The organism is Arthrobacter sp. MDT2-3 (genome assembly GCF_059090465.1).
Map to the genome: position 1 here is coordinate 573,536 of NZ_JBNHFS010000003.1, position 51,320 is coordinate 624,855.

Below are 51,320 nucleotides of genomic sequence, written 5' to 3' on the forward strand. Positions count from 1 at the left end.
ACGGGCTGGGGGCGGCACGCCTGCGCATGGTTTTTCATGATGCCCGCGGAGCGCGCCGCGACGGGAATGCATATGAAGGAGTGGTTCGAAGGCGCATAGTTGGACGATGACAGGTCCTTACACCCGGGGCGACTCCTTCAGTTGCGGGGCTTCCCGGGAACACATCAGACAAGCTCTCGTGGACCACGGGGCGACGGACGTTCTTTTCAGCCAGCGCGGGAACCGGAGCGCCATCGCCTTCAGGGCCGGCGGAAGGCAATTCCGCATTGTCGTTTCCTTGCCGCAGCCTGATGGTGCCTTGCCAGGTTCCGGGGACACAGCGGAGGGCCCCATCCGCGAAGCGAAGTCAAAAGAGCTTGAACGCGCCAACCGCAGGTTTTGGCACGCCCTGTCGCAGTCGATAGACGCCAAACTCCGGGCGGCCGCGGCAGGCATTGCCACCCTTGAATCCGAATTCCTGGCCCATGTTGTACTTCCTGGGAACCGCACGGTACTGGACGAACTCGAACCCATCATCGACTCCGCTTACCGGTCGGGCCGGCGTCCCTCATTCGGCGATTTCGACCCGACATCGCGGCTAAGCCCTGCGGAGCAATAACGGAGTAGATCGCCCAACTTCCGCTAAGGGCAACACAGCGGAACTGGTTCCGGTGGAGGACGCAAAAAGCTGTGGCCTCCTGCCCGCGGCAGTGCCAGTATGTGGAGAACCAAGTTCACCCCGGCGCCCCTCCCGGGCAGCAAGGACGCGGTCATGACCTATATCAACGATTTAAGCGATGTGGGGCCAGATGACGTCGCCGTCGCTGGCGGCAAGGCCGTGGGTCTCGGTGGCCTGATCCACGCCGGGCTGCCGGTCCCGCCGGGGTTTGTCCTCACCACCGATGCTTATTCGCGCTTTATCGATGCCAACCACCTCGCAGCGGACATCCAGGACATCGCCACACTGCCACCCCAGGCGGAGCCGCAGGCGGAGCCGCAGGCGGAGCCGCAGGCTTACGAGGATGCCTCCCAGCGGATCACCGCACTGTTCAGGACCGGCACTATGCCCGCCGAAATCGCGGCCGAACTCGGCGCCGCCTACGGGCATCTCGGCAGCAGGGAGACGGCCGTGGCCGTGCGCTCCTCCGCCACCGCCGAGGACCTTGCCTCCGCCAGCTTCGCCGGCCAGCAGGAAACCTACCTGAACGTCCGCGGCCTGGTGGAGCTGTCCACGGCGGTGATCAATTGTTGGGCTTCCCTGTGGACGGCGCGGGCCATGGCCTACCGTGCCCGGGAAGGTGTGGGACCGCAGGAGGTGCGCCTCGCCGTCGTCATCCAGCAGATGGTGGAGGCCGAGGCAGCCGGGGTGATGTTCACCGCCAACCCCTCCAACGGCCGGCGCGACCAGACGGTGATCAGTGCGGCGTGGGGCCTGGGCGAGTCGGTAGTCAGCGGTACCGTTACCACCGATGACGTGGTGGTCGACGCCGGGACGGGCACCGTGGTGTCGCGGCGGACAGCCGACAAGGAAGTGATGACGGCCTACGCGGAGAAGGGCACCAGGGAGCAGCCGGTGGCGGCAGCCCGCCGTCGTGAACCCGTGCTCGATGACCGGTCTGCGGCGGAACTGGCCCGTCATGGACGGCGGGCAACGGATCATTTTGGCGCACCGCAGGACATCGAGTGGGCACGGGCTGCCGGCAAGTTTTTTATCCTGCAGTCCCGCCCCATCACGGCTCTGCCCGAACCGGCGGCTGACATCCCGGACACCTGGCCCCTGCCCTATCCGAAGGGGCTCTACTTCCGGGCGAGCATCGTGGAACAGCTCCCCGACCCGCTGTCACCACTGTTCGCCGACATGGTTGACGGCTCCGTGGCGAGGTCGCTGACAGCCTTGCTGGCCGAGGCCCTGGGCAAGAACGTCATCCGCGACGGCGACGTCAGAATGCCCACCATCAACGGCTACGCCTACTACTATTACCGCACCGCCGGCATGTGGCGGATGATGGGCAAGGCCCCGGCCGCAGTGGGCGCGCTGGCCCGCGGCAAGGCGCACATGGGGGTGGCCGGCTGGCGCGAGTTTTCGCATCCACGGTACGAACGGGTCGTCAAGGACTGGCAGGCGAAGCCCCCGGCGGAGCTCACCGGCGAGGAACTCCTGGAGGGGGCGCAGGCATTGCTTGACGCCGGGACCGTGTATTACACCGCCGTGCAGTCCATCATTCCGCTCGCCGCCACCAGCGAGCTCTCCTTCCGGGCGTTCTATGACAAGCTGGTCCGGCGAGACGGCGATCCCCCGGCCCAGACGTTCCTCCTCGGGTACGACAGCGAACCGATCCGGGCGGAGAAGTCACTGCATGACCTGGCCGTGTGGGCCCGCAGCGACCCCGGGCTGACGTCGGCTTTGCTGGAACGGCCGACGGCGGTGCTCGCCGAGTCCCAGCGCACCGGTTCCCCGCCCGCCGGTGTGGACAATGTGCTGTGGCAGGAATGGCGGTTCGCCTTCCAGGAGCATCTGGACCTCTACGGCCACGCGGTCTACAACCTTGATTTCGCCAGCCCCGTAGCAGCCGACGACCCGTCCGCCCTTTTGGAGACGGTGAAGTTCTACCTGCGTGGGAAGGGTACCGACCCGCATGAGCGGCAGCGGCTGCTGACCGAACGCCGGGAGTCGCTCACTGAACAGATGGCCGGCCGGCTCGGGCCGCGCCGGCGGGCAGCCTTCCTCCGTCTGCTCGGGTGGGCCCAGGAGATGGCGCCGATCCGCGAGGACGCGCTGGCCGACGTCGGACTTGCCTGGCCGTTGCTGCGGCGGATGCTGCTCGAACTCGGACAGCGGGTGGTGGATTCCGGTGTCATCGCTTCGCCGGATGACGTGTTCTGGCTGCGCTACCAGGAGCTGCGGAGCGCGGTCGACTTTGGCCTCGCCGCGCCGGGGGTGCGGGCCGCCGTCGTTATTTCCGGTGCTGCCCGGCCTGTCCGCGCGGCCGCCGTCGAGGAGCGCAGGATGCTGTGGCGGGGCCAGGTGAAGGCCGCGGCCCCGCAAATGCTTCCCGAGCGCCGGTGGATGGAACGGGCCTTTGGGTCGATGATGCCGGCCGGCTCGCAGCGCCAGCGCGGTGACGTCATCAAAGGCGTGGGGGCCAGTTCGGGCCGGGTCAGCGCTCCCGCCCGCGTCCTCGCCGGGCCGCAGGACTTCGGCCAGATGAAGCCCGGAGACGTCCTCGTGGCCCGCATCACCACGCCTGCCTGGACCTCGCTGTTCGCGATGGCCTCGGCCGTGGTGACTGACGTTGGCGGCCCGCTCAGCCACAGCTCCATCGTGGCCCGCGAGTACGGCATCCCCGCCGTCCTCGGCACCGGGGTGGCCACGCAGCGGCTTGCCACCGGCCAGCAGATCCTCGTGGATGGCGACGCCGGCACGGTCACCATTGAGCGGCAGGCCGGCGCGGATGCCACGCCAGGAGGGGACGTCCTCGGCGCCTAAGAGAGTTCAGCGGGGCAGGCGGCCGCGCGCCGCTATCCAGCCTGCGTAGGTTGATCGCTTGGAACGAGCCGGTAGGCGAAGCGGCTGTCCAGGCCGCCGGGGCTCATGGTGAGGTCTACCCCTTCGGTGGGCAGCAGCACGGGCGCCTTGAACACGTTCCCGCCGCAAGGGACCTGCACGGGGGCGAGAACCTCAACTCCTCCCCATGTGGAAACGGAGAGCTCAGCCACCGGAAGTCCCGAGCAGACGAAGTGCAGTTCGTACTGGCCCGGTTCGGCAGCCAGGGTTCCGGTGGCGGTGGTTTCCGCGCTGATGGTGCCACGCAGTTCACCCGGCAGGTGCGGCTGCAGCTGCTGCGCCGACCACTCTGACAAGTCTTCCAGCTCTGAGGCCCTGCGGTCCGGGTTGGTCTGCACTTTGACCCCCGTGGCGGACGGTTTGCCCGTTGGCGGAACCGCGCTGATGGTGATGGGCCCGCCGTCGTGCCTGACAAAGCGGTCCAGCGTGGAGGTGCACTCAAAGCTCGCCGCCTCCGGAACGCCGTCCGCCTTCACAATGGTGAGCTTGGCACCGTAAACCCCGGCACAGGCGCCTGTGACCACGTAGTCTCCGGGCGCCAAATCCAGGGAGAGCTTCCCTGCGGGCTCCGCCTCTGACGGCAGGCCGGGGTCAGCGGGGGAAGCCTCCAGCAAACGGGCCACTTCATCGGCGTTTTCCTCGAAGGACCGGGGCTGCGGTGTTGCTGCCGGCGGGGATGTTTGAGCCGGTGGTTCCGACGGGCCGCTGTACTCGCACCCCGCAACTGACATAACCATGGCGGCCGCAGCGAAAAGGACTACTCCGCGCCGCGCCGGCTTCCCCCCAAGAGCTGACATGGCTCCGAGTCTAGGGCCTCTGCCCTCTTCTCAGCTGGACGTTCACGTGCCGCCGGTGGGAGGTCCCAGTGAAAGCCCCTAGCCTTGGAACATCGGTTGCAAACAAACCACCCCGGAAAGGTACGCACCCATGCGGATACTCGTCGTCGGAGCCGGAGCCACAGGCGGGGCCTTCGGTACGCTCCTGCAGGAAGCGGGCCGGGATGTCACCTATCTGGTGCGGCCGCGCAAGCAGGAGGTGCTTCGCCGCGACGGGTTGCGCTTCGTCTCCCCCACCGCTGACCGGACGCACGCGGTGAAGACCATCACCGCCCCGGACGGGTCAGGGACGTTCGATCTGATCCTCGTCACGGTCAAAGCCACCGCAATCGATGGCGTACTCGCTGAGCTGGACGCCTTCGTCGGGCCTGGCACCGCGATCATTCCCATCCTCAACGGCATGGCCCATGTGGACCGCCTTGAGCAGCTGTACCCGGGGCAGGTGCTCGGCGGGCTGGCCCGGATCGTCGCCACCCTTGACGGTGACGTGGTCCGCCAGCAGGTGCCCCTCACCTCCCTCACGGTGGGCGGGCTGAACGGAAACGCCGTTCCCGCGGATGTTTCCAAGGCTCTTGACGTGCCCGGCGTCGACTTTTCCGTAGTAGACGACGTGACGGGCGCACTATGGGAGAAATGGGCGTTCATCGCTTCCGCAGGGATCATCAATTGCCTGTTCCGCGCGCCGGTTGGCCGGATCATCAGTGCCGGCGGGCAGTCAAAGATCATGGAGGCCATCAGTGAAACCGAAGCGGTGGCGGCGGCAGCAGGACATCCCGTTTCCGACGCCGCTCATGCACAAGCGGTCGGAATCCTCACTGAGCCGGGATCGGCCTTCACGTCCTCCCTGTACCGGGACCTCAGCGCCGGGCTCCCGTCGGAAGCCGAGCACATCCTCGGTGACCTCGCCCGCAGGGCCCGTAGCCTGGACGTCCCAACGCCCCTGTTGGACCTCACCCTCATCCAGATCAGGGCGAGCCTCCCGCTCTGAAGCCAGGCGGTTCGGCTGAAGGCCCCCCACACACAAGAAAGCGCCTGCCGCCGTTTCCTTCCGGAAGGGCAGCAGGCGCTTTTGGTGCGTTTCGCGGGTTAGCCGACGCGGGTGTAGCTGATTTCCGTCTTTCCGGCAGGAACCGAGTGAAGGGTCACGTACGTGCCCTGGGCTTTGTTCGCATTGCCGGGAAGGACGCCGGGCAGCGAAACGTAGTTTCCCTCGACGCGGCGGAGCGGAACTTCCCGGTCAGCCGGGAGGCTGACGTAGCTGCCGCCACGCGGGGTGCTGTTCGTGACGGTCGTTTGGGTTTCCTGGGTTACGGCCAGTCCGGACTGCAGAGTCATGTGATCTCCTGTGGTTGTGGGGGCTTGCCGGCGTCACCGATGCTGGTGCTGTACCGCCTGCACGCCATTCAGAAAGGGGGCGCAAGCATGGGCAGTTCGACGCGGCGGCCGACTGCCGGCATGCGGGGATGTTATCCCTGCGGCAGCACTGAAGGGCTTCGGCGGCCTGGTAACCAGTCTACGGAGTTAATGTGAGTAATTCAGAATAAGGTGGGCGATCTCACGGGGACTTCGTCCGTCCTTCCTGTGACCGTCAGAAGTGTTTGTTTTCCGTTGGGCCAGGCCATACCGTAAAGGGACGCTCAGCCGAAGCAGGTGCAGCCATGCGGACTAACTCGTGGTCAACGCGCTGCCTGCTGGTGTGCTTCCTCCTGGCCGGAACCCTCGGCGGCGCCACTTCTTCCCGAGCTGTCCACCTTGGCCTCATGCCCACCCAGCCCAGCACTCCGGAGCAAACCTACGAAGCTGTGGACACCTTCCTGCGGGAGCAGATCGAAGTCCTGGGGATTCCCGGTGCCGCGGTCGCCGTCGTCCGGGACGGCACCCAGGTGCACTCCGCCGCCTTCGGCCGCGCGGACCCCTCCGGGCGGCCGATGACAGCCCAAACACCGGTACTGCTCGCCTCCACCAGCAAGTCACTGACAGCCATCGCCGTGATGCAGCAAGTGGAGGCCAGGCGACTGCGGCTGGATGAACCGGTGCAGACCTACCTGCCCTGGTTCACCCTGAACGACCCCCGTTCGCCGGCGATCACCGTCCGGCAGCTGCTCCACCAGACCAGCGGCATGTCGGCCAGGGACACCGCCTTCGAAGCGTCCCTGGCTCAAGACCAGGGAGCCCTCGAAGAAGCAGTCCGCGCGCTGGCCGGCTCCTCACTGGCGGTCGAACCGGGGCAGCGTTTCCACTATGCCAGCGCCAACTACAACATCCTTGGCCTCCTGGTGCAGACCGTCGCCAACCAGCCCTTCGGGGACTATCTGAAGCAGCACGTCTTCGGGCCCCTGGACATGGTCCACAGCCATCCCACCCGCGCCGCTGCCCGGGCGGATAACGGGGCCGCGGGGCATTCCCGCTGGTTCAGCTCGTTCTGGCTTCAGACCGACGTCCCGGCACCCACCGCCGGAATGCCCTCCAGCACCCTGTACTCCTCGGCCGAGGACCTGGGCCACGAGCTGATTGCCCTGCTCAACGGCGGGCGTTACGGGGATGCCCGGATCCTTGAGCCTGAGAGTGTAGCGGCAATGTTCGAGCCCCGGACCCGGGTGGACGAGGCGAAGGGCTACGCCATGGGCTGGTACACCCGGCCGCTCGTGGAGTCAGTCGATCCCGCAGCCCCCGCTCCGGAGGACTTGCCGCTGCTGCTGGAGCACCAGGGGGAATGGGGCAACAGCCACACTTACCTGGCCCTGGTTCCGGGCTCCGGCCTGGGCGTCGCCCTGGTCATCAACGGCAACGACACCGCCGCCCCCTCCCGGCTCAAGGCCATCGACATGAACATCCTGCGGATTCTCCACGGACAGTCCCCGGCGCCCGCCGTCGTGTATGAGGACTGGCTGCAACAATTCAGCTGGGCCGTCTCCCTGGCTTTGCTGCTGACGGAACTGCTGAGCCTGTGGCTGGCGCTCTTAGTCCTGCTCCACGGCCGGTTCGGGGCCGGCAAACGCTGGCCGCACCTGGTGTGGGCCGGCGGCACCTTGGCGCTTGATGCGTTTGCCCTGTGGCTGTGCCTCATCTATGCACCCGCCCGGTTCGACACCGATTTGCTGGTGATCATCCGCCAGTTTCCCGACGTCGGCGTCTCGCTGGTGCCCGTGCTTGGGCTGGCTGTTGTGTGGTCCATCCCGCGGACGGTATGGCTGCTCGTCACCATGCGGTCAACGCCGTGACCACCCGTCAGCGAGCGCGCGGCCTACTCCCCCATGCCGGGATGCACCGGAACGAAATCAATCGTGTTGCCGGAATTCGTTCGGCCCGCCGGAGTCCTGGAGTAGCCCCGCGCATCGAGGCCGTTCTTCGCACGGAATTCCGCGAGTGCTGCATCGTAGGCGTCGTTGAGGGTTTGCCCTGAGAACTCACCGGTGCTGCCGTCGGTGAAAGTGATCTTAATGCGGACGCTGGCCGGGTAGTGCCGGTTCATCCGGATATAGCCTTCTGCGTCCTGCTGGAGGGTAATCAAGGAGATCTGCTTTCGTTAGGGGCCAAACTCCAAGTGTGGCGCAGATTGCGAGGCACAGATACCAGCTCCGCCGCTTCGAAACACGCCGCCCTGCACGGAAGCACTTAGTTCACCGGGTAAACTTGTTGGAGGAATTGTTGGGCCAGCAGCGCCAGGTTCCGCTCCCCTCCCCCTTGAATGGAACATCCCTCATGTCCTCCGCGACTTCCGCGCCGGCGCCCCAGCGTTTCCCGCTGGCCGCCATGATGGTCCTGGCCACCATCGCCTTCACCGCCATTACCACCGAACTGCTGCCGTCCGGCCTGCTCCCGCAGATCAGCACTGGCTTGAACGTGTCCGAGCCGGTGGCGGGCTACCTTGCCGCCGCTTATGCCGCCGTCATTGTGGTCACCGTGGTGCCCGCGGCCCGGCTGCTGGCCAATGTACCGAAGCGGCCTTTGCTGGTGGCCCTTGTCCTCACCTTCGCGCTCAGCAACGCCTTGGTAGGCCTCGCGCCCGATTTCACGTTCGCGATGGTGGCACGGCTGGTGGGCGGCCTGGCGCACGGACTGCTCTGGACCACGATGGCTCCCTATGTGGCCCGCGTGGTCCCGGCCGACAAGGTGGGCAAGGCCCTGGCCATCGTCTTCAGCGGCAACAGCCTGGGCCTGGCCATTGGCGCCCCGATCGGGACGGCCTTGGGCACGGTCCTCGGCTGGCGTGCGGCTTTCCTTGCCCTCGCCGGATTCGGCGTGCTCCTCGCGGTTCTGGGCTTTTTGTTCCTCCCGTCCATGCGGCGCAGCGCCGGCGAGGTCCGCCCGTCGATGCGCGCAGCCATCGCCCAGCCTGGCGTGAAGCCCGTGGCCATCGCCTGGCCGCTGCTGGTCCTGGCCCATTTCGCGCTCTTCACCTACATCGCCCCGTATATTCGCGAGGCCGGCCTGCCCGACTACGCCATCAGCCTCTCCCTCACGGTCCTTGGCGTCTCCGGCCTGCTTGGCATCTGGATCGCGGGGCTCACCGTGGATTCGCACCCCCGCCGTTCGCTGCTGATTACGACGGCGGCAATCGCCGTTTCGATGCTCGCGTTGCCGTTCGTGGGTGGGAGCCTGCCCATCGCCCTGGCTTTGATGACCGTGTGGGGCGCGGGGCTGGGAGCCATCGGCATCTACAACCAGTCGGCCATCCTCCGGGCCGGCCGGGAGAACAAGGATGCTGCGAACGGGCTCACGGTCCTGACTATTCAGCTGGGTATCACCATTGGCGCCCTCTACGGCTCCGCTGCGCTGGTAGTGGCCGGCCCGCTACTGGTCCCGGCCGCCGCTGCCCTGCCCGTGATCGCGGCACTCGTCATCACGTACGCCGGCCGGAAGGCGGCCTACCCGCCCGGTGCGCGCGAGTCCACCTGGAAGCGGCCCAGGCCGGTCGGCGAGCGCGAGAGCAGCCACTAATCGGCGATCCGCTTCCTTTTCAGGCAGCCGCTTTCAGCACGCCTGATTCAGCGCGTCCACCGCCACTTCTGACATCTCGAGCGACTGAGGATCATCAAAACCAATCACGTACGGCTTCGGTGCCCGCGCCACAGCCATGGCAATCTGCCGCGATCCGTCGGCGCTGATCAGCGCAAGCGCAGCGTATCCCCGCACCACACCGACATGTCCGAAGTAGGCGTTGTTGGAGCAGGAGTCATAGCGGCGGACAACACCGAGCCCGTACTGCTCGTACTTCGGATGATGCATTTCCGCCACGCTTTGAGGAGTCAGCAGTGTCCCCTTCTGAAGCGCGGCGAAAAACGTGTTGAGCTCGGGGACAGTTGAGATCATTCCGGTGTCCGGGGAACCGGCGTGGAATGGAGCCAGGGCGTTGTCCACCAGCTCACCGCTGTCCGCCTTCGAGTACCCGTGGACCAGCTTCTGCGGACCGGGCTCGTCGCCCGTCATAGCGGTGTCCTGAAGCCGCAACGGCTCGATGGTGTCCGCGCGTATGACCGCACCGATCTCTTGGCCGCGCAGCTTCTCGACGAGCAGGGCCAAGGCGGAGTAGTTGGTGCCTGAGTAGCTGAAGAGGCTGCCCGATCCTCCCGTCCAAGGGTCAGCGGCGGCGGACAAGCGTTCCTCGTGGCTCCGCTTGCCATCCCCCGGATCGCCCGCCCTGAGGAGGCTTTCCCAGTAGCGCGGAATGCCGGACCGGTGGCTGAGCAGGCTGCGGATGGTGATGGGTCCCGGCGGCTTGATGATCCTCTCGAAGTCCGGAACGTGCTTCTGGATAGGATCATGCAGCTGGATTTTCCCTTCCTCCACCAGCTTCATCACGGACACCGCCACCATGGTCATGGTGATGCTGCCTACGTGCGTTTGATCGGTCAGCTGGACGGGCTCATTGGTTTCCAGGTTCCGGACTCCCTCCGCCGAGGACCACTCACCCAGCCGGGACTTCATCTGAATGACGACGGCGGTAGCTCCCCCGGCGCGGATGTCCTCGCTGTACTTCTTGAGCACGGCTGCGAACGCAGGCGCAGTTGCCGTGGCAGAGGCAGTGGCACTGGCAGACGCCGGTGTGCCCGGCGCAGTTTGTTGGTCCCGCGGGGCGGGCGCGGTAGTGCAGCCTCCAACCCCGAACAATACGAGGGCTGCGGCGGCTGCGGCCGCACCGCGGAACAGCGCGAAACGTCCTGCCTGCATCTCAAATCCCTTCGAGACGCCGTACCACAGCTGGACCCCTGGGAGACCGCCAGTTGCACCGACACTTCCGATGTTCCTCAGCGCGGGAAAGGGTGTCAAGACCGGCGGTAAGCCCCAAGGTGAACGCCCCGACCACCCCCGTTAACCCACCCTCCAACTCCCCGCATCAAAGACGCAACCTGCCCTCCCTAGCGTGGGCGGGTCACCGGCGGACAGCCGGTCCCCGTCATCCCAGGAGGAACCACCCATGCGCCAAGTCCTGACTGCCGCGGCAGCCGCCGCCCTGCTCGCCGCCATGGCGAGCCCCGCCGTCGCCGCCCCGGAGAACGAAGCCGGCACGCCGTCGTCGAACGCTGCCGGAGCCGCCACCTCCGCCCTGAAGGTAAACGAGCGCAACGGCTCCTTCGACCTGCAGAGCCACCGCGGCGGCCGCGGCGAATGGACCGAGGAGTCCCTGGCCGCATTCGCGAACTCCCTGGCGCTGGGCGTCACCACCCTCGAACTGGACACCCACCTGACCGAGGACGGCAAGGTGATCGTCTGGCACGACGACACCATCCAGGCCGCCAAGTGCATCGACACCGCAGCCGCCACCGCCGGCGACCCCGAGTTCCCGTACGTCGGCGACCGCGTGGCCGAGCTCTCCTTGGCGCAGGTCAGGACGCTCAACTGCGGCTTCGTGCAGCTGTCCGGCTACCCTGAGCAGGACGTCATCGAAGGCAACCGGATCGCCGAGCTCAAGGACGTCTACCAGCTGGTCCGCGACGCCAACGCCGGCAAGGTCCGCTTCAACGTGGAGACGAAGGTGGAGAGCAGCGAGGTTGGCGGCGCCGGCATGGAATCCCTCACCCGCGCCGTGGTGGCCGAGATCCAGGCCTCGGGCATGGCGGACCGGACCACCCTGCAGTCCTTCGACTGGTCCTCGCTGAACCTCACCAAGGAGATCGTGCCCGAGCTGCCGCTGGTGGCGCTCTCCAGCGGCGACGCCTGGATGGGCGTGGGCCAGCCCGGTGCCAGCCGCAACCTGGGCGGCATCGACATCGACGACTACGACGGTTCCCTTTCCGCGGCGGCGGCTGCCCAGGGGTACGACGCCGTCTCCCCCACGTTCCGCTCCGTCACCCCGGAGATGATCACCGAAGCCCATGACCTGGGCCTGCCCGTCATCCCGTGGACGGTGAACACCACCGCTGACATGGTCCACCTGATGGACCTGGGCGTGGACGGCATCATCACCGACTACCCCACCCGCCTGCGCACCCTCATGGAGGAGCGGGGCCTGAAGCTGCCGAAGGCATACGAAGTCAAGGGCTAACTCCCCCTGCGTGTCCGGCCCGGCGGCAGCTTCCGCACTGCTGCTGCCGGGCTTTTCCATTAGGTAATCTCTGTTCATGGACAGCGACACCCTGCTCAATTTCCTGTTGGTCCTCTTTTTCGTGCTGCTGGGCGGGGTGTTCGCCGGCACGGAGATGGCGCTGGTTTCCCTCCGCGAGAGCCAGGTACGCCGGATGGAGAAGTCTGGAAAGCGCGGCGCCCGAATCGCAGCGCTGGCCGGGAACCCCAACCGGTTCCTCTCAACGGTCCAGATCGGCGTGACGCTGTCCGGCTTCTTCTCTGCTGCCTACGGCGCCTCCACCATCGCGCCCGACGTCGAACCCCTTCTGGAAGGCATCGGTTTCGGCGCCTCCGCGGAACCGATCGCCTTCATCGGCATGACGCTGCTGGTCGCCTACCTCTCCCTGGTCCTCGGCGAACTGGTGCCCAAGAGACTGGCCATGCAGAGTGCCGTCGGCTTCACGAAAGTCCTGGCCCCGCCCCTGGGCGTCCTCTCCGAAATCATGCGGCCCGCCGTCTGGCTGCTGTCCGTGTCCACGGACGCCGTCGTGAGGCTGTTCGGAGGTGACCCGAATGCCAAGCAGGAGAGCGTCAGCTCCGAGGAGCTGTGGGACATGGTGGCTGAGAGCGAGGTGCTGGAAGAGCACAGCCGCAGCATCCTCTCGGACGTCTTCGCCGCCGGAAACCGCTCACTGCAGGAGGTCATGCGCCCCCGCACCGAGGTGACCTTCATCAATGGCAACCTCAGCATCGCCGAGGCGTTCAGCATGGTCAGGGACGCCCCCTATTCGCGCTATCCCGTGATGGACAAAACGCCCGACGACGTCCTTGGCTTCATCCACGTCCGTGACCTCGTGCCCCGGGACGGGAAGCACGACGACGGGCACGTGCGGGACATCGCGCGGGAGATCCTTCCGCTGCCGGGGACCAACAAAGTGCTGCCCTCCCTGCAGCGGATGCGGAGGCTGGGCCAGCACATCGCGCTGGTGGTGGACGAATACGGCGGCACGGACGGCATTGTCACTCTTGAGGACCTGGTCGAGGAGCTAGTGGGCGAAATCTACGACGAGTACGACGCCGGCGCGGACGCCGAGGACCGTGTTACCAGGGCCAACGGATCCCTTGACGTGGACGGCGGGCTCATCCTTCAGGAGTTCGCTTCGGCATCCGGCATCGAACTGCCGGAGGGGCATTACGAGACAGTCGCGGGGTTCGTCATTGACCGGCTGGGGCGGCTGCCGCGGACGGGAGACGGCGTGGAAGCGGACGGCCATGTGCTGACCGTAACGGCGATGGACCGGCTACGCGTCACGCGGATCCGGGTGACGCCGACGGACGGGCAGGAACCGCCGTCGACCGGGAAGTAGACCGGGAATCAGACCGGAAGCCCGCGGCGCAGAAAGCTATGGAGCGCTTCATGCGTCGTCAGTAGTATTTCCTGCTGTCGTGCTGAGGTGGACGGTCCGCGGAAGGCAAGTGCCCCGACCACGTTTGGGTACCCTTGTCGTATTTTCCGCACCGCGTGCAGCGCCGGCGGAAGGTCCCTTTCGGATCCTCTTCGAGTAGCCAATGATGTCCGAGATTCAGCTTGCAAAACAGTGACTTGAGCATGATGAAATCCATCTCGAAAAGCTCGGGTTCGGAAGTGGATCGGAACCACCGGAGCCGACTCCATTTTACGCTCTCTGGGCGTCTCACACAGTGGTGTTCATCGGTACTGCTGTCTCACACCAGGAGCTTGGCCACGAGTTCATCGCGGTTGCCCACGCCCCCCTTCTCGAAGAGCGACCTCCGATGCTCAGGTGATTGACAGGTAAATCCGCGCAGATGTGCAATTAGATTGGCTCCAGCAGTCAGCCGGAGCCAATCTACGAAGCGGCCTCCGCTTCCGTGAGGCCGCCCAAAAATTGGAGGTCCACAATGGGACAGGCACGCGAAGTCATGGATCGCCTCACCACCGCCATGAATGACAAAGACAAAGACGTGCTGGCAGCTTGCTACGCAGCAGACGCCGTTGCCTACACCCCCGACGAAGGGCAACTGAACGGGCGGGACGCCATCACCAGCTATCTCTTCCACTTCTGGGAAGCCCTGCCCGACGTGCACTACGAGTACGCGGAGAGGCACGAAGCCGGCAACGTGGCCATTGACGAGGGGTACGTGGTCGGTACGAACACCGGACCACTGCGCATGCCCTCCGGCGAAGCCCATCAGCCCACCGGCAAGCAGATCAGGATCCGGAGCTGTGACATCGCCAGGGTCGAGGGCGGGGAGATCGCCTCCCACCACTTCTACTTCGATCAAGTGGAGTTCCTGGCACAGCTCGGACTGATGCGCGAGTTGTCTTCGCACTGACGGACGCCCGGCCTGCCGTTGCCTCTTAACGGCAGGCCAGACCGTCCGGTCCAAACGCGGTTCACCTGGCGGAGCCGCCCGCCTGCGCCGGCGTCGTACGTTCCTTCAGTCAGGCGCCCTGACGCGTCCCCTCCGGCGCTAGGTGCGCTGGGCGACGTTGAGGATGTTCCCCTCGCTGTCCAGGAACCAGGCGGCCTTTCCCCAGTCGGTCGTGGCAAGGCCGTTCTCCGTCTTCAAACCGGGCTGGTCGTAATCCTCAAATACGACGCCGCGGCTCCGCAGTTCCTCCATGTCGCGTTCGATGTTGTCCGATTCCCAGCCCATCTGGGTGTGTTTCGCCGTCCCTGCGTTGTCCGTCTGATAGATGAGGAAGCTCGTTCCATTGCCGCAGCGGTACAGCAGGCTGTACTCCTCCATGGACTCGGAACTTTCCAAACCCAGCTTGTCCCGATAAAACTCCTTGGCCCGGTTGATGTCCTTCGCGGGCAGGACAGCCATAATTGCTGAGTCCTTGAGCATGATCGATTCCTTTGTGCATTGTTCGCGTTGGCGGGGATGCTCTCCCCCTTTTACGTACCCGGAATACCCCTAATCCGAGGCCGCGTGGCCGCCCGTTCCGCCATGACCGGGCCAGCCACCTGGGACCCTGCTGCGCCCCCCAGCAAGAATCGCCGCAGGGGTCCCCGACGCCTACGTGGCCATTATGGAACCGAATTCCCTGGACGGAAATAGGTAATTCATTCTCACTATGCCTGCCTTAAGCCCTTGGCGTAGGCGGCCTGCCCCACGTGCTGCAGGCAGTCCGCGATGGTGCTCACCAGCCGGACCCCGAGGGTGACCGGCGGGTGCCAACGGGTGTCTACTATGCGGTCCAGATCCTCATCGCCGAGCGTCTGCACAAACTCCACCGTTTGCCGGTGGACAGCGTCGTAGTAACCGAGCAGCAGTTCCGGCGGCGCCTGTACCGCGTCCACCTGGTCGCTTGAATGTCCGTAGCCGGTGTCGTTCCGGGACAGGGGCAGGCCGAAGCGGCCTACGAAGTCCTGCGCCGTCCACACTTGTTGCAGTCCCGCGGCGTCGGCCACCTGCACATCTTCCACCCGGGCAAGGTGCCAAATCAGCCACGCGATTGAGTTCCCGGTGCCACCGGGCCGCCGGGCCAGGGCCCCGTCGTCGAGCCCTTTGAGTGTGGCTTCCACTGTTTCCCTGATTCTGCTGAAGGAGTCCAGCAGCAGTTCATTGGACTTCATTGGTGCCCCTCATCGCTTCGGACCTGCCGAAGACCCTCTGACTAGTTCTCCTGGCCGCCGGTTTCCTCGTCAGACTTGTCGCGGGCCTCCCGCAGACGCTGCTCCAACTTGGCCTCTGCGTCCCTTCTGCGGTAGCCGATGGAGCGGGCCTGCTCAGACGTGGGATAACGGTGTTCCCGCTCCCACGCATGGTCGTTTACCCCGGTTACCGGCACAGCGGCCGCGTCCGGTTTGTTGTTTTCACTCATACCGGATGGTCTCACACCCGGGGGTGGGGCAACAGGCCCGGACCCTCCTGCGGGACACGTATTGGCGGTCAGGACGGCCCTTGCGAATCCGTCACCCCCTCTCCCCATCTGTTGTTCACCGCGCGTTTGGAACCCGGACGCCGGGGCTTCCTACTGTCGCAGGGACGGCGGCCGGAAGCGTGGCCGCGCAACAGGCAGGAAGGCAACCATGACCACCAAAATCCACCAGCCCAGCTTCAGCCGGCGGGCCGCTTTGGCAGCCGCCGGAACTCTGGGCGCGCTGGGAGCCATAGCGGCCGCGGGAACCGGGGCTACGGCAGCACCGGGCGCGAAGGCGCCGAAGCCAACCCTCGCGTTCCGCCCGGACGGCCGCTTCAGGGTAGTCCAGTTCAACGACACCCAGGACGACGAGCAAACGGACCGCCGGACCATCGAGCTGATGGACCGCACCCTGGACGCCGAGAAGCCGGACTTCGTGGTGATCAACGGCGATGTCATCAACGGCGGCTGCGATACGGAACTGGAGGTCAAGCAGGCACTGAACCACGTGGTCCAGCCGATGGAAAGCCGGAAGATCCCCTGGGCCATCACGTTCGGCAACCACGATGAGGACTCCGTGGCCAGGACCGGGATGACCGAAGCCAGGATGCTCCAGTTCCTGCAAACCTACGAATACAACGTCAATGGCGACACCACCGACGGCGTCACCGGAACGTCCAACTCGCTGCTGCTGGTCCAGTCCTCCAAATCCAAGGATCCTGCCTTCGGCCTGTGGCTCATCGACACCGGCCGCTACGCACCGGACAGCATCAACGGCCAGGACTTCGAAGGCTACCCGGACTGGGACTGGGTACGGATGGACCAGGTCACCTGGTACCGCAACCTCTCGATCGCCACCGAGCAGAAATACGGGAGGAAGATCCCGTCCCTCATGTGGGGGCACATCGCCCTTCACGAGCACCGCAACATGTGGTTCGCCAGCATCGATTCGCGGACGGACGCGGACCACCAGCGCGCCGTGAAGAAGCACCACATCACGGGCGAGCGGAACGAGGACGAGTGCCCCGGCCCCTTCAACTCCGGCCTGTTCAACGCTTTCCTCGAGCGCGGGGATGTGCGCGGCTACTTCGTGGGCCACGACCACGTCAACACCTACGTGGGCAACTACTATGGCGTGGAACTTGGCTACGGTCCTGGGACAGGTTTCGGCGCCTACGGGCTGCCGGGCGCCGACCGCAACAGGCTCCGCGGCGCGCGCGTCTTCGAACTGGACGAGAACCACGCGGGAATATACAAGGAGACACGGCTCGTTTTCGCCAAGGACCTGGGCATTGACCTGACGGCGAATGACCAGCCGATCTCTCCCCTGCCCCTGGGACCGGCACAGCTCTAGCGGCTGCTTCCTTACGTTTTCAGAAAGTACGACGGCGCAGGCTTCCATCGCAGGCCACCCCTTGGGCGTGACGCCTTGCCCGCCGGGATCACCCCTTCCGCTCCCAGCCGGATCGGGGAACCATAGGTTTTGGGAGAAGGAGTTCACCGGTGAGTTATGTAAAGGACCCCCGCGTTGACCAGTACATCGACGTGCTTCCGCCCTGGCAGCAGGACATCTGCCGGCAGGTGCGGGACCTGGTCCACGCCGCCGATCCCGCGGTCGAGGAGACCATCAAACGCACCGTCCAGCCGTACTTTGTCCTGCAGGGCAACATCTGTGCGCTGCTCGCGGCGAAGGACCACGTCAACGTGTTCCTGTACGACGGCGGCATCACCCCGGACCCGCACAACATCATCACCGGGGGCCACGGCAACAAGACCGGCAGGATGATTTCGTGCTACGAGGGTGAGCCGGTCAACGAGGAAGCCCTGGTGGAGATGTTCCGCGCGATTATCACCAACAACCGCGCCGGCGGCTGGCGGAAAATCAAGGCGGGACAGTAACAACCACGGAGATGCCCGCGTGTTGTCAAGGTCAGGTCACCTTCCCGTCTCAGTTCCGGGTCGGCCGGATATTCAGTTCGCCCGGCCAGTGGGGTGGTTCCCACTCCTGGTGTTCGCTGTTGTAGTGCCTGCCGGTGGGTGAGGTCCAGCCGGGTGGTTCGGTTGTGGTGGCTGGTGTTGGTTTCCAGCCGCCGGTGTGTCGGAGTTTGTGGTGTCTGGGGCAGGGCTGGCCCAGGTTCGATATGCCGGTGGTGCCGCCTTGGTGCCAGGCGAGGAGGTGGTCTGCTTCGTTGTCCAGGGAGTTGTTGCTGCAGCCCGGGAACGGGCATTTGCCGTCCCGCAACCGCAGCCAGTTCCGCATGGCCATGGTCAGCCGGTAGCTGGTCCGGCCGATCTCCAACGGAGCCCCGTCCCGCGGATCCACCAACACCCGGTAGAACGAGCCGGCCCCGTTAGCGACCAGGGTCCGTGCCATCGACGCCGGGATCGGGCCGTGCCCGTCCAGCATCGCCGGCTCGTCAGTGAAGCCCAGCAGGGAGAACACAGGCACGGTGACCAGGACTTGTGCCCGAATAAATGATCCCTGCCCGGGACCGGTTCCCACCCCGCCGGCGTCGCCGGTGCTGCCGGGGCCGCGGTTGCTGCTGTTTCCGCTGCTGAGGAGAGCGGAAGAATACGTGTCCGCCCGGAGCTGGGTGAGGGTGCGGGTTTCGTACGGTCCCTGCATGCCCCGGGAGATGGCCGTAAGCCGGTTCCAGCCCGCCAACGCCTGGTCGGCGGGCAAGTAGGCGGAGAGCCAGGCCATTCCGTCCTGATCCGGCCGGTACTCCACCCGCCGGTCCGCCACGCCCTTGGCGTGGTGGACTTCGATGGACTCGGCGTGGTGGCGTTCCCGCCAGGTCCGGGCTTTGGCTTTGAACCGGTACGCCGGCATCTGCCCGATCGTTGCCGCGGCGGCCGGTCTCGGTGTGTCCGGGTCCAGGAAGTGGTCCTCCAAGGCCCCGGCCCCGGCCGGATCCAAAGTTGCGGTCTCATCGACCATCACCCTGGCGTGCTGCCAGGAGATCGTTCCGCGTTGCAGGGCCGCCAGCGTCCTGGGCAAGGAAGTGGTCAGGGCGTAGGATGCGGCCAGCAGCGCGCCGGCGGCCCGGTCACTGAGGGCCAGGACACTGCCGATTTCCGCCGCGTTCGCCATTTCCTGTCCCTGAACGGGCGCGTCCGGCGCCACGGCGGCCCGCGCAGCGTCGGCGTATGTCCCGGTGGCCTTGGCCAATAATCCCGACACCCGGGCCTGGACCCCGGCGCCGCCGGCAAGGATGTCCAGGCAACCATCGGCAAGGCCGGCTAACGGATCAGCCTCCGAGAACGGCTCGGAACCCAACCCATCCGCCTCAGCAGTGAGCACAGCAAGAGCGGCATTGATGTCCTCGAACGCCTTCACCACCGCCGCTTTCCCCATAAACCAATCATGACAACGGGGTCTGACAATTGCCGGAGAGGGCTCCCGTCCGGATTCGCAGAGGCGGAAGGCTAGTCCGACGGCGCCTCGGCCAAGGAGAGGCTGTTGCCGTCCGGATCAAGGACGACGACGTGGCGCACCCCGTTGCCGTAGGTTTCCACCGGCTCGTGCTCAACGCCGTGGGCGGCGAGGCGGGAAAGAATGTCATCAAGGCCGTCCAGAGCCGATATCACCTGATCCTAGTCCCGGGTCCAGCCGATTTTCCTGAGCCAACCGGTCAGGATGGGGAGCAACACTGAACTGTGCATGGCGCCAAGGTGGTCCAGCCCGGGAAGGACCTGCACGTCCCAGCCAGCGGCGGTGAGCGCGTCGCGGTGCCTGGCCAGCGGCTCCCCGATGCTCACCCGGACACCACCCCACTGCGGGCTGTAGTCGATCTGGTCCTCGGACCCGGCAAAGGCAAGCCGGAACAGGCCAGGCGGCACTGCGGCGGCGCCGTCGTCGAAATCCTGAAGCGCCTCGTACAGGGTGACGAACTGTTGTCTCTGCGCCTCGGTGGTCTGCACGGACACCGAGTCCCAGTCCCCCGGCTCGGCGTCGTCGACCGCGACGGCGGAGGGGTCAGGTGGCTGCGTGGACGCGGCGTGGGCCGCGCGGGTGACCGCCAGCATGCTCCGGTATGGCCCGTCCCGGGGCGGAAAGCCACCCATCGCGAGCGCCCGGAGGCGGTCAGTGCGCAGGGCCAGCTGGAGGCCGGCAAGGGCCAGCCAGGAGTAGCCGTAGTAGCCAAAGGCGCCGGCGCCGCCCGCATCGGCAATGGCCAAAAAGTCGGCGGCGAGGTTCTCAGGAGTAAGGGTCTCCGCCGCGGGCTGGGCCAACCGGTGGCCCTCATAGTCCGCCACGATGAGCCGATTCGATCGGGACAGTCCTTGCATCAAAGCCGGGCCCAGTTCAGGATCGCCGCCCCACTTACGGATGGTCTCGGCCTCGGCCGGCGGATGCGGCGCGAGCCGGACCGGCAGCAGCAGCGCAGGACCCGCGCCGTGAACGGAAACAGGAATGACGGTGCCGTCATGGAGAACAGCCTCAGCGGTAGCAGCCATACCCGGCCCCTTCAGTGGAATGTTGCAACAGCTTCAGGATGGCACCGGCAACCGGGCTGCGTCCCGGATTTTCCTTTGGCTGGAATCCCAGACCGCCCATTCGGTTCCCGCAGGTAGGCAAGTAGCCTCCTCGGTTCCCGCCGCAGGCCACCGGCAAGCCGTCCCGCAGGGGGCGGTGGGTCGCATCGATCTGTAGTCCGTGTTCCTGACGTCCCCTGGCTGACCAGTAGGTTATCGGCTGTCGTTATTATTGGTAATCGATAACTAGTTGGGGGAAGCATGAAGCTGTATAAGGGCGCCGCGCGCCGGGCACGGGATAGTCGAAGGGTCGTATCCAGGACGGATGCGGTGGCGCTGATGATTGCCTCTTCCGCAGCGGCTGTTGCGACGACCGCTCTAACTATTGACGGCGTCATTGGCTTCTTTACCCGTCCCGTGACGCTGACCCTGCCGCTGTCCACCACACAAACGGCCCCTGAGGGCCTGCGCCTTGGAGCGGAAGCGCACTTCACGGCCGTCGAGGCCGCCATCCCCGCACTCCCCGCAGGCGAGGCTGTCCTGCTGGCATGGGCCGGAGCTCTCAATCACACCGGCATACTGGCCGTGCTGTTACTCCTGTTCCTGCTCGCCTTCCGATTCAAGGGCGAAAACCTGTTCACCGCGGGCTGGGTATGGATCATTGGAACCTGTGGTGCAGTCGTGGCCGTGGCCGGCAGCGTTGGGCAGGTTCTCGACCAAGTCCCCCGCAATCGCCTTGCGGAAGCTATTGGGGTAAATGCACGGACCGCGGAAGCGGGCATCAGCTTCGTGGGCCACTTCAACATTGCACCGGCAGTGGCTGGTTTTGTGCTCATCCTGGTGGCCGGAGTCTTCCAGTTCGGCGGTCGCCTGCAGAAGGACACCGAGGGCTTGGTCTGATGCCGGCCGAGGACACAACAGGCATCCATTGCCGCCTCGACGAACTGCTGGAACAGCGCGGCATCACCCTGACCGAACTAAGCAGACGCGTTGGCGTGAGCCTTGTTAATCTGTCGGTCTTGAAGAATGACAGGGCCAAAGCCATCAGGTTCTCCACACTTGCAGCCGTCTGCCGGGAGTTGGAATGCGACGTGGGAGACCTGTTGGTGACGGACCCGGCTGCTTCCCGCTAATTGCCGGACGGCTGCTCCGTTTGCAGTGCAGGCCGGACCATCCGCAGCTCGGGCACGCTTTCCCACTCGGGCGGCAGCAGGCCCCGCTTGCCGTCAGGCCGGAAGCCGTGCCGGCGGTAGAAAGCCTGAGCCCTAGGGGTGGCTTCCAGCACCCAAAGGTACGCGGGAGACTCCCCGATCGCGGCACTCAGCAACGCTGCTCCCAACCCCACGCCCTGGGCACGGCCGAGGATGTAGATCGAGTACAGCTCCAGCGGAACGGGACCATCCTCGTCGCGGCCTGGACCGGCGTCGGCAAATCCCACCACTTCATTGTTGGAATCCACGGCGATGATCCGCGGGTCAGGGCCGTCCAGGTGCTTCCGGCGGCGTTCCACCCGTTCCGGAATCGCATCGCGGCGGGCGGCGAAAAACTGCGGGGACAGCAGGTGGGGTAGCACTCCTCATGGGACAGCGTGTGCATCAGCACCACCGCCTCGGCATCTTCCGGGGTGGCCTGGCGCAGCTGATAGTCCATGCTTCAGCCTAACCAAGCGGCAGGCAACCTAACCGTCCCGGAGGGAAAGCGCCGTTCGTGCCGCCCGGGTGATACATATCAACCTCCTAAGCCTTGCCCTTCTGTGGGGACCGCAGCATACTTATTAGCAGGACTAATTAGCATTGCTAAGCATCTTCAGGAGGCGCAACGCAAGCGTGACCACCACCAAAACCGTGAACACTGAAACGCCAGAGTCGGTCAGCCCCGACAGCCTGGCCATAGACCTCCGCACGGCCGTGATGCGCACATCCCGCCGGCTCCGCGTCGAGGCAACCGGTGATGTCATCACCCCGGGCCAGTACACCGTCCTGGCCCAGCTCAACGGCAACGGGGCGCAGACCCTCCGCGCCCTCGCCGAGCGGGAGCATGTGCAGGCTCCGTCCATGACCCGGATCGTCAATGCCCTGGCAGGCCAGGGTTTTGTTTCCAGGGCCGCCAATCCCGACGACGGGCGGCAGGTCCACGTGGACATCACCGACGCGGGCCGGGCCGTTTTGGCAGAGGCCAGGAACCAGCGGACGGCCTGGTTGGCCCGGCGGGTGGCGGGGTTGAGCGAAGAGGACCGGCTGGTGCTGAGCCGCGCCGCGCACATCATGCAGGAGATGAGCGGCAAATGAGTGCGATGTTCCGGGCTTTGGAAAACCGCAACTACCGGATCTGGGCTGGCGGTGCGCTGGTGTCCAACGTCGGCACCTGGATGCAGCGGGTGGCCCAGGACTGGCTGGTCCTGACCGTCCTCACTAACCACTCAGGCGCCGCCGTCGGCATTACGACCGCCCTGCAGTTCCTTCCCATGCTGCTGCTTGGCCCGTACGGCGGGGTGCTGGCGGACCGCTACCGCAAGCGGGTGATCCTGCTGTGGACGCAGGTGGCCATGGGCCTCACCGGACTGGCGCTTGGACTGCTGGTGGTGACCGGCACCGCCCAACTGTGGCACGCCTACCTGGCCGCCCTTTGCCTGGGCATCGCCAGCGCCATCGACGCCCCCGCCCGCCAGTCCTTCGTCTCGGAGCTCGTGGGGCAGGACAACATCTCCAACGCGGTGGCGCTGAACTCCGCGTCCTTCAACACCGCCCGGCTCACCGGCCCCGCCGTCGCCGGCGTGCTCATCGCCTGGGTAGGCACCGGGCCCGTCTTCCTGCTCAACGCTGCCAGCTACGCCGCCGTCATCATCTCGCTGTTCCTGATCCGCGCCTCGGAGCTGGCCCCGGCCGCCCAGGCAGGCCGCGGGAAGCACCAGGTGGCCGAAGGCGTCCGCTATGTCCGCCAGAGGCCGGACCTCGTGCTGATTATGGTCCTGGTGGGCATCCTCGGCGCCTTTGGCATGAACTTTCCCATCATCAACGCGCTGATGACCACCACCGAGTTCGGTGTGGGCCCCAGCGAATTCGGGCTCCTCGGTTCCATCATGGCGGTGGGAACACTGGCCGGCGCGCTGCTCGCGGCACGGCGGGCCGGGCCGCGGCTGCGGTACCTGCTGGGCGGTGCGCTCGGGCTCGGGTTCTTCACGCTCCTTGGCAGCGTGTCGCCGTCGTTCTGGCTGTACGCCGCGGTGCTGATACCCGTCGGCCTGGCGTCCATCACCTTCCTGAACAGCTGCAACACCAGCATCCAGCTCTCCGTGGAGCCACAGTTCCGAGGGCGAGTGCTGGCCCTCTACCTGGCGGTCCTGCAGGGCGGAACCGCAGTGGGGGCGCCGCTGATGGGCTGGATCGGCTCTGAGTTCGGCGCGCGCTGGTCCGTAGCTGCCGGGGGTGCGGTCGTTTTAGTGACCGCCCTGGTTGCCGTGATCGTGGTCAGCAGGCGGAATCAGCTAACGTTCCGCGACAACCTACGGACCGTTTTCCGCAGGCGGCGCGAGCCCGCGGTGTAAGCACGAACCATTGTGAGGCGTTCACGGTGGCACCCACGCACAAGGGGCAGCGCCGTCGTCAGCTCTTTCTTGCGGCCACAGCCTCCGTGAGCGATTTCAGCCCGCGTCCGAAGTCCGATCCCACCAGCTTGTCCATGTTCATTCAGAGGGCGAACACCTTGGCGGGGGCAGGAATGACCACGCTGCGGCGGACCTCAAAAGTGGACATAGGCCCAGCAGCTTAGGAGCCGGCGCCGTGCCCGCACAGGCCGCCGCACCATTCGATGCGGCTATCCGCCATAACTAGCTTCGGGACGAACCGCCCAGCACCACGTTCACCGGCTCCTCGCCATCGAGCAGCAGCCCGATCTGCTGCCTGACCAGCCGGACCATCCGCGGAAACATCGCCGAGCTGGCCCCGCCAACGTGCGGGGTAATCAGCACGCCGGGGGTAGTCCACAGCGGATGGCCGGCCGGCAGCGGCTCGGGATCCGTGACGTCCAAAGCGGCGCGCAAACGGCCGGATGACGTCTCCGCCAGCAAGGCGTCGGTGTCCGCCACCGGGCCGCGGGCCACGTTTACCAGCAGGGCCCCATCGGGCATCGCAGCCAGGAATCTCGCGTCCACCAGCTGCTGCGTCTGCTCGCTCAGGGGGACGCTCACCACCACAATCTCGTGCAGCGGCAGCTGTTCATACAGCGCGTCGATCCCGAAAATCTTCCCGGCAGGGTCCTCGCGTTCGCGGCTGGCCATCCGGGTCACGTGCGTTTCGAACGGCAGGAGCCGCGCCTCAATGGCCTTGCCCACTCCCCCGTAGCCCACCAGTAGCACGCGCCGGTCCGCGAGGCTGGGCCGCTGGCTGTTGTCCCATGTCCCGCTGGCCTGGTTCCGCACGAAGTCGTCCATGCCGCGCTGGCTGGCGATCATCATTCCCAGCGCCAGTTCGGCCGTCGAAGTCTCGTGGACCCCGGCCGCGTTAGCGAAAACGCAACCGTTGGGCAGCACGTCCGCGACGCCGTCGTACCCGATCGACTGGCTCTGCACCAGCCCAACGTCCACGCCCTCCAGGGCCGCCAGCGCCGCCGGCTTGCCCATATAGGCCGGTACCAACAGGTCCAAGCGGCCTTCCGGAGCAGGGCCAGTCAGATCCCAGAGAACGAAGTCGACGCCGTCGATCGGCTCCAGCGCATCCAGCAGCTTTTGGTCGGGCAGGCACACCCGCAGCCGCCGGCTCATGCCGCCGCCACGAGCTTGTGTGAGGAATTCATAAGGTGATCCTAGTGGGCTGTCCGGCGGAAGAGCAGTTAGATGACTCCTCCCGCCAATCCGCTTTAGGCCAGCACCCGCGCTGTTGCCAGGACGATGTCCCGCTGATCACCGTAGTAGCCGGTCAGGGAGCCGTTCAGCTCCTTGAGCCAGCCGTTGCCGGCGGAGTCGAGGACAGTGGCGTCCAGGTCCAGGACTGCGGGCGCCTCGAGGATGTGCTGTGCTGCAAGGGCTGCGCGGTGAAGCAGTAGGTCCCCCATACCCACCGCCAGGCCGGATTTTTGCCCGTAGCCCGTCAGGAACGCTTCGAGGAGTTCAGGGTGCTCCGGACTGCCCGGAACTTTGCCGATCAGGTCCCGAATCGCGGAGGCGACATCGGCGGCGGCGGCCGTAAACCCGGATTCGTCGAGGTCGAAGCAGGTTGCTTTACCTTCCGACCATCTCAGGTTGTCGAGCTCAAAGTCCCCATGCCCCATGACGAGCGGCCCCGGCTCCAGGCTTTCATGCAGCCTGTTCAGGGCGTGGGCAGCGTCGGCGAGGTCCTGGTCAGAATGTGAAACCAGGCGGTCAAACACGTTCGCTTGCTCTTGGCGGCCCACGGGCTCCACCCGCCCAGCGGCCTGGTGGAACTCCGCAAGCGCTGCACCCCAGGCGGCGGCAGCGCCGGCGTCGAGCTCATCCACGTCCAGCTCTTCGCCGTCCACCCTTCGCACCACGCAGGCTGCCATCTCACCGAGAGGCGTCTGGACAAGCTCCACCGCCCGGCCCCCGCGTGACCTTGCCAGTTCCGCCACGGGTGCCCCGGCGTGGTTGAGCCGGGCATGCAGCTGCGCTCCGCGCTGCAGGCGCGCTCCCGCCGCGGACCCGGTCGGGGCGAAGCGCGCGTAGAGCACTCCACGGGCGTCCCCGCCAGGCGGAACAACGAACACGTGCGCCGCCGAGGAACGCCAGTACCGCAGGCCACCGGCGGGAATCCCCCAAGGCCGGCCAACCGCGTCTGCCGCCGGCGACCGCCACTCGTCGTCAACGGTGGTTCGCAACGCGGCGATCTGACTCAACGGCAGCATGAGAACCATCCTGACACGCACCACGCCCAGGACCGAGTGACTTTCGACCCCTCCCCCTGAACTTGATACAGGTTAATAAATGCGAGACCTACTGAATCCCGCCATGCTCCTCATTGCCGTCACGCTGGCAGTGGCCGCAGGCCTGGTCCTGTCCTTGCTGCTGCGCAAGCTCGTCCTGCGCCTCAACCGCAAGCGTCCGGAGCTCCAGGCCACCTCGCGGCGGCGCGGCAGCCGTTGCGGTGGCAGTGTGCAGCGTCCGACGGCGGTGCCTCCTCCCACCGTCCGCAGCCACTGCGCGGACTGGGAACCTCCGCCCGCCACGGCTCGCGGCCTCAGGCTGAGCCGCAGGTGTTGCAGCTTTTACCGGTTCAATCGAAGCAGTCCAGCGCTCACGGGCCTTCACCGGTCCCGGCGAGGATGTCTTCCAGGACCGGGACCAGACGGTGGCGTCCAGAAACTGAAAAAGGCTTGATAGGTGACCATATGGTCACATATCATAATTCCTATGGACGACGTGTTCAAGGCACTCTCCGACCCCACCCGGCGGGAGCTGCTCGACGAGCTCTTCCGCGAGGACGGCCAGACCCTGGGCGCTCTCGAAGGACGCTTCGACATGACCCGGTTCGGGATCGCCAAGCACCTCAAGATCCTGGAGGAAGCCGGGCTGGTGGTGACCCGGCGCCGGGGGCGAGAAAAGCTGCACTTCCTGAACCCGGTCCCGATCCGGCTCGTCCACGACCGCTGGGTGAGCAAATATGCAGAACCATGGGCCGCTGGCCTCAGCGACCTCAAATCCAGATTGGAAAGTCCCATGGAAAAAATCTTCGAAATCTACATCAAGACCACGCCGGAGCGGCTCTGGGAAGCCATCACGGACAGCGAAATCCGCAGCAAGTACCAGTTCGGGAACACCATCGAAACGGACTGGACCCCAGGCAGCAGCTTCACCATGAACAACGTCAAAGCAGGCGCACCCTTGGGTGAAGGCGAAAACCTTGAGGTGGACCCGCCGCGCCGGCTCGTGCAGACCATGCGCGCCCTCTGGGGCGAGGACGTCAAGGCCGAGGGGACCTCGAAGGTCACCTGGGACATCGAGCCGGTGGGCGATTCCTGCCGCCTCACCGTAACCCACAGCGACCTCCGCGAGGGCGCCAACGAACAGCTCTACGGCGGCTGGCCAATGATTCTGTCCGGCCTGAAGACCTGGCTGGAAACCGGCGAGAAACTCACCACGCCCGGCTCGCTGATGTACACCTGAACCGGTGCTGCACAGCTGAGGAACCGACGCCGGCGGGAGGCGCCGAGGAGGAATGGAAACTGCTGCTCTGCGGGCGCAGCCCATCAGCCGGGGGCGCGCGATCGGGGGGGGTTGGGCGCGCTATCCGGCCGGCGGCCGGTTGGTGCCGTCCCATCCCCTGCGCCGCAGGTTGCGTGTGGCCACCAGCGAACCCCCGATGAACAGCACACCCAGGACCACGGTGGCAACACCCACGTAGAACCATCCGCCCCGGCCGAAGATCATCAGCGCGGCGCCGAGGATGCACAGGCCTTTCGCCGTGATATCCAGGTACAGCTGCACCTTTGGATTGTCCATAACTCCACGATAGACCCCACGCCGGCAGCCCGTCCCGGGCCCTCGACGCCCCGGCCCTACTCCGTGCGCTGCCGCCACAGCAGGAACACCGCGAACGTCACCAGGCACAGGACCAGCATGGCGAGCACCATGCGTGCCCAGCTTCCCTGGTCCACGCCGCCGGCCGCGAAAACGCCGATCATCACAGTGGCGGTGATGGCACCGACGTACCGGCAGGTTTGGTAGATCCCTGCCGCGACGCCACGTTCCTGCGGCCGGGTGGAGACAAACATGCCTTGGTTCGTGGCAATACTCACCGTTCCGTAGGGGACGCCCATCAGGGCAGTCAGCACCACCACCAGCGGGATCACGAGCGTTCCGGTCAGCAGCCACATAAGCGCGGCCGCCGCAGTCAGGAGCACGACGCCGGCAATCAGCACCCGCCGCACGCCGAACCTGCCCATCGCCCTGACTGCCCACGGGGTGGCGACCACCGACATCGTGGCCAGCGGCAGCATCAGCAGGCCAACGACGCCGGGATCGTAGCCGCCCGCTTCCTGCAGCAGCTGGGGCAGGCCGAAGAACGCAAAGTAGTAGACGCTGCTGAACACTGCGAAGCCCAGGTAGATCAGCATCAGCGGCCGGTTGCGCCCCAGCAGCCGCAGGTCCAGGAAGGGACGGTTGAACCGCAGCTCGCGCCAGGCGAACAACACACCGATCGCAGTTCCGGCGGCCAGCATCCACCAGCGGTAGCCGGGCGCCACGTTCAACGCAGCCATCATCACCAGGAGCAGGGCGGACACGAAACCCAGGATTCCCGGGATGTCCGAGTCCCTGACAAGCTCGGCGATGCTGCCACGTTCCCGCGTCTCATCGTGCGGCGCCGCCTGCCTGACGATCAGCAACGCGGCCAGCGCCAGCGGCACGTTGATCAGGAACAGCGCTTCCCAACCCACGAAACTGACCAGGAGGCCGCCCACTACCGGGCCCACTGCCGCCGCCGAAGTGTTGGCCATCTGGAGCCGGCCCAGCGGGCGCGCGGAATCCACCTTGGCCCGGTGCGCGACGGCTCCCACCATCACCACCGCGCTGGGATAAGCGGTGGCCGTGCCCAGCGCCATCACGGCCCGCGCCACGCAGAGCAGGGCGAAGTTCGGTGCGAGCGGAGCCAGCGCGCAGGTGACGGCAACCAGTGCCATGCCCAGCATAAACATCCGGCGCGGTCCGAACCTGTCGGCCAGCCTGCCCATTACCGGCTGCCCGGCCGCCGAGGCGAGGTAGAACGAGGTGACCACCCAGGTGACGGCGGCGACGTCGAGCCCGAAGTCTGCGCGGAGCACCACCAGGGCAACGGCGATCATCGAGGAGTTGAGGGGGTTCAGTGCCGTGCCCAGGCTGAGGCCGGCGACGGCCAGGGCAGTCCGGGGTTTGTTGCTCACGGAAACAGTCTGGTGCACCCGAACCGGCATGTGCGACTTTGATGAACTAGCGTGCCTGGCCGCCGGCCTGCACGGGTGGGAACAACGATTCTTCAACGAGGCCGGTGAGCTCGCGGATGACGTCAGCCTGCCCCGGCTCTTTACTGCCCGCGGGATTCTCGGTATAGACCACCAGCACAAACGACGAGCCGCGGTACGTTAGGACTGCCGCGTCGTGAAGTTCGCCGCCAAATTCCCCGTACTTATGAAAGACCTCGACGCCGGCCTGGGACCCGGCTGGAATCAGTTCCTCGTTATTGGTGTCCTGCATGTAACCGAGCAACTGGGCGGTGTTCTCCGCGTTCAGCAGGTCCCCGGCGTAGAGCCGCTTGAGGACCAGGGCCATTTCCGCAGGAGTCAGCAGATTCTCCTCCGGATCGTAGGCGACGCCGATGGAGGCGGCATATTCAGTCAGCTGAGGGTAGCCCACCGCGTCCATCAGCAGCAGCCACGAATCGTTGTTGCTTTCGTTCACCATGGCTTCGAGTTGGAACGCCGCGTCGTAGTCCCCTAAAGGCTCATCCAACGCGGCCTCGCCGTTTTCAACCAGGTGGTAGTACGCCGCCGCCGTGATGATCTTCGCGGTGCTGGCGGCCGTAAAGGCTTCCTGGTCCCCGAAAGTCAGCGCCGCATCGCCGGACACGTCCGCCAAAGCCAGCCCGATCCTGTATTCGTCGTTCTCCTTCAGGACGGAATTGATGCGGTCCTCGAGGGAATCCGGCGCGACAGCCACGGGGGCTTCCGGGACAGCGGCGGGGACTGGACCGGCTGCGCCCGCCAACGGCCCGGACCGGACGGCTGCGAAAACAAGGCTGGCCCCAATGACCAACGCAACGGCAGAGAACAGCAGCGCCAGCAGCAGAACTCTTTGCCCTTTCCGGGACGCGCTGAAGTGACGCCCCGCCGGGCGCAGCGCTGGGTCCGCCGACATAGAACTCCTGCAACTCGGATGATCAAAAAATCACATCGGGCGCCCAGCGCACACCAATGCTAAGGCTGCTGATTAAATCACACGAGTATGGGAGCTGCCTGAGTGTCCGTGTCCGTCAGCGGGTGCGTGCCGAGAGCGCTGTGTCCAGGAACTCGAGGTGGGCTGGAGCGGTGCGGACCGTATTGCCGTCGTACTCCGGGTGCTTTGTCAGGAACTTCTTGATGTACGGGCACACGGGAACGATGCCCCGCCCGGCGCTCACCGTTTCGTCCAGGGCCGCGGTGGCGAGCTGGCCTGCGAGGCCCTGGCCGCCGTATTCCTCGTTGATCACGGTGTGGTAGAAAATCCGCTGGGGTGAGGCACCGCCGTCGTAATCCTTGTAGGCTGCCTTGCCGATCACGTTGCCGGCGTCGAGGATTTCGAAACGCTGGCGGTCGGGGTTGTGGCGGACGGTGATCTGGCTCAAGGGAACTCCTTCAATGCGGTTACGTTGCTGCCCCTGCAAAGCCTAACCCGGGCCGGGCAGCCCTTATTTCCGCATCGATTTTCCCGGCTGGACCACCGCCCGCCGTCACGCCTTAGCTCAGGTATCCGTTCGGGTTGAGGACATACTTCGTGGCTGCGCCGGCGTCGAATTCCGCGTAGCCCTTGGGTGCCTCTTCCAGGGTGATGGGCTTGGCGTTGACGTTTTTGGCGATGCTCACCCTGTCGTGCAGGATGGCCATCATCAGTTGCCGGTTGTACTTCATCACCGGGCATTGGCCCGTGGTGAAGCTCAACGACTTGGCCCAGCCGGTGCCCAGGCTGAGGCTCAGCGCGCCCTTCTTGGCGGCCTCGTCAATCCCGCCCGGGTCACCGGTGACGTAGAGGCCTGGGATGCCCAAAGCGCCGCCCGCCGCGGTGATGTCCATCAGCGAGTTCAGCACCGTGGCCGGCGCCTCCTCTGCGTCTTTTCCATGGCCGTGTCCCCTGGCCTCGAAGCCGACGGCGTCCACGCCGCAGTCCACTTCCGGTACGCCAAGGATCTGTTCGATCTGCTCCGCCGGGCCACCCTTGGTGAGGTCCGCCGTTTCGCAACCGAAGCTTCGGGCCTGTGCCAGCCGGTCCTCGTTGAGGTCACCAACAATGACGACGGCGGCGCCCAGCAACTGCGCGCTGGTCGCCGCTGCGAGGCCAACCGGGCCCGCTCCTGCCACGTAGACGGTGGAACCAACACCCACCCCGGCGCTGACCGCGCCGTGATACCCGGTGGGGAAAATATCCGAAAGCATGGCGAGGTCCAGGATTTTCTCCATCGCCCGGTCCTTGTCCGGGAACTTCAGCAGGTTCCAGTCGGCGTACGGCACCAACACCTAGTTGGCCTGGCCGCCCACCCAGCCGCCCATGTCCACGTATCCGTAGGCGCTGCCCGGGCGGTCAGGGTTCACGTTCAGGCAGATGCCGGTCTTGCGTTCCTTGCAGTTCCGGCAGCGGCCGCAGGCAATATTGAACGGCACCGAACAGAGGTCTCCGACTTTTATGAATTCGACGTCGCGGCCCACTTCCACCACCTCGCCGGTGATCTCGTGGCCCAGCACCAGATTGGGCGGTGCGGTGGTGCGTCCGCGCACCATGTGCTGGTCGGAGCCGCAGATGTTTGTGGCCACGGTCTTGAGGATCACGCCATGGTTGACGGCCCGCCCCACGTTCGCCGGATTCACGCCCGGACCGTCTTTCAGTTCAAAGCTGGGATAGTCGATGTCGATAAGTTCAACCTTGCCTGGCGCTTTGTAGGCAACGGCTCTGTTCCCTGTCATCTGTTTCTCCTGAAGTCAGGCCGGCCCGGTGGGGCAGCCGTAGTTTTGGGTAGGTGTAGTACCCCTGCAGGCAGGGCCCGGCCTGATCAATGTGGCGCCTTCTGTGGAGCCAAGTGATCGGTGCTGACGCCCCTGGCCTGAGGTTCGGCCAGTCTAGGCGGGGCAGGATGGCAGTTCCAGAGCCAGCGGGGAGGGAGATCTACCCTGTTTGGGATAGGGGGTTTTAGGGACCCCATGACTTCCGTTGCGAAGCCTTGTAGTGTCGGCACCGGAAAGCAGCCACCCAGCAGTTGGCCCGATACTCACGACAGGAGCGAACCATGGCAGTCAGTGAAGAAGAAGCACGGGTGCTCGACCAGTGGAGCAACCGGCTTGCCCAGGCGTTGCAGATTCTGGATTTGGACGTGGACAACGAGTTACTCCTTGACCTGGCCCGCAGGTCAGCGGACTCGATAATCCACCCAGCCGCCCCGGTCACCACCTTCCTGGTGGGCTATGCGGCCGGGCTGGAGGCCGGTACCGGCAGCGCGGGGACAAGGGAGGCCTCCAGCGCGGCGGTGGTTAGGGCTGCCAGTGTTGCTTTCAGGCTCTGCGACGACGGGCACGAGGGCGGCCCCGCCAGCAAGGGCTGGGCCGACACCGCGCAGTAGCTTGAAACAGCGCAGTAGTTATCCCGCCGCCGTCGGCTCCTCTTCAAGTACCGGAACGGGTTCCAGCCGGACGATTACGGCCTTGGAGGCCGGCGTCTGGCTGCCCTCGGCCACGCTCTCCAGCGGGACCAGAACATTCGCCTCCGGGTAGTAGGCGGCCGCGCAGCCGCGCGCCGACGGGTAGGACACCACCCGGTAATTCCGCAGCACCCGGTCCACACCGTCCGAATACACGCCGTGGATGTCCACGTGCTGCCCGTCCTCAAGGCCCAGCTCGGTGAGGTCCGCGGGGTTCACGAACACCACTTCGCGGCCCTTCTTGATGCCGCGGTACCTGTCGTTGTGCCCGTAAATGGTGGTGTTGAACTGGTCGTGCGAGCGCATGGTCTGCAGGATGAGGGTCCCCGCGGGGCGTTCCACATGCTCCAGTTCGTTGACAGTGAGGATGGCCTTTCCAGTTGGTGTGTTGAACGTGCGGGAGTCGCGGGGGCCGTTGGGCAGGACGAACCCACCATCCTGCCGGATCTTACGGTTGTAGTCCTCGCACCCGTTCACCACGTGGGAGATGTGATCCCGGATCAGGTCGTAGTCCTTTTCGAATCCTGCCCAGTCGGCCGACGTCCGGTCCCCCAGCGTGGCCGCGGCAAGCCGGCAGACGATGGCTATCTCGGACAGCAACCCCGGCGCCACCGGCTCAACGGTGCCATGTGAGGCGTGCACCGCACAGACGGTGTCCTCCACCGAAACGAACTGCGGTCCGGATTCCTGCCTGTCGATCTCGGTCCGGCCCAGGGTGGGCAGTATCAGCGCCTCGGCCCCAGTCACGCCATGTGAGTGGTTGAGCTTGGTGGAGATCTGGACCGAAAGCTCCGTTTTCTCCATCGCTGCTTCAGCTGCATGCGTGTCCGAAATTGCTCCCACGAAATTGCCGCCGAGGGCGATAAAAGCCTTGATGCCGCCGTCGCGCATTGCCCGGACCGTCTGGACGGCGTCCAGCCCGTGGTCACGCGGCGGTTCAAAATCGAACTCCCGCCCCAGCGCGTCCAGGAAGGCCGGCGGCATCTGTTCCCAAATGCCCATGGTCCTGTCGCCCTGGACGTTGCTGTGCCCGCGGATGGGCGAGGCGCCGGCACCTGGCTTGCCGATGTTGCCCCGGAGCAGCAGGAGGTTGATCATCTCCTTGATGGTGGCTACGCCCTTCTTCTGCTGCGTGATGCCCATGGCCCAGGTGATGATCACCTTGTCCGCGGCGAGGTAGCGGGCCGCAAGCTCGTCGATCTCCTCGATGCGCAGCCCGGTAGCCTCCAGGACGGCGGACTCGTCCAGCCGGGAGAGGTGGGCCTTGAGTTCCTCCAGCCCGTCGCAGTGCTCCGCCAGGAACTCATGGTCCAGCACGGTGCCGGGGTTCGAGGCCTCGGCCTCAAGGACACGCTTCGAGACGGCCTGCAGCAGCGCCATATCGCCGCCAATCCGCACCTGCAGGAACTGGTCCGCCAGGTCCGTGCCGTGCCCGATGATGCCCTTCACCTTCTGCGGGTTCTTGTACCGCATTAGGCCGGCCTCCGGCAGCGGATTCACGGCGACAATGCGGGCTCCGGCCTCCTTGGCTTCCTCCAGGGCGGTGAGCATCCGCGGATGGTTGGTGCCCGGGTTCTGGCCCATGATGATGATCAGGTCCGCCTTGGCGAAGTCGTCATAGGAGACCGTGGCCTTGCCCACGCCGATGGTCTGCCCCATGCCCCACCCGGAGGACTCATGGCACATGTTGGAGCAGTCCGGCAGGTTGTTGGTGCCGTAGGCGCGGATGAACAGCTGGTAGAGGAAGGCAGCCTCGTTGGACGTCCTGCCGCTGGTGTAGAACGCGGCCTGGTTGGGGTCCGGGAGGGACTTCAGCTTGTCGGCGATGATGCTGAATGCCTCATCCCAGCTGACGGGCTTGTAATGGTCCTCGCCCGCCTTCTTGTACACGGGTTCGGTCAGGCGGCCCTGCATGCCCAGCCAGTACTCGGACCTGTGCCGCAGCTCGCTGACGGGGTGCTCGTCCCAGAATTCCCGGCCGATGACCACGGGGGTGGCCTCCCAGGTCACCGCTTTGGCCCCGTTCTCGCAGAATTCAAACGTCTTGCGGTGGCCCGGATCCGGCCACGCGCAGCTCATGCAGTCGAACCCGTCCTTCTGGTTCAGCGCCAGCAGGGTCTTCCGCGAGCGCTCCACTCCCATGTGCTTGAGCGCCGGCTGCATCGAGTGATAGACCCCTGGCACACCGGCGGCCCAGGTTTTGGGGTGGCCGGTCACCTCCAGTTCGGACTCGTCCGCCTCTTCGACCTTCGGGTTCTTCCGCGTCACGCTGCACACTCCTCGGCTGTTCCTGGTCCCCACAAGCCAGGGCACACGCCGGCGGACCAGTTCCTTCCACAGTTGTTCAGGGTGGCTGGGAAGTCAAGGATGGGGCACCCCGTATGTGGACAATGGGAAAGAACCGGAGTGCCCGTTGTCCACATGGCAGTTGGTCCAGGACGACGCCGGTCCCGGCCCGCGCTAGGCTTGATGTCTCGGCTGAAGCAAGCGGCCGCAGGACCCACTGTGCGGAGCCGCTCCCAAATGTCCGACGATCTTGCCCTCAGCGCCCTTGCGGCGTCCTCCTTTTCCCTGCCCCACCTGCGCGATGGCCAGCTGGACGGAATCCGCGCCCTCGTTGAAGGCCGCGATGTCCTCGCCGTGATGCCCACCGGCTACGGCAAATCCGCAATCTACCAAGTGGCCGCCCGGCACCTTCACAACGCAACGGGGCGACCCGCCGTCGTGGTTTCCCCGCTCATCGCCCTGCAGGAGGACCAGCTGGACGGGCTGGCCGACGAGCTGGGCGAAGGGGCGGCCGTCGCCGTCAATTCCGCCCGCAGCGACGGCGAGGTGGAGGCCGCCTGGCAGGCGGCTGAGGCGGGCGAGGCTACTTTCCTGTTCCTCGCGCCCGAGCAGCTGGCCAAGCAGGAAACGGTGGACCGCATCGCCAAACTGGACATCTCCGTGTTCGTGGTGGACGAAGCACACTGCGTCTCCTCCTGGGGCCACGACTTCCGGCCGGACTACCTCAACCTCGGCAACGTCCGTGAACGGCTGGGCAACCCGCCCGTGGCTGCCCTGACCGCCACTGCCTCGCCGCCTGTGCGGGACGAGATCGCGGAGCGGCTGGGTATGACGGACCCGCTGGTCCTGGTCCACGGCTTCGACCGGCCAAATATCTCCCTCGATGTGGTCCGCCACCAGGAGGACAGGAGCAAGCGCAAGGCGGTGCTGGAGCAGGTTGCGGCGCTGGCCCGGGATGACGGGCAGGGGCTGCTGTACGCCGCCACCCGCAAGGATACGGAAAAGTATGCCGCGAAGCTCGACAAGGAAGGGCTGCGTGCGGAGGCGTACCACGCCGGCCGGTCCGCAGGAGACCGCGAGCGCATCCATGAGCAGTTCCTGGACGACCAGCTGGACGTTGTGGTGGCGACCACCGCCTTCGGCATGGGAATCGATAAGCCCAACGTCCGGTTCGTGGTCCACGCGGACATCCCGGAGGCTCTGGACGCGTACTACCAGGAGATCGGCAGGGCGGGCCGTGACGGCGACCCCGCTTCCGCAGTGCTGCACTACCGTGCCGAGGACCTTGGCCTGCGGAAGTTCTTCGGCACCCACTCCCCTGATCCGGACTCGCTGCTGGCGGTGTTGCAGGTCCTCAAGGCCGCGGGCGGACCCGCGCCGAAAGCCTCCCTGGCGGAGCTCACCGGCTTCCCCGCACGGCGCATCACCGGGCTGGTCAACCAGCTGGAGGAGACTGGCGCGGTCACCACTGGCAAGCGCGGCATCCGCCTCACCTCCAAAGCCAAACTGCCCGCCCTGGTGGACCGCGCCGTCGAGCTTGCCGAGGCCCGGCAGCGCGTGGACCAGTCGCGGCTCACCATGATGCGCGCTTACGCGGAGACGGACAGCTGCCGGCGGCAGTTCCTGCTGGGCTACTTCGGCGAGGACCTGCCGGAACCGTGCGGCAACTGCGACGCCTGCGCGGATGCTGCCAGCCGCGCGGGTGCTCCCGGTGATGCTCCTGCCTGGGGAACAGGGAGGCACGACGACGGCGGCCCGGGGTCCCCGGAACAGGCGGCCTCAAGTGCCGGGGACCCGTTCCCGCTCCAATCGTCGGTGGTCCACAAGGAGTGGGGTCCGGGGCTGGTGATGCGGCACGAGGACGACGTCATCACCGTCCTGTTCGAGCAGGAGGGATACAAGACCCTGTCCCGTACCGCCGTCGTGGAGCACGAACTCCTGAAGCCTGCTTAGGTGCTGCCGGCTTAGGTACGCTGGAAGGACACCCCGACGAAAGGCCCGCCGCGTGGAAGTACCTTCTTATGTCTGGACCCTGACAATTACAGGAATTGTTGGCCTGCTGGCCTTCGACTTCTTTTTCCACGTGCGGAAGGCCCACACGCCGTCGCTCAAGGAATCCGCCACCTGGTCCGCCATCTATGTGGGTATCGCGCTGCTGTTCGGACTGGGAGTGCTGGTTTTCGGCGGGCCCACCATGGGCACGGAGTACTTCGCCGGATACGTGACGGAGAAGGCACTGTCCATTGACAACCTGTTTGTGTTCCTCATCATCATGGCCAGCTTCAAGGTGCCGCGTGCGGACCAGCAGAAGGTACTGCTGTTCGGCATCGTCTTCTCGCTGATCGCCCGCACCGCGTTCATCTTTTTGGGTGCCGCGCTGATCAACAGCTTCGCATGGGTGTTCTACATCTTCGGGCTCATCCTGCTCGTCACCGCCGGCAACCTGCTCCGTCCTAACGCCCACGACGACGAGTCCGAAGGCCTGGTGGTCCGGCTCGCCAAGAAGTTCCTTCCGGCGTCGGAACACTACGACGGCGACAAACTGTTCACCATGGAGAACGGCAAGCGCGTCCTCACGCCAATGCTGCTGGTAATGGTGGCCATCGGTGGCACGGACATTCTTTTTGCCCTTGATTCCATTCCGGCGATCTTCGGCCTGACCCAGAACGTGTTCATCGTCTTCACGGCCACCGCTTTCTCCCTGATGGGCCTGCGGCAGCTGTTCTTCCTGATCGACGGCCTGCTGGACCGTCTGATCTTCCTCTCCTACGGCCTTGCAGCAATCCTTGGCTTCATCGGCGTAAAGCTCATCCTGCACGCCCTCCACGAGAACACGCTTCCGTTCATCAACGACGGCCAACACGTCAACGTGGTGGAAGTCAGCACCCAGGTCTCCCTGAGCGTGATCCTCGGCGTCCTGCTGGTCACCGTCCTGGCATCCATCTTCAGCCCCAAGGGCAAGGCCAAGAACGCTGTGTCCGGCGCCAAGCGCCACGCCAACGAGTACCTGGACCTCAACTACGAGACGGACATGGTGGAGCGGGACAAGATCTTCGCAAAGATGTGCCGCGAGGAGGACCAGATCCGCAAGCTGCCCGAGAAGTACAAGAAGCTCATCCGCAACGAGACCGAGTTCATGGACCTGCTGCGGAAGGCTCACATCGAGCACGACAAAGCCCAGGTGCGCGCGGACGCGAAGGGCTGACCCGGCCGTATTGTCAGGGCCTCTTGCTAGGTTGGAGTCATAGCCCGGGGAACCTTCCTTAGGCTGATGATCACAGCCCGGCTGTCGATGGGGAGGCCCCGTGTTTTTGCTCGAAGCTGCAAAGGCCGGCGCGCCGCCGGACCTGGTGTTCTCCGCCAGCGACCTGGTGGCGGCCAGCGAATGTGAGTACCGCACGCTCCGGATCCTGGACGAAAAGCTGGGCCGCGCGCCTAAAGCCGACTTTCAGGCTGACGAGATGCAGGTCCGTGCCGGTGAGCTTGGTGACAAGCATGAGCAAACCGTCCTGGCCAGCCTGATCGCCAAGTACGGACAATGGGATGCCAGCCGGGCTGCGGGTGTTTACTCCCTGGAGCGAGGGCAGAACCTGCGCGGGGACCTGCAGGCAAAGCACGCCGAAACTGAGCTCGCCCTTCGTTCCGGGGCCGACGTCGTTTTCCAGGCCACCTTCTTCGACGGCGAATTCCTCGGGTACGCGGACTTCCTCGTCAACGAAGCCGCCGGCACCGGCAGCCCGGGGCGCTACGAAGTCTGGGACACGAAGCTGGCCCGGCACGCGAAAGTGGGCGCACTGCTGCAGCTGGCTGCGTACGGGGACCAGCTTCTTGGGATGGGACTCGAGCCCTCCCCGACAGTTACCCTGGTGCTCGGCACCCGCGTGGGTGACGACTGGCTCCGCAGCAGCCACCCGCTTTCGGATTTGCTGCCTGTTTTCCGGGAGCGGCGCCGCCGGTTCCGCGAGTTGACAGGCCAGCACCGGTCGGCCAGTACCGCCGTGCAGTGGCAGCAGCCCGGGCTCGTCCACTGCGGCAGGTGTGACTACTGCGCGGAGCAGGTGCAGGTACACCGGGACCTGTTGATGGTGGCCGGCATGTCCGTGGTGCAGCGCAGGAAGCTGAATGCTGTAGGCATCCGCACCATCGACCAGTTGGCGGCACTGCCCGTCGAGGAAGCCAAAAATTCTGTGGTCCGGCTGCGGGCCCAGGCCCGGATGCAGCTGGGCCTGGATGCTCCGGCCGGATCGCGGACCTTCATGAAGGACGGCCAGCCGCATACGGTCTCGTTCACGGTGCTGCCGGAGAACACCATCGGTTCCCTTCCGGCTCCCAGCCCTGGCGATATCTTTTTTGACTTCGAGGGTGACCCGCTCTGGCAGGACCCTGCCACCGGAGCCTGGGGCATTGAGTACCTGTTCGGCGTGATTGAGGCTCCGGTTCCGGGCAGTCCCGGCAATCCTGTTTTCCGCCCGTTCTGGGCCCACTCCCGCTCCGAGGAGCGGCGCGCTTTCCTGGACTTCCTGGAATACGTGGAGGAGCGGCGGGCACGCTACCCGGACATGCACGTCTACCACTACGCCGCCTACGAAAAGACAGCGCTGCGAAACCTCTCCCTTGCCCACCAGGCCGGCGAGGACACTGTGGACGCCTGGCTCCGGGAGGGCCTGCTAGTCGACCTTTACGCCACGGTCCGGCAGTCCTTGCGCATTTCCGAAGCGTCGTACTCCATCAAAAGGCTCGAACCACTGTACATGGGCAGCAATTTGCGCTCCGGGGACGTCAAGGATGCCGGCGCATCAGTAGTCGCCTACGCGGCCTACTGTGCAGCCCGGGATGCGGGGAACGCCGCAGAGGCCGAGAAGGTCCTCACGTCGATTTCCGACTACAACCAGTACGACTGCCTTTCCACCCTCCGGCTGCGGGACTGGCTCCTGGAGATTGCCGGGAAGCCGGCTGCGGGGGCCGCCCCGGAGGCAGAAGCGGGACAACGCACCGGGTCCGCACCGGCGGAACGCCCGGCGGCCCCGGAAGAAACTGCCGAGGAGTCCAGGCTGCGCGAATATCTCGCCGGGCTGCCGGACAACCGCCCCTGGACGGACGACGAACGTGCCATCGCCATGGTGGCTGCCGCTACTGGCTATCACCGCCGCGAACGCAAGCAGTTCTGGTGGCAGCACTTCGACAGGGTGGAAGCGCCCATCGAGAACTGGTCCGACCAGCGGAACGTGTTTGTGGTGTCTTCGGCGGAAGTGACGTCCGACTGGGCCCTCGCCAAGCCCCGGGAACGGATGCGTACCCGGATACTGCGGCTCCACGGCACCATGACGGAGGGATCGGACTTTCGAGCGGACTCCAGCTGGTGCCGGCTCTACGATGCACCGCCGCCGGACGGCATGGCCGATCCCGACGCCGCTCCCGGCACCCGGGCGTTCACGTTCGGGACCAGGATCAGCGAGGTTGAGCCGGCGCCGGACAACCCGGAGCACACACTCATCACCATCGCCGAGCGTGAGTCCGGAAAGGTTGCCGCCTACCCGCACCTTCCCGTTGCCCTCACGGAGGACCAGCCCCTGGCCACCGCCAGCATCGAAGCTGCCATCGCGGAAATCGCCGGCAGCGTCGGCTCTTCCGTGCCGCACCTGCCTGCCCACCCGGGACTGGACATCCTGCGTAAACAGCCCCCGCGTTTCCGCGCCCTCCAGCAGCCCGTGGACGTCCCGCACCGGCCGGACGGTTCCGCGGACTACGCCGCCGCAATCACCGATTCCGTCCGCGACCTCGACCGTTCCTACCTCGCCGTCCAGGGGCCGCCGGGGACGGGAAAGACGTACGTCGGCGCCCACGTCATCGGCCGGCTGATTAGTGAAGGCTGGAAGATCGGGGTTGTAGGCCAGTCGCATAACGTGGTCGAAAACCTGCTCTGCTGCGCCATCAAAACCGGCGGCGTCGATCCGGCTGTGGTGGCCAAGAAGCTTTCGTCGCCGCACGACGTTCCATGGAAGTCCTCCGCCGACGGTGATGTCGCCAGGCTGTTGGCTTCTCCCGGCGGCTGCCTCGTAGGCGGCACCGCATGGACCATGACGGGCAAGGAAGTTCCGGCCGGTTCCCTGGATCTACTGGTCATTGACGAGGCGGGGCAGTTCTCGCTCGCCAACACCCTGGCTGTCTCCCGCGCGGCCAAACGGCTTCTCCTGCTCGGTGATCCGCAGCAGCTGCCGCAGGTCTCGCAGGGCGCGCACCCGGAGCCGGTGGACGAATCCGCGTTGGGCTGGCTCGCCGCAAGGCACGCCACCCTGCCTGCCAACCTTGGCTATTTCCTGGCCGACAGCTGGCGGATGCACCCGGATTTGTGCCGTGCAGTCTCCCAACTGAGCTACGACGGGAAACTCCAGTCCGCCCCTGCGGCTTCCCAACGCCAGCTTGAGGGATTGCCTGCAGGGGTTGAAACTGCCTTCGTCAACCACACTGGCAACACCACCGCGTCGAAGGAGGAAGCCGCCGAGGTTGTGCGCCAGGCGCGGCGGCATCTTGGGCTGAAGTGGACTCCCGGCACGGATGCAGAGTCACGTCCCCTTGGACAGGAAGACCTCTTGGTGGTGGCCGCGTACAACGCGCAGGTCCACCTGATCCGGAAATCCCTCGAAGAGGAAGGCCTGACCGGCGTTCGGGTCGGAACAGTAGACAAGTTCCAGGGCCAGGAGGCACCGGTGGTGCTGGTTTCGATGGCGTGTTCGGCCGTCAGCGAGGCACCCCGCGGGGCGGAGTTCCTGCTGAACAGAAACCGGATCAACGTTGCGGTATCGCGCGGGCAGTGGCGGGCGGTCATCATCCGCTCCCCCGAACTGACCAGCTACATGCCGCACCGGCCCGCCGCCTTGGAGGAGCTCGGTGCCTTCATCGGCCTCAGCCCGCGGGAGTGAGGCAACAGGGAAAGGCAATCCCGCGAGGGAGTGGCAGGCCTACACGTTTGCCGCTCAGCGGGCCCGGAAACTGCGGAAGCTGCCTTCAGCGGGTGACAGCGAGTCCTCCACGCGCTCAACCCGGCCGGGCGTGGCATCGGAGTTCAGCCACGCGCGGAGCTCGTGGATTTTCCATTGGGGCCCCTCGGCCACCAGGGCGACCGAACCGTCGTCGAGGTTCTTCACCTCACCGGTGAGGCCAAGCTCCTCCGCCTTGCCCATGGTCCAGAAGCGGAAGCCAACCCCCTGGACGACGCCGAAAACGCGGGCAGTCAGCCGCACGGCCTCCGAGGCATCCGACGGATCGGACGCATCGGACGACGAAGATTGCCTGTCAGTCATCGGGGCTCCCCTCTGCTAACCAACCACTGCTCGGCGGCCGCCGTCCCAACCAGGTCGCAGTTAACGCTCCGAAAACGGGTTTTCACGGCGTTAAGTGCGACCCAGTTGGGCGGGCTTTGGGCGCTTAGTTGATGGTGATGTCGCGGGTGCGGTGGTTGTAACGGATGGTCACCGTGCCGCCGTCGTGGTGCAGTTCGTGGTTGGGACCGTCGAACGTGCCGAAAGCGCCGTAATTCTCATCCCAGGACCGGTTCAGGGCGATCTTGAAGGTGTAGTTGCCGGCCGGCAGTTCAGCGCTCTTCTTCCAGAGCTGGTCCAGGAAGTCGAACTCCATCTGCGCTTCGTCGTACTGCGGAGCCCAGTTCTCGGGTGCGCCAAGGATGGTGTTGAAATCGCCGGCGACGGCCACCGCTTCGGGCTGCGGGTGCGTCTCGACATCCGGGTCCTCGAAGGAACCAACAGCAGCAGGTGCTGCTGCCTCCTCAGTGGTCTTGGCCGGAGCCTTGCCCTTGCGCACAGCCTTCACAACGGGCTCGACGGCGTCTTCGAGCACCTTCGCTGCCTTGCCCACGGCCGCAGCGGCCTTCTTGGCAGGAGTCTTCTTCGCGGGCTTCTTGGGCTCCGTCGTGGCGGCGGTCTCCACCGGCGCCACGGTTTCGGCGGTGGCGAAGGTCGGGCGCACGAAACCTGCGGGAGCCGTGGGAACCGGGGTTTCGGCAGGAACGGGGGTGCCGGCGTCGAGCGCGGAGGCGAAGGACACCGGATCCGAGAACGCCACCGTGGCGCGCATGCCGTCTTCGGTGATGGTCCAGCCGGAGCGGCCCTTGACCAGCCAGCCGGCCTTGACCAGCTTCGCGGTGGCTGAAGTCAGCGTCTTGTGGCCGCGGGGAATGCCGCCGCTGAGCAGTTCGCGCTCATGGTCGTTGAACGGCACCCGGGCGGTAGCCTCAGCGAGGACCTGGCCCGCGTTCAGTGCATCACCGGACCACACGCCTTCGGTCAGGACATCCAGCACGGTCTTGAGTCGAAGGAAGGTGTTTTCTGCGGTGGACTTGGCCATGATTCCCCTTTTATAAAGCGATCGGTCTTAGGCATCATGCCAACTGCCCGTTAAATCGCGCGACTTGAAATGGTTAACTCTGCGTGTCGTGACCGACTATGAAGCGGACATTCCACCAAGTGAGTCTGGAGTATCGGGTAAAGGGCTGAACTGCACAACCCCGTAGCGCTGGCATGGGTGCCGCTCCGCACCTTCCCGGATACGCCTGCGGCACCAAGTTTAGCGGTATCAGGGCGGGGACGTTGCGTGAGACACAGCAGGCGTCAGTGGGTTACTTCGCCGCTGTTCAATTCGTCCAGCAGCTCCGCCTTCCGCTCCTCCGAAGCGAAGGACGAATGGATGGAGTTTGCGGCCAGCCGGGCCTTGTCAAAATCAGAGAGTTCGAACACCGTTTCCAGCTGGGCGAAGTTGTCGTCCACGTAGCCACCGAAGTACGCGGGATCGTCCGAGTTGACCGAAACATTGAGTCCCGCCGCGAGCATTGCGGGCAGCGGGTGGTCGGCAAGGGTGTCCACGGCGCGCAGCCGCACGTTGGAGAGCGGGCACACGGTCAGCGGGATCCGGGCGTCAACGAGGCGCTCCACGAGGTCCGGATCGTCCATGCAGCGGATGCCGTGGTCAATCCGCTCCACTCCGAGGATGTCCAAGGCTTCAATAATGTACGACGCCGGTCCCTCCTCGCCAGCGTGGGCGGTCAGCCGCAGGCCCGCTTCGCGCGCCTTGTCGTAAAGCCGCTCAAACTTCGACGGCGGATTGCCCACCTCCGCGGAGTCCAGGCCGATCGCAGCAATGGGGGCGTTCATTGCCAGCAGTTCGCCCAGGACTTCCAGCGCTGACTCCTCGGGGAGGTCCCGCAGGAAGGCGGCGATCAGCAGGGTGGAGATTCCGAAGTCCTCTTCGGACGTCGCCAGCACCGATGCGACGCCGTTGACGCAGGTTTTCAACGGGATACCGCGGGAGAGGTGGGCCTGGGGGTCCATCATTATTTCGGCATGCCGCACGCCGGCAGCGGCGGCACGCTCAAGGTAGGCGTAGGTCATGTCCGCGAAATCTTCCTCCGTCTGCAGTACCGCCATGTTGGCGTAGTACAGGTCAAGGAAGGACTGCAGGTCCGTGAACTCGTACTTTTCGCGAAGTTCGTCCAGGCCGCTGTACGGCAACACGATGCCATTCCGCTCCGCGAGCGCAAAGATCAACTCCGGCTGGAGTGTCCCCTCAATGTGGAGGTGCAGTTCCGCCACCGGCAGGAGCCTGCCAGGGACCTCGAGCTCAACTGCATCAGGTTCGGTTTCAAGCGCGGCAGCACCGGCCGCAAAGTTATCCATCCGGTCAGGATAATGCCCGCCGCCGGATTCGCCACTAGAGTCGAACCAATGCAGAACACTAAGCACGCTGATGACCTGCAGTATTCACCTCCCACCCACGCAACCGATGGTTTTGTCCGGGTGCGCGGAGCCCGCGAGAACAATCTCCGCAACGTGGACGTTGATGTTCCGCGCGATGCAATCGTGGCGTTCACCGGGGTTTCCGGCTCCGGGAAGTCATCACTTGCCTTCGGTACGATCTACGCGGAGGCCCAGCGCCGCTACTTCGAATCTGTAGCCCCGTACGCCCGCCGCCTCATCCAGCAGGGGCACAATCCCAAAGTGGAGCTGATCAGCGGCCTGCCGCCCGCCGTCGCGCTTCAACAGCGCCGCGGCGCACCCAGCAGCCGGTCCACGGTGGGTACTGTCACCACGCTCTCCAACTCCCTGCGCATGCTCTTTTCCCGCGCGGGCACCTACCCGGCCGGCAGCGCACAGCTGGACTCGGACGCTTTCTCTCCCAATACAGCCGCCGGGGCGTGCCGGGAATGCCACGGCCTGGGCATAGCCCACACCGTCACTGAATCCTCGCTGGTCCCGGACCCGTCATTGAGCATCCGTGATGGCGCCATCGCTGCCTGGCCCGGCGCGTGGCAGGGAAAGAACCTGCGGGACATCCTTGTACACCTGGGTTACGACGTCGACATCCCGTGGCGCAAACTGCCGAAGAAACACCGCGACTGGATCCTCTTCACCGAGGAACAGCCCGTGGTGGAGGTGACTCCCCAGCGTGACCGCGTGGCCAAACCGTACAAGGGGCGCTTCTGGAGTGCCAGGAGCTATGTGCTCCATACGCTGGCCGATTCGCAGAGCGCCGCCATGCGCGAGCGGGTGCTGGCGTTTATGGAGTCAGGGCCGTGCCCGCTCTGTTCCGGGACGGGGCTGACACCGGAGGCCTTGGCGGTGACGTTTGCCGGCAGGACAATCGCGGAACTCAACCGCCTCCCCATGGCGGACCTCGCGGAGATCGTCCGGCCCACGTCGGAGTTGGCCGACGCCGGCACGGCCTCACGCACGCAGGTTTCCGGCGAGTCGAACGAGGTTGCGGTAGCGATCACCAGGGACCTGCTCCACCGCATCACCGTCCTGCTGGACCTCGGGCTGGGCTACCTCGCCCTGGGCCGGGCTACGCCCACCCTGTCGCCGGGCGAGATGCAGCGGCTGCGCATCGCCACCCAGCTGCGCTCCGGCCTCTTCGGCGTGATCTACGTGCTGGACGAACCGTCAGCCGGACTCCATCCGGCCGACGCAGAACCCCTCCTGGACGTCCTGGAACAACTGAAGGCATCGGGCAACTCGGTGTTCGTGGTGGAGCACAACATGGACGTGGTCCGCAGGGCCGATTGGCTGGTGGACGTGGGCCCGCGGGCGGGCGAAGGCGGCGGTGAGGTGCTCTACAGCGGGCCAGTGGACGGGCTGGCCGGCATCGAGGCCTCCGTCACCAGGCCGTTCCTTTTTGGCGACGCCATGCCACAAGTGCCCGGGGTTGCGCGTAAGGAGAAGACAAGGGAGCCTGCGGGATGGCTGGAGTTGACGGACGTCAGCCGGCACAACCTGCGCGGACTGAATGCCCGTTTTCCCCTTGGCGTCCTTACTGCCGTGACCGGCGTTTCGGGCTCGGGAAAGTCCACCCTTGTCAGCCGGGTGCTTGGCGAGGTTGTCGGCTCCGGACTGAGATCGCCTGCTGAGACTGAGGAGTCCCCGGAGCCCCTTGCCCTGGGAGACGCCACGGGAGTCGACCACATCGACCGCCTGGTGACCGTGGACCAGAAACCCATCGGGCGGACGCCGCGCTCCAACCTGGCTACCTACACGGGACTTTTCGACGCTGTCCGCAAGGAATTTGCTGCCACCGAACAAGCCAAGCTCCGCGGCTTCGGTGCGGGCAGGTTTTCGTTCAACGTGGCCGGCGGGCGCTGTGAGACCTGCCAGGGCGAGGGCTTTGTGGCAGTGGAACTGCTCTTCCTGCCCGGCAGCTACGGACCTTGCCCGGAATGCGCCGGATCCCGCTACAACCCCGAAACGCTCGAGGTGGAGTACCGCGGCAAGACCGTGGCGGACGTGCTGGCCATGACCGTGGACCTCGCCGCGGAGTTCCTGGTCCACGTCCCTGCGGCCGCCCGGAGCCTGAAGAGCCTGCAGGACGTCGGGCTCGGCTATCTTCGGCTCGGGCAGCCGGCCACGGAACTGTCCGGTGGAGAGGCGCAGCGCATCAAACTGGCCAGTGAGCTTCAGCGGGCGCAGCGGGGCCACACCCTGTACCTGCTGGATGAGCCCACCACCGGCCTGCACCCCGCCGACGTGGAATTGCTGATGGCGCAGCTCCACGGACTGGTGGACGCCGGAAACTCCGTGGTGGTTGTTGAGCATGAGATGGCTGTGGTGGCCGGTGCGGACTGGGTAATCGATCTGGGACCGTCAGGCGGGGACAAAGGCGGGCAAGTTATGGCAATGGGGACACCCGCCGTCGTCGCGCAGTCCCAGGAAAGCCGCACTGCCCCGTATCTGGCCGCCGCCCTCGTTCAGGGAAGCACCAGCCAACGCCCAGAAAAATCTCGATTTGATAACGGCCGGTTGATGTCCTAGCGTGAAGTGCAAGCCCGCGAACGTGGGCGCATGAATGCCCGGTGCTGCCTCCACCAGAACTGCCCAGCTGGCAGCCACCGAACTTGACCTCTATTTGTCAGGGGTGGGCAGTGGCGCGATGATCTCCGGGGACGGAACCAGCGCAGGTGGCCTTCAGGAGCATCACCATCATGAAAAACACCCCTTTCCGTACTGCCGCGCGCCGCGGAGCCACCGTGGCCGCCATTTCGGCTGCAGGCATCGCCCTTTCCGCCACCGGGGCCAACGCCGCCACCAGCACGTCCACCTGGGATGCCCTCGCCCAGTGTGAGAGCGGCGGCAACTGGGCCATCAACACGGGCAACGGCTACAGCGGCGGCCTGCAGTTCAGCCCCAGCACCTGGGCTGCTTACGGCGGCACAGGTTCAGCCGCCAATGCCAGCCGTGAGCAGCAGATTGCCGTAGCCGAGCAGGTCCAGGCGTCGCAGGGTTGGGGCGCCTGGCCGTCCTGCGCTGCGCAGCTCGGCCTGAGCGGAGGTGCCACCGGCGTCGCACCGCAGAGCGTTCCCGTCCAGAGCGCCCCGGTCCAAGCGGCACCTGTCCAGGTGGCGCCCGTTCAGGCCGCGCCCGTTGTCTCGGCGCCTGCCGTCCAGGCGCCTGTGGCCAGGCACGTCACGTCGGTGGCCCTGAGCGGCGAGACCTACACGCTGCAGGCCGGCGATACCCTGAGCATCGTGGCCCAGAAGCTGGGCATCCAGGGCGGCTGGCAGCACCTTGCCGACGCGAACCTGGATACCATTTCTGACCCGAACCTCGTCTTCGAGGGACAGGTCATCCAGCTTCCCGCGTAAGCGACGGCACGTTAGTGCCCGGGTCCCGCACAGGGCTCCCTCATCGGTCGGCGATAGACAAATTCCGTTGACCAAAAAACGACGCCGGCACGCCCCCAAAAGGGGCGGGCCGGCGTCGTACTTTTTTATGTGGTGCAGACGCAGGACTTAGCTGGCCACGGGCAGTTCGCGGACGATCCGGACCTTCCAGGCAGATTCGTCGGAGGTGTCCAGGAGGGCAACGGTCCCGTGGGCCAGGTTGAGGGCGACGCGCTTGGCGGCCAGGAGCTCCAGGTAGAGGTGCTCGTTCATGCGGCTGGGGGTGTCGATCATGTACTTCACGGCGTCGCGGACCTTGCGGTAGTTTGCGCTGCGTTCGCGGTGCAGGTGCAGCTCCAGCGCCGACTGCTGCTTGAGACGGGGCTCGTGGCGGTTCAGCCAAGTAACCGCGGCGTGAACGCCGACGACGAGGGTGAGCGAGACGGCATAAATCCACCATCCGCTGGAGAGCAGGAAGAGCGGCAGGTTGGCGATAGCCACGATCGCGATAACGACGCGCGCAGCTGCGATGCGGCGCATGGTGGTGGCGACGGCAGCCATGCCGGCGCGGAAGCCGTGCTGCTCCTTGCGCGCTGCCTCAGGGTCAAGGGTAAATTCATCAAGGACCAGGATGCCCTTGAGTTCCGGACTCAGCATCTGCCCGTAGCGGGGCACGAAGGAGTGGGTGGTTCCGGTGGTTTTTTCAACTGAAGATGTCATGAGAAGGCTTCCAAAACGCTGGGGTGGTTGCGGTGATCTTAGTGGTTCCGTCCATCCGGTGTATGCATAGGTCCACTATGTGAACATTTCAGTGCCCCGTCTGTGGCGCCGGGCACTGCAATTGGCACATCCGCCCGCTGCCGTCAGACTGAAGGGATGCAAACTTTCCTCCCGTACCCCGATTTCCGGCAGAGCGCCGCCGCCTTGGACACTGCCCGGCTCGGCAAGCAGCGCGTCGAGGCGCTGCAGACGCTCCGGTCCCTGGTGATTCCCGGATACGGCTGGCAGACCCACCCGGCGATCCGGATGTGGATGGGTTACGTGCCCGCACTGACCATGTACGGGCTGGCGATGGTGGACGAGTGGACCAAGCGCGGGCACCCCGACAAGACCCGCGAAAACATTACCGAGTTCGCCCCGCAGGCCGCCCACCCGGACTACGCCTCGAAGATTCCTATGCCGCCGTGGCTTGGAGATCCGGATTTCCACCTCAGCCACCGCTCCAAGCTGGTGCGCAAGGAACCCAAGTTCTACAGCTCCATCTTTACTGATGCGGTACCGGACATGGATTACCTCTGGCCTGAACCCAAGCATGAGTTCCTGCCGCATGAACCCGAAGGTGACATTCTCTGGATCCTCCGTTCGCCGCATGCCGACGTCGATCCCCAAACGTTGAACACTGTGGCCCTGCCGCCCGTGCATGGGTTCACCGCTGCCGTGGCTGCTGATTCCGACGACGATTACACCCCGGTGTACATCGAGGACGGATCCCGGCGCCCCTCGAAGCAGCCCCGGAAGGCCCCGCCGAAGCAACTGGTGAAGAAACCCACCCGCAAGCGCCTGGCGCAGGAGGAGGCCTTCTCCACGCTGCCCGGGAAGACGCCCGTTGCTGTCCCCTTCGAACACGGTGCCAAGTTTGCCGTGGGACAGGTGGTGGGCCGGCCCATCAAGCTCGACGACGGCAGGTTCGGTCGGAACTTCACTGTCACGGAGATCATCGACCGGTCCGCCTTTGCCTACCCTGCACTCCTGCAGGACCCGCGCGTGTTCTTCCCGGTGGAGGCACCGTAAAGCATGACAATCCTCCTTGCCGGCTGTGGCGATCTCGGAACCGAAGCCGGACTACGTTTCGCTGCCCAAGGCCACCGCGTGGTTGGCTGGCGCCGCTCGCCCCAGAAGCTGCCAGCCGCGATCGAAGGTGTGGCGGCTGACCTGAGCGCAGCCGACCTGCCGCCGGTCCCGCCCGACACCACCGCCGTCGTGATAGCCGTAGCTGCAGACTCACCAACGGAGGAGGCCTACCGGTCTGCGTACGTGCAGGGCGTCGCCAATGTCCTTGACGCATTGGAGCGCGACGGCGTGACGCCGGAGCGGGTGCTCTTCGTCTCTTCCACCGCTGTTTATGGCGACGCCAGCGGCGGCTGGGTTGATGAGCGCACGACGGCGGTTCCCGGCAGCTTCTCAGGGCGGGTTCTTCTGGAGGCCGAGGAACTCCTCCATGCCAGGTTTACTGGGACAGCAACCGAGGCGGTCGCACTCCGCCTGGGTGGCATCTATGGCCCCGGCAGGACGCGGTTGATCGACCAGGTACGCAGTGGTTCAGCCATCATCCCGGAAGACGTCCGCTACACCAACCGCATCCATCGCGACGACGCTGCTGCTGCCATCGTCCATCTGGCCACTCTGCCTTCAGCGCCGGCGCCTGTTTACATCGGGGTGGACGACGATCCCGCCGACCTCGGCGCCGTGCTCCGCTTTCTTGCCGCGGAGATGGGTTTGGTTGAGCCTCCCGTTGGGGATGCAGGCCCGGCGCGCGGGGGCAACAAGCGCTGCAGCAACGCTCTCCTCCACAGCACTGGTTTCGAGTTCGTCTTTCCGTCGTTCCGCGAGGGCTATCGGGACATTCTCGCCGGCAACGGGGTCCGGCACCCATAGCTCAAAGACCTTCCCCCGGCCTGCCAGCGCTAGGCTGTCCCCTGGACGGCAGCAACTTTGAGACGCAAGTGAGGCAAGGGAACCGTGGATTTTCGACACATCATTGAGACGGTCGGAGAGTTCGTCGACTTTGCCGGGGTGGCTGTTATGGTCATCGGTGCCCTGGTTTCCATTCCTCTGGCACTCCGTGGGCACCAGCCGCGTAACCTGCCTGCGGGGGCTGAAAACCTCAGCGTTTACCGTCTCTACCGGCAGCTGCTGGGCAGGTCCATCCTGCTGGGCCTCGAACTCCTGGTCGCCGCCGACATCATTCGCACCGTGGCTGTCACTCCGACGTTCGAAAGCGTCGGGGTTCTGTCCATCATTGTGCTGATCCGGACCTTCCTTAGCTTTTCGTTGGAGCTGGAAATTACGGGCCGGTGGCCGTGGCAGAAGGAGAAGCGCACCTCGGATTCCGCGGAAGCCCCGTCGCGCTGACCACCAACGCGGCCTTACTGTAGGTTTTCCACATAGCGTCTTTGGCTGGCACTTTTGTCAGTGGTCTTTGGCAGAGTTGTCCTATGGAAGCCAGTGGGGATCAGCTTGCGGAGTACGGCGGTTC

The 51,320-nt window shown here is 65.6% G+C and carries 46 protein-coding genes and 1 pseudogene; 24 read left to right on the forward strand and 23 right to left on the reverse strand.

Translation table 11 applies throughout. The features are described from left to right. Positions 1-106 precede the first annotated feature (106 nt). Together AC5RUQ_RS12490 and AC5RUQ_RS12495 are read left to right on the forward strand one after the other, a co-directional pair. Positions 107-598 carry a hypothetical protein gene (locus tag AC5RUQ_RS12490; RefSeq protein WP_493947632.1) on the forward strand — a complete coding sequence of 164 codons (492 nt, stop codon included), beginning with the start codon at positions 107-109 and terminating at the stop codon, positions 596-598. A gap of 153 nt (positions 599-751) precedes the next feature. Beyond that, the gene (locus AC5RUQ_RS12495; protein ID WP_493947633.1) at positions 752-3,466 is read left to right on the forward strand and encodes a PEP/pyruvate-binding domain-containing protein; all 2,715 of its coding nucleotides are present in this window, start codon (positions 752-754) and stop codon (positions 3,464-3,466) included. 32 nt (positions 3,467-3,498) lie between these two features. On the opposite strand, the gene AC5RUQ_RS12500 is transcribed toward AC5RUQ_RS12495, so the two are convergent. Continuing rightward, on the reverse strand, positions 3,499-4,341 hold the full coding sequence (locus AC5RUQ_RS12500) for a hypothetical protein (RefSeq protein WP_493947634.1): 843 nt from the start codon (positions 4,339-4,341) through the stop codon (positions 3,499-3,501). A gap of 130 nt (positions 4,342-4,471) precedes the next feature. Here AC5RUQ_RS12500 and AC5RUQ_RS12505 point away from each other — a divergent pair, with 130 nt between their 5' ends. Next, complete coding sequence (locus AC5RUQ_RS12505) at positions 4,472-5,368, forward strand: ketopantoate reductase family protein (protein WP_493947635.1); 897 nt, start codon at positions 4,472-4,474, stop codon at positions 5,366-5,368. A gap of 98 nt (positions 5,369-5,466) precedes the next feature. On the opposite strand, the gene AC5RUQ_RS12510 is transcribed toward AC5RUQ_RS12505, so the two are convergent. Then, positions 5,467-5,715 (reverse strand): hypothetical protein, encoded by a 249-nt coding sequence (locus tag AC5RUQ_RS12510; protein ID WP_493947636.1) that lies wholly within the window; start codon positions 5,713-5,715, stop codon positions 5,467-5,469. Between the two features lie 323 nt (positions 5,716-6,038). Here AC5RUQ_RS12510 and AC5RUQ_RS12515 point away from each other — a divergent pair, with 323 nt between their 5' ends. Further along, a complete protein-coding gene (locus tag AC5RUQ_RS12515) occupies positions 6,039-7,601 on the forward strand; it encodes a serine hydrolase domain-containing protein (RefSeq protein ID WP_493947637.1) in 1,563 nt (520 codons plus the stop codon). A gap of 23 nt (positions 7,602-7,624) precedes the next feature. Here the strand turns inward: AC5RUQ_RS12515 and AC5RUQ_RS12520 are convergent, their stop codons facing one another. After that, positions 7,625-7,891: a hypothetical protein gene (locus AC5RUQ_RS12520; protein WP_493947639.1), complete on the reverse strand. Its 267-nt coding sequence runs from the start codon at positions 7,889-7,891 to the stop codon at positions 7,625-7,627. A gap of 191 nt (positions 7,892-8,082) precedes the next feature. Here AC5RUQ_RS12520 and AC5RUQ_RS12525 point away from each other — a divergent pair, with 191 nt between their 5' ends. Further along, entirely contained in the window at positions 8,083-9,321 is a 1,239-nt protein-coding gene (locus AC5RUQ_RS12525; RefSeq protein WP_493947640.1) for an MFS transporter, read from the forward strand. A 33-nt stretch (positions 9,322-9,354) separates the two neighbouring features. Here AC5RUQ_RS12525 and AC5RUQ_RS12530 read toward each other — a convergent pair whose 3' ends face one another. Continuing rightward, positions 9,355-10,551, reverse strand: coding sequence for a serine hydrolase domain-containing protein (locus tag AC5RUQ_RS12530; RefSeq protein ID WP_493947641.1), 1,197 nt, complete (start codon positions 10,549-10,551; stop codon positions 9,355-9,357). Positions 10,552-10,798: 247 nt separating this feature from the next. Between AC5RUQ_RS12530 and AC5RUQ_RS12535 the strand changes: the two genes are divergently transcribed. The 3 genes from AC5RUQ_RS12535 to AC5RUQ_RS12545 all read left to right on the forward strand — a co-directional run bounded on the left by AC5RUQ_RS12535 (position 10,799) and on the right by AC5RUQ_RS12545 (position 14,241). Continuing rightward, complete coding sequence (locus AC5RUQ_RS12535) at positions 10,799-11,866, forward strand: glycerophosphodiester phosphodiesterase family protein (protein WP_493947642.1); 1,068 nt, start codon at positions 10,799-10,801, stop codon at positions 11,864-11,866. A gap of 76 nt (positions 11,867-11,942) precedes the next feature. Further along, a complete protein-coding gene (locus tag AC5RUQ_RS12540; protein WP_493947643.1) occupies positions 11,943-13,253 on the forward strand; it encodes a hemolysin family protein in 1,311 nt (436 codons plus the stop codon). A gap of 553 nt (positions 13,254-13,806) precedes the next feature. Beyond that, positions 13,807-14,241, forward strand: coding sequence for an ester cyclase (locus AC5RUQ_RS12545; protein ID WP_493947645.1), 435 nt, complete (start codon positions 13,807-13,809; stop codon positions 14,239-14,241). A 138-nt stretch (positions 14,242-14,379) separates the two neighbouring features. Here the strand turns inward: AC5RUQ_RS12545 and AC5RUQ_RS12550 are convergent, their stop codons facing one another. From AC5RUQ_RS12550 to AC5RUQ_RS12560, 3 genes are all read right to left on the reverse strand, one after another. Further along, positions 14,380-14,760 (reverse strand): VOC family protein, encoded by a 381-nt coding sequence (locus AC5RUQ_RS12550; protein ID WP_493947646.1) that lies wholly within the window; start codon positions 14,758-14,760, stop codon positions 14,380-14,382. Positions 14,761-14,987: 227 nt separating this feature from the next. Continuing rightward, positions 14,988-15,491, reverse strand: a complete 504-nt coding sequence (locus AC5RUQ_RS12555; RefSeq protein WP_493947647.1) for a mycothiol transferase — start codon at positions 15,489-15,491, stop codon at positions 14,988-14,990. A gap of 41 nt (positions 15,492-15,532) precedes the next feature. After that, positions 15,533-15,739 (reverse strand): hypothetical protein, encoded by a 207-nt coding sequence (locus AC5RUQ_RS12560; protein WP_493947649.1) that lies wholly within the window; start codon positions 15,737-15,739, stop codon positions 15,533-15,535. Positions 15,740-15,947: 208 nt separating this feature from the next. On the opposite strand from AC5RUQ_RS12560, the gene AC5RUQ_RS12565 reads away from it, so the two are divergent. Further along, entirely contained in the window at positions 15,948-17,132 is a 1,185-nt protein-coding gene (locus tag AC5RUQ_RS12565) for a metallophosphoesterase family protein (protein ID WP_493947650.1), read from the forward strand. Positions 17,133-17,281: 149 nt separating this feature from the next. Beyond that, on the forward strand, positions 17,282-17,677 hold the full coding sequence (locus AC5RUQ_RS12570; protein WP_493947651.1) for a DUF1801 domain-containing protein: 396 nt from the start codon (positions 17,282-17,284) through the stop codon (positions 17,675-17,677). Between the two features lie 49 nt (positions 17,678-17,726). Here the strand turns inward: AC5RUQ_RS12570 and AC5RUQ_RS12575 are convergent, their stop codons facing one another. The 3 genes from AC5RUQ_RS12575 to AC5RUQ_RS12585 all read right to left on the reverse strand — a co-directional run bounded on the left by AC5RUQ_RS12575 (position 17,727) and on the right by AC5RUQ_RS12585 (position 20,239). After that, a complete protein-coding gene (locus AC5RUQ_RS12575; protein WP_493947653.1) occupies positions 17,727-19,136 on the reverse strand; it encodes an HNH endonuclease signature motif containing protein in 1,410 nt (469 codons plus the stop codon). Between the two features lie 71 nt (positions 19,137-19,207). Continuing rightward, complete coding sequence (locus AC5RUQ_RS12580; protein ID WP_493947654.1) at positions 19,208-19,369, reverse strand: VOC family protein; 162 nt, start codon at positions 19,367-19,369, stop codon at positions 19,208-19,210. 6 nt (positions 19,370-19,375) lie between these two features. Continuing rightward, positions 19,376-20,239, reverse strand: a complete 864-nt coding sequence (locus AC5RUQ_RS12585) for an alpha/beta hydrolase (protein WP_493947655.1) — start codon at positions 20,237-20,239, stop codon at positions 19,376-19,378. A 279-nt stretch (positions 20,240-20,518) separates the two neighbouring features. Between AC5RUQ_RS12585 and AC5RUQ_RS12590 the strand changes: the two genes are divergently transcribed. Together AC5RUQ_RS12590 and AC5RUQ_RS12595 are read left to right on the forward strand one after the other, a co-directional pair. Further along, the gene (locus AC5RUQ_RS12590; protein WP_493947656.1) at positions 20,519-21,157 is read left to right on the forward strand and encodes a hypothetical protein; all 639 of its coding nucleotides are present in this window, start codon (positions 20,519-20,521) and stop codon (positions 21,155-21,157) included. Then, a complete protein-coding gene (locus tag AC5RUQ_RS12595; RefSeq protein ID WP_430227888.1) occupies positions 21,157-21,390 on the forward strand; it encodes a helix-turn-helix domain-containing protein in 234 nt (77 codons plus the stop codon). Before AC5RUQ_RS12590 ends, AC5RUQ_RS12595 begins: the two co-directional genes overlap by 1 nt. Here AC5RUQ_RS12595 and AC5RUQ_RS12600 read toward each other — a convergent pair. Next, complete coding sequence (locus tag AC5RUQ_RS12600) at positions 21,387-21,830, reverse strand: GNAT family N-acetyltransferase (protein ID WP_493947658.1); 444 nt, start codon at positions 21,828-21,830, stop codon at positions 21,387-21,389. The two genes, AC5RUQ_RS12595 and AC5RUQ_RS12600, sit on opposite strands and share 4 nt — an antisense overlap. Positions 21,831-22,083: 253 nt before the next feature. Between AC5RUQ_RS12600 and AC5RUQ_RS12605 the strand changes: the two genes are divergently transcribed. Then, complete coding sequence (locus AC5RUQ_RS12605; RefSeq protein WP_493947660.1) at positions 22,084-22,545, forward strand: MarR family winged helix-turn-helix transcriptional regulator; 462 nt, start codon at positions 22,084-22,086, stop codon at positions 22,543-22,545. Continuing rightward, a complete protein-coding gene (locus tag AC5RUQ_RS12610) occupies positions 22,542-23,801 on the forward strand; it encodes an MFS transporter (RefSeq protein ID WP_493947661.1) in 1,260 nt (419 codons plus the stop codon). The genes AC5RUQ_RS12605 and AC5RUQ_RS12610 overlap by 4 nt, the downstream gene beginning before the upstream one ends. A gap of 282 nt (positions 23,802-24,083) precedes the next feature. Here the strand turns inward: AC5RUQ_RS12610 and AC5RUQ_RS12615 are convergent, their stop codons facing one another. Continuing rightward, positions 24,084-25,016, reverse strand: coding sequence for a 2-hydroxyacid dehydrogenase (locus AC5RUQ_RS12615; RefSeq protein ID WP_493947663.1), 933 nt, complete (start codon positions 25,014-25,016; stop codon positions 24,084-24,086). 95 nt (positions 25,017-25,111) lie between these two features. Further along, positions 25,112-26,113 (reverse strand): phosphotransferase, encoded by a 1,002-nt coding sequence (locus tag AC5RUQ_RS12620; RefSeq protein ID WP_493947665.1) that lies wholly within the window; start codon positions 26,111-26,113, stop codon positions 25,112-25,114. Between the two features lie 505 nt (positions 26,114-26,618). Between AC5RUQ_RS12620 and AC5RUQ_RS12625 the strand changes: the two genes are divergently transcribed. Next, positions 26,619-27,371, forward strand: a complete 753-nt coding sequence (locus AC5RUQ_RS12625) for an ArsR/SmtB family transcription factor (RefSeq protein ID WP_493947666.1) — start codon at positions 26,619-26,621, stop codon at positions 27,369-27,371. A 120-nt stretch (positions 27,372-27,491) separates the two neighbouring features. Here the strand turns inward: AC5RUQ_RS12625 and AC5RUQ_RS12630 are convergent, their stop codons facing one another. The 5 genes and pseudogenes from AC5RUQ_RS12630 to fdhA all read right to left on the reverse strand — a co-directional run bounded on the left by AC5RUQ_RS12630 (position 27,492) and on the right by fdhA (position 31,891). Further along, a complete protein-coding gene (locus tag AC5RUQ_RS12630) occupies positions 27,492-27,707 on the reverse strand; it encodes a hypothetical protein (protein WP_163165516.1) in 216 nt (71 codons plus the stop codon). Between the two features lie 56 nt (positions 27,708-27,763). Then, on the reverse strand, positions 27,764-29,125 hold the full coding sequence (locus AC5RUQ_RS12635; RefSeq protein WP_493947668.1) for an MFS transporter: 1,362 nt from the start codon (positions 29,123-29,125) through the stop codon (positions 27,764-27,766). A gap of 46 nt (positions 29,126-29,171) precedes the next feature. Further along, positions 29,172-30,095: a serine hydrolase gene (locus AC5RUQ_RS12640; RefSeq protein WP_493947669.1), complete on the reverse strand. Its 924-nt coding sequence runs from the start codon at positions 30,093-30,095 to the stop codon at positions 29,172-29,174. Between the two features lie 115 nt (positions 30,096-30,210). Continuing rightward, a complete protein-coding gene (locus AC5RUQ_RS12645) occupies positions 30,211-30,561 on the reverse strand; it encodes a GNAT family N-acetyltransferase (protein ID WP_493947671.1) in 351 nt (116 codons plus the stop codon). Positions 30,562-30,673: 112 nt separating this feature from the next. Continuing rightward, positions 30,674-31,891 (reverse strand): annotated as a pseudogene (fdhA, locus tag AC5RUQ_RS12650) (formaldehyde dehydrogenase, glutathione-independent). Positions 31,892-32,211: 320 nt separating this feature from the next. Between fdhA and AC5RUQ_RS12655 the strand changes: the two are divergent. Then, entirely contained in the window at positions 32,212-32,541 is a 330-nt protein-coding gene (locus AC5RUQ_RS12655; protein ID WP_493947672.1) for a DUF6457 domain-containing protein, read from the forward strand. 18 nt (positions 32,542-32,559) lie between these two features. On the opposite strand, the gene AC5RUQ_RS12660 is transcribed toward AC5RUQ_RS12655, so the two are convergent. Next, positions 32,560-34,887 carry an FdhF/YdeP family oxidoreductase gene (locus tag AC5RUQ_RS12660; protein WP_493947673.1) on the reverse strand — a complete coding sequence of 776 codons (2,328 nt, stop codon included), beginning with the start codon at positions 34,885-34,887 and terminating at the stop codon, positions 32,560-32,562. Between the two features lie 255 nt (positions 34,888-35,142). Between AC5RUQ_RS12660 and AC5RUQ_RS12665 the strand changes: the two genes are divergently transcribed. The 3 genes from AC5RUQ_RS12665 to AC5RUQ_RS12675 all read left to right on the forward strand — a co-directional run bounded on the left by AC5RUQ_RS12665 (position 35,143) and on the right by AC5RUQ_RS12675 (position 41,825). Beyond that, positions 35,143-36,858, forward strand: coding sequence for a RecQ family ATP-dependent DNA helicase (locus AC5RUQ_RS12665; protein ID WP_493947674.1), 1,716 nt, complete (start codon positions 35,143-35,145; stop codon positions 36,856-36,858). Between the two features lie 52 nt (positions 36,859-36,910). Then, positions 36,911-38,110, forward strand: coding sequence for a TerC family protein (locus AC5RUQ_RS12670; protein WP_493947675.1), 1,200 nt, complete (start codon positions 36,911-36,913; stop codon positions 38,108-38,110). Between the two features lie 100 nt (positions 38,111-38,210). Next, positions 38,211-41,825 carry a TM0106 family RecB-like putative nuclease gene (locus tag AC5RUQ_RS12675; RefSeq protein ID WP_493947676.1) on the forward strand — a complete coding sequence of 1,205 codons (3,615 nt, stop codon included), beginning with the start codon at positions 38,211-38,213 and terminating at the stop codon, positions 41,823-41,825. 54 nt (positions 41,826-41,879) lie between these two features. On the opposite strand, the gene AC5RUQ_RS12680 is transcribed toward AC5RUQ_RS12675, so the two are convergent. The 3 genes from AC5RUQ_RS12680 to AC5RUQ_RS12690 all read right to left on the reverse strand — a co-directional run bounded on the left by AC5RUQ_RS12680 (position 41,880) and on the right by AC5RUQ_RS12690 (position 44,591). Continuing rightward, positions 41,880-42,206, reverse strand: a complete 327-nt coding sequence (locus tag AC5RUQ_RS12680) for an acylphosphatase (protein WP_493947677.1) — start codon at positions 42,204-42,206, stop codon at positions 41,880-41,882. 124 nt (positions 42,207-42,330) lie between these two features. Then, a complete protein-coding gene (locus AC5RUQ_RS12685) occupies positions 42,331-43,266 on the reverse strand; it encodes a pullulanase X25 domain-containing protein (RefSeq protein WP_493947679.1) in 936 nt (311 codons plus the stop codon). A 263-nt stretch (positions 43,267-43,529) separates the two neighbouring features. Continuing rightward, positions 43,530-44,591, reverse strand: a complete 1,062-nt coding sequence (locus AC5RUQ_RS12690) for an adenosine deaminase (RefSeq protein ID WP_493947680.1) — start codon at positions 44,589-44,591, stop codon at positions 43,530-43,532. Positions 44,592-44,639: 48 nt separating this feature from the next. Here AC5RUQ_RS12690 and uvrA point away from each other — a divergent pair, with 48 nt between their 5' ends. Together uvrA and AC5RUQ_RS12700 are read left to right on the forward strand one after the other, a co-directional pair. Beyond that, complete coding sequence (gene uvrA, locus AC5RUQ_RS12695) at positions 44,640-47,216, forward strand: excinuclease ABC subunit UvrA (protein WP_493947682.1); 2,577 nt, start codon at positions 44,640-44,642, stop codon at positions 47,214-47,216. 170 nt (positions 47,217-47,386) lie between these two features. Further along, on the forward strand, positions 47,387-48,046 hold the full coding sequence (locus tag AC5RUQ_RS12700; RefSeq protein WP_493947684.1) for a transglycosylase family protein: 660 nt from the start codon (positions 47,387-47,389) through the stop codon (positions 48,044-48,046). A gap of 147 nt (positions 48,047-48,193) precedes the next feature. On the opposite strand, the gene AC5RUQ_RS12705 is transcribed toward AC5RUQ_RS12700, so the two are convergent. Continuing rightward, positions 48,194-48,784, reverse strand: a complete 591-nt coding sequence (locus AC5RUQ_RS12705; protein ID WP_493947686.1) for a hypothetical protein — start codon at positions 48,782-48,784, stop codon at positions 48,194-48,196. A gap of 156 nt (positions 48,785-48,940) precedes the next feature. On the opposite strand from AC5RUQ_RS12705, the gene AC5RUQ_RS12710 reads away from it, so the two are divergent. From AC5RUQ_RS12710 to AC5RUQ_RS12720, 3 genes are all read left to right on the forward strand, one after another. Continuing rightward, positions 48,941-49,855 (forward strand): MSMEG_6728 family protein, encoded by a 915-nt coding sequence (locus tag AC5RUQ_RS12710; RefSeq protein ID WP_493947687.1) that lies wholly within the window; start codon positions 48,941-48,943, stop codon positions 49,853-49,855. A 3-nt stretch (positions 49,856-49,858) separates the two neighbouring features. Beyond that, positions 49,859-50,719 carry an SDR family oxidoreductase gene (locus tag AC5RUQ_RS12715; RefSeq protein ID WP_493947688.1) on the forward strand — a complete coding sequence of 287 codons (861 nt, stop codon included), beginning with the start codon at positions 49,859-49,861 and terminating at the stop codon, positions 50,717-50,719. Between the two features lie 84 nt (positions 50,720-50,803). Beyond that, the gene (locus tag AC5RUQ_RS12720; protein WP_493947689.1) at positions 50,804-51,196 is read left to right on the forward strand and encodes a DUF1622 domain-containing protein; all 393 of its coding nucleotides are present in this window, start codon (positions 50,804-50,806) and stop codon (positions 51,194-51,196) included. The last annotated feature ends 124 nt before the right edge of the window (positions 51,197-51,320 follow it).

What these genes read in the sequence shown, in the direction of transcription:
- AC5RUQ_RS12490 (WP_493947632.1), top strand. Translation starts at nt 107, where the DNA reads ATGACAGGTCCTTACACCCGGGGCGACTCCTTCAGTTGCGGGGCTTCC.
- AC5RUQ_RS12495 (WP_493947633.1), top strand. Translation starts at nt 752, where the DNA reads ATGACCTATATCAACGATTTAAGCGATGTGGGGCCAGATGACGTCGCC.
- AC5RUQ_RS12500 (WP_493947634.1), bottom strand. Translation starts at nt 4,341, where the DNA reads ATGTCAGCTCTTGGGGGGAAGCCGGCGCGGCGCGGAGTAGTCCTTTTC.
- AC5RUQ_RS12505 (WP_493947635.1), top strand. Translation starts at nt 4,472, where the DNA reads ATGCGGATACTCGTCGTCGGAGCCGGAGCCACAGGCGGGGCCTTCGGT.
- AC5RUQ_RS12510 (WP_493947636.1), bottom strand. Translation starts at nt 5,715, where the DNA reads ATGACTCTGCAGTCCGGACTGGCCGTAACCCAGGAAACCCAAACGACC.
- AC5RUQ_RS12515 (WP_493947637.1), top strand. Translation starts at nt 6,039, where the DNA reads ATGCGGACTAACTCGTGGTCAACGCGCTGCCTGCTGGTGTGCTTCCTC.
- AC5RUQ_RS12525 (WP_493947640.1), top strand. Translation starts at nt 8,083, where the DNA reads ATGTCCTCCGCGACTTCCGCGCCGGCGCCCCAGCGTTTCCCGCTGGCC.
- AC5RUQ_RS12530 (WP_493947641.1), bottom strand. Translation starts at nt 10,551, where the DNA reads ATGCAGGCAGGACGTTTCGCGCTGTTCCGCGGTGCGGCCGCAGCCGCC.
- AC5RUQ_RS12535 (WP_493947642.1), top strand. Translation starts at nt 10,799, where the DNA reads ATGCGCCAAGTCCTGACTGCCGCGGCAGCCGCCGCCCTGCTCGCCGCC.
- AC5RUQ_RS12540 (WP_493947643.1), top strand. Translation starts at nt 11,943, where the DNA reads ATGGACAGCGACACCCTGCTCAATTTCCTGTTGGTCCTCTTTTTCGTG.
- AC5RUQ_RS12545 (WP_493947645.1), top strand. Translation starts at nt 13,807, where the DNA reads ATGGGACAGGCACGCGAAGTCATGGATCGCCTCACCACCGCCATGAAT.
- AC5RUQ_RS12550 (WP_493947646.1), bottom strand. Translation starts at nt 14,760, where the DNA reads ATGCTCAAGGACTCAGCAATTATGGCTGTCCTGCCCGCGAAGGACATC.
- AC5RUQ_RS12555 (WP_493947647.1), bottom strand. Translation starts at nt 15,491, where the DNA reads ATGAAGTCCAATGAACTGCTGCTGGACTCCTTCAGCAGAATCAGGGAA.
- AC5RUQ_RS12560 (WP_493947649.1), bottom strand. Translation starts at nt 15,739, where the DNA reads ATGAGTGAAAACAACAAACCGGACGCGGCCGCTGTGCCGGTAACCGGG.
- AC5RUQ_RS12565 (WP_493947650.1), top strand. Translation starts at nt 15,948, where the DNA reads ATGACCACCAAAATCCACCAGCCCAGCTTCAGCCGGCGGGCCGCTTTG.
- AC5RUQ_RS12575 (WP_493947653.1), bottom strand. Translation starts at nt 19,136, where the DNA reads ATGGGGAAAGCGGCGGTGGTGAAGGCGTTCGAGGACATCAATGCCGCT.
- AC5RUQ_RS12585 (WP_493947655.1), bottom strand. Translation starts at nt 20,239, where the DNA reads ATGGCTGCTACCGCTGAGGCTGTTCTCCATGACGGCACCGTCATTCCT.
- AC5RUQ_RS12590 (WP_493947656.1), top strand. Translation starts at nt 20,519, where the DNA reads ATGAAGCTGTATAAGGGCGCCGCGCGCCGGGCACGGGATAGTCGAAGG.
- AC5RUQ_RS12595 (WP_430227888.1), top strand. Translation starts at nt 21,157, where the DNA reads ATGCCGGCCGAGGACACAACAGGCATCCATTGCCGCCTCGACGAACTG.
- AC5RUQ_RS12610 (WP_493947661.1), top strand. Translation starts at nt 22,542, where the DNA reads ATGAGTGCGATGTTCCGGGCTTTGGAAAACCGCAACTACCGGATCTGG.
- AC5RUQ_RS12615 (WP_493947663.1), bottom strand. Translation starts at nt 25,016, where the DNA reads ATGAGCCGGCGGCTGCGGGTGTGCCTGCCCGACCAAAAGCTGCTGGAT.
- AC5RUQ_RS12620 (WP_493947665.1), bottom strand. Translation starts at nt 26,113, where the DNA reads ATGCTGCCGTTGAGTCAGATCGCCGCGTTGCGAACCACCGTTGACGAC.
- AC5RUQ_RS12625 (WP_493947666.1), top strand. Translation starts at nt 26,619, where the DNA reads ATGGACGACGTGTTCAAGGCACTCTCCGACCCCACCCGGCGGGAGCTG.
- AC5RUQ_RS12630 (WP_163165516.1), bottom strand. Translation starts at nt 27,707, where the DNA reads ATGGACAATCCAAAGGTGCAGCTGTACCTGGATATCACGGCGAAAGGC.
- AC5RUQ_RS12640 (WP_493947669.1), bottom strand. Translation starts at nt 30,095, where the DNA reads ATGTCGGCGGACCCAGCGCTGCGCCCGGCGGGGCGTCACTTCAGCGCG.
- AC5RUQ_RS12655 (WP_493947672.1), top strand. Translation starts at nt 32,212, where the DNA reads ATGGCAGTCAGTGAAGAAGAAGCACGGGTGCTCGACCAGTGGAGCAAC.
- AC5RUQ_RS12665 (WP_493947674.1), top strand. Translation starts at nt 35,143, where the DNA reads ATGTCCGACGATCTTGCCCTCAGCGCCCTTGCGGCGTCCTCCTTTTCC.
- AC5RUQ_RS12680 (WP_493947677.1), bottom strand. Translation starts at nt 42,206, where the DNA reads ATGACTGACAGGCAATCTTCGTCGTCCGATGCGTCCGATCCGTCGGAT.
- AC5RUQ_RS12685 (WP_493947679.1), bottom strand. Translation starts at nt 43,266, where the DNA reads ATGGCCAAGTCCACCGCAGAAAACACCTTCCTTCGACTCAAGACCGTG.
- AC5RUQ_RS12690 (WP_493947680.1), bottom strand. Translation starts at nt 44,591, where the DNA reads ATGGATAACTTTGCGGCCGGTGCTGCCGCGCTTGAAACCGAACCTGAT.
- uvrA (WP_493947682.1), top strand. Translation starts at nt 44,640, where the DNA reads ATGCAGAACACTAAGCACGCTGATGACCTGCAGTATTCACCTCCCACC.
- AC5RUQ_RS12700 (WP_493947684.1), top strand. Translation starts at nt 47,387, where the DNA reads ATGAAAAACACCCCTTTCCGTACTGCCGCGCGCCGCGGAGCCACCGTG.
- AC5RUQ_RS12705 (WP_493947686.1), bottom strand. Translation starts at nt 48,784, where the DNA reads ATGACATCTTCAGTTGAAAAAACCACCGGAACCACCCACTCCTTCGTG.
- AC5RUQ_RS12710 (WP_493947687.1), top strand. Translation starts at nt 48,941, where the DNA reads ATGCAAACTTTCCTCCCGTACCCCGATTTCCGGCAGAGCGCCGCCGCC.
- AC5RUQ_RS12715 (WP_493947688.1), top strand. Translation starts at nt 49,859, where the DNA reads ATGACAATCCTCCTTGCCGGCTGTGGCGATCTCGGAACCGAAGCCGGA.